The organism is Klebsiella sp. KPN54798 (assembly GCF_021184225.1).
Taxonomy (GTDB): domain Bacteria; phylum Pseudomonadota; class Gammaproteobacteria; order Enterobacterales; family Enterobacteriaceae; genus Klebsiella; species Klebsiella pneumoniae.
In genome coordinates this window covers 2,511,569-2,567,903 of record NZ_CP089234.1, presented here as the reverse complement: position 1 = coordinate 2,567,903, position 56,335 = coordinate 2,511,569, and the positions used below count along the sequence as shown (strand labels likewise).

The following is a 56,335-nucleotide window of genomic DNA, read 5'->3' as shown; positions in this document are numbered from 1 at the left end:
GATCGTCACCCATGCCAATCTCGTCGCCATAGCGCATCACCGGCACGCCGGGCAGCGCCAGCAGGATAGCATGGGCTAAGGCTATGCGTCGGGTATCGCCGTCCAGCATCGGCGCCAGTCTTCGGCGTACGCCGCGCTGGTAAACGGACATCGATTTATCAGGGGCAAAGGTGCGGATAACCTGGCGCTTGTTGCGCTCGCCAATCCCCTCAAGATCCAGTTCATCATGGTTGCGCAGCCAGTTGACGAAGCAGCACCCGTCCGGCGGGGTCACCATCGCCTGCAGGGCCTTCACCACCGGCGCGGCGCGCTGCTGCGCCAGGCTGAGGTAGAGGTATTTGTTAAGCCAGAAATTAAGCACCATCTGCAGCCGATCGCCCTGGCCGAAATAATGACGGTAATCTTCTACCGCGACGTCCACTTCACCCAGGAGTATCGCATCGGGATTGAGGCGCTGTACAACCTGCCGGAGATGGGTCAGCAGCGGGTAGCCGCGCGTCTCGTCGCCCTTTCCGGCCTGCTTGACCAGATGTGACGCGGCATCTAGACGAAAGCCCGACACCCCAGCCTGCAGCCAGAAGGTGATAATGTTTTCGATTTCAGCGATCACCGGCGGATGGGCGAGATTCAGGTCGGGCTCGTGGTGATAAAACATGTGGCGATAATATTGCCCAGCCTGTTCGTCCCAGCGCCAGACGCTCTCCTCAACGCCGGGAAACATGGGAGGATCGTCGTTTTCCGGCGGCCGATCGGCCCATAGATAATACGGCCGCCACGGCGACCGGGGATCGCGTCGCGCCGCCTGGAACCACGGGTGCTGCGCGGAGGTGTGCTGGATCACCAGCTCAACGATCACCCGCAGTCCTAGCTCGCGGGCGCGGGCAATCAGCTCAATCACGTCAGCGATAGTGCCGAACCGCGGATCGGGCTGCAGATGATCGCTGATATCATAGCCATCATCCTGCAGAGGAGTGAGATAGAACGGAGTCAGCCAGAGCACCGTCGCTCCGAGGCTGCGAATGTAGTGTAGCTTTTGGCGAATGCCCGCGAGATCGCCAAAACCATCGCCATTGGCATCATAAAAGAGCGAACTGTCAACCTGATAGATGACCGCTCTGTGAAACCACTCTTCCCGTTGCATCACTCTCACCTCGCGTTCTGCCCGTCCCTGTCAGCCGCCTCAGCGCGATCCGGACCCCGCCCTGGCCTTCGCGCGCGGTTTGTCGACAGGCGATACGGGATTGCGTTCCGCTGGTAGCATCCTGTTCGCTACCGCGTCCACCAGCGCCTGCTGCCTGGCGGTTAATACCAGCGGAACCTGTTCCTCGGAGGCGAGGAGCGCGATGGTTTGCCGTTTGACCATAGCGTTCTCCGGCGGCTTAATGCCCGGCCTCAACGCCAGGCATATCGGTATCCATAAGATATTGCCCGGTCAGCGCTGGCAGATAATGGAGCAGCCAATCAGCCATTCCTCTCTCTTCAGCCAGGATACCCTCCAGTGTGTGCATCGCGCTGTGGTCGCCTACTCTTTTCGCCGCCGTTAATAAAGCGGTATAGCAGGCGACCTCAAAATGGGCAAAAACGTAGGCAGTGATAATCACTTTAATAACCTCATCACCGGGCAGCATGATGCCAATGGTCTGTCCTAACGCCGCCACCCGGCTCATCGCATCCTTCAGCGCAGAGCGGGAAATATGATTGCGGGCGATGATATCCTGCAGGGCGGACAATTGCCGTCGGGTTTCATAGAGATGTTGTTCAAGGCGGGTGCGTAACTGCGGTTCATTATCGAGGCGTCTGATGGTGGCCACCAGCAGCGACTCAGCCTGTTTTTCCATGGCATGCGCATCGCGAAGCCAGTTGTGATAATTTTCAATATCCGTCATATACACCTCTGATCATTAACCTTTTATTTTGACGTGGAATCTTCACTCTCTTCCGCCGCCTGGTCAGCTCGCGCTGCGCTATATCCGGATAAATGGCCAACAATATTGGCATAAATACTGATGAGAATGACCCACAGTACGCTGTCTTTCCACCAGATCAACGAGGGTATCGCCAGACCCACCCACATAACGGCAGCGACAAGATGACAGCGCTTAATAAACACTGGCGTCAACTTCATTTTATTACCTTAGGACCGAACAATATTGAGCGACCATTTTATCGACGCTCTGACCGCAGCGTCAGGCGCTAAACCTTACGCTGAAAATGACTTTCTTTTGCCTAAGCATAAAAAAGAAAGTAGCGTTGCGTATTGTCCCGTTCCGTTATTTTCTGTCTTTACCGTCCGGCTAATTTATTGCCGCTGCGGCCGTCTTTTATTGCTAGTGATGCGGCGATTTCCTCCTCACCTTTTAGTTTCCCCACATCGCGGATAATGAATGTCGTTATAGATAAATAAACCCTGAATATGCAGAAACCTGCGGACCATCTGGCCCACAGGTTTTGTCTCAACGCCGATTTGTCGGCGTCACAGCTCATCAGTCGCTAGCTGTCACCGGATTTACGGCCGCCGCCATGACTGTTCTTACCACCCTTCTTACCGGCTTCGGATGCTTTCTCACGATCTTCTGCAAAATTACCTGAACCGCCTCTATGCTCTGCCATAATTTTCACCTTTGGTTTGATCAATATCGGTTGGTAAATGGAAAATGACCCTGTTACAAATCATCGCCCTCGATATCTAACACTAGAGGAATGCCTGCAGGAGTCAAATTAATTTCAGATACCCATCCGCGCACTGACAAAATAAAGCTTTACTAACGAAGCGGCAAGATAAAATATACCTCACACAACTCCTTTATTTGACGTAGGTTATGTTCACCGGCGGGTAAAACAGAAACGTCCAACGGCCGTTTGTAAAAAAATGCAAACGATTTAATGAATAAATATTTCTTTATCTCGCGCAACACAACCCCAGGAATATTACCCCTAAAGAGGTATCACCTTATAGGCCATGGTTTGCGAATGAACATCTTCATCGTTTATTCAGGCAGCACCTTCATCGTAACTTGAGAAAAAGATCATGCGCGTTACGAAAATAGCCCTTGGCCCTTGATTAAGGATGGAATAATCCTAATTTAACGTCAGCAATAATAACGCAACGCTATCCCCCGAAATACGCCAAGGATCAGTCGGTTAAGGCATACCGTTACGCCTACGGTTGGCCATTGACTGCGATGTTGCGAGTCATCCAGGGTCTGTCGCCAGGAGAAGCTGACCTATTCTTAGAGCTGGCCCGTTCTGTCTGAAGGAGATGACTATGCAAGATGAAAAACCGCCAATGAAGAAGTTACCCACCTCCATGTTGCCAGAAGAGACGGCTCCACGTCCGGAGTTCCCGGAGCAAGAACAAACCCCGCCGGGTCTGGATGCGGAAATGGAGCCATCCCCGGACCACGGTGAAACCAGCTACACCGGCTCCGGGCGACTGGCCGGTAAGAAAGCGTTAATTACCGGCGGCGACTCCGGTATTGGCCGTGCGGTGGCGATCGCCTTTGCCCGCGAAGGCGCCGACGTCGCGATAAACTATCTGCCCGAAGAGCAAAAGGATGCGGATGAAGTTATCGCCCTGATCAAAGCCGAAGGGCGCACCGCGGTGGCCCTCCCGGGTGATATTCGCTCCGAATCCTTCTGCCAGTCGCTGGTGGCCGACGCGGTGGAACAGCTGGGAGGTCTGAGCATCCTGGTTAATAACGCCGGGCGTCAGCAATACTGTGAAACCCTTGAGGAACTCACTACCGAAGATTTCGACGCTACCTTCAAAACCAACGTCTACGCGCCGTTCTGGATCACCCGCGCCGCACTGCCTCACCTCCAGGCCGGAAGCGCGATTATCAATACCACCTCGGTGCAGGCGTATAAACCCAGCCCGATCCTGCTCGATTATGCGCAGACCAAAGCCTGTCTCGCGATCTTCACTAAATCGCTGGCTAAACAGGTGGCGAAACGAGGCATTCGCGTGAACGCCGTAGCGCCTGGCCCTTACTGGACGGTGCTGCAATCCAGCGGCGGCCAGCCGGACGAGAAGGTGAAACAGTTTGGCAAAGACACGCCGATGGGGCGCCCGGGGCAACCGGTAGAGATCGCCCCGCTGTATGTCACCCTGGCTTCCGATGCCTGCTCATATACCTCCGGACAGGTGTGGTGTTCTGACGGCGGGGATGGTGTGGTCTAAGCCTCCCGGCATACCGACGCGCGCCAGCGCGCGCCGGTATTTTCCCGGCCAACCCTTGCGGCTATATACTGGCCCCTCGCCTCCCGGTTGCGGCAATTTTTTCTTTCCTCCACTCCGCTACTCTGGCCGCATGCTATGATGTCCGCCCGCCGCTGTGCGCTAACCCTGGCCCCGACGCCACCCCTGAGGACGACAGATGAGTAATGACATCCCCCTGAAATTTTATGACATCGTGGACGAATACGAGACCGAAGCGGCTGCGCCGGTAAAGGATGAAGAACGCGATGCGCTGGCGCGCTATTTCCAACTGCTGATTGCGCGGTTAACTAATAACGAAGAGATTGACGAAGAGGCGCAGCGAGAAATGGCCCGCGAGGCGGCCATTAACGAAAACCGCATTGACGATATCGCTAATTTCCTTAATCAGTGGGGCAACGAATAAAGCTCAACGTCAGCCTACCGGCGGGATTGCCTTCCGCCGGTGCTGCCGGGGCACGAAGCGCCAAGACTCAGCCGTGGCCAGTCTCCTCTCCCAGACGCCTCTGCAGCGCATCAAGAAATAGCGGTAATCCGTCAGGTTGGTAGTCGCGGGAAAGATAGATGCCGTAAACGCTCAACGCCTTCGGCGTCCACTCCGGAAGCACCACCTCCAGCGTGCCGCTGGCAATCGCGCTCCGGGCCTCCAGTTCGGGAAGCATCGCAATGCCGCATCCGGCAACCGCCGCCTCCAGCAGCAATGAAGATATCCCTGCGCTCAGATTACCGTTCACCGCCACCGACGCTTCCCGCCCCTGCGCATCGCTGAACTGCCAGTGCTGGCTGGCGAAATGGCTGTATAGCAGGCAGTTATGTCGTTGCAGATCGTCGGGCGTCGTCAACGGTCCATGCTGGCGCATCCAGCGCGGCGCGGCGCAGAGCAGCGAACGGCACACTCCGAGGCGACGAGCGATGGCCCCCGCTTCCGGGTTGTCGGTAATGCGAATGGCCACGTCGATACGCTCGCCGATCAGGCTGACCGGATGGTTATTGATATCCAGCTCCAGGCGCAGCAGTGGATAGCGGGCGAGAAAGTCCGGTAGCAGCGGGGAGATCAGCTGCATGGCGGTAAAGTGCGCGCAGGCGACGCGCAGCGTGCCGCTGGGATCGGCCCGCTGACGCTCGCCGGCGATTTCATCGGCGATCCGCGTCAAACAGCGGGTCTTGATCAACACCTTCTCCCCGGCCGGGGTCAGCGTCAGCCGCCGGGTTGAGCGATGGATCAGCCGGGCGCCGGCCCAGCTCTCCATCTGTTCCAGATAGCGGCTCACCATCGGGCGCGACATCCCCAGCGCCCGCGCCGCGGCGCTAAGACTTCCCAGCTCGCAGATGCGCAGATACACCTGCGCAGCAATAACCCTGTCCATCACTCCCCCTGATCTGCACGCTTTATGAAACTCAGCATCTCTTGTTTCAGGAATTCTATCAAATAGCGAAATCCGTACAATGGAACGCATTCACCTGTTACTGAGAATAAATCATGAAATTATCTGCCCTTGCTGTTGCTACCGCCCTGTTCAGCGGCGCGGTCTTCGCGGCGCCTCTGACGCTGCAAACTTACAACCCGCAGGAAAAAGGACTTTTTGCCGTCAACTCGACCCTCGTTTCCGGTCCGCATGAAGCGGTACTTTTCGACGCGCAGTTCAGCGTCAAAGATGGGGAAAAGCTGGTGGAGATGATCAAGAAAAACGGCAAACCACTATCGCGGATTGTGATCACCTCTGGCGATCCGGATTTCTATTTTGGTCTTGAGCCGCTGGTAAAAGCCTTCCCGCAGGCGGAGGTGGTCGCCACGCCGGAGGTCGTCAAACATATTGCAGCCACCAAAGCGGCCAAACTGGCGTACTGGGGCCCGCAAATGAAAGACGGCGCGCCGACGCAGGTGTATGTCCCACAGGCGCTGGAGGCCAACAGCTTTACCATCGATGGCGAGAAAGTGACCATCATGCAGCCGCATGACTACGCGGCGTTCGTCTGGATCCGGGCGAACAAAACGATCCTCGGCGGCACCGGCGTGGCGTGGGGTATGCATCTCTGGACCGCCGACACCCAGACGCCGGCCAGTCGTCAGCAATGGCGTAATACGCTGGACCAGATGATCGCCCTGCACCCGCAGCGGGTGATCCCGGGCCATTATCTCGGCACCCCGCCGGAGGGAGACAGCGCGGTGCGCTTTACAAAAACTTATCTCCAGCAGTTCGAGCAGGCGCTGAAGACGCATTCGGATTCGGCCGGAGTGATCAAGGCGATGGAGGCACAGTGGCCGGGCCTGGCGGAGACCAGCTCGCTGGAGTTAAGCGCCAAAGTTAATACCGGTGAGATGAAGTGGTGACCCCTGCGGCGCGCAAGGAGGACTGTTCTTAATCTGGCTCCCCAGGGTTGCTATTACCGAGAAAATGGACCACCCTACCTGTGGCCGCACAAAAAACGCGCGGCCGACTTTGGGTTACATTTCATCCGGTCATTACCGGGTTTGCCCTTGAAACCAGAACAGGATAAAGGAGTCAGAATGAAATCGAACCATCAGGCACGTCATCTTCTCGGTCTGAACTATAAGCTTTCCCGGCAGAAAAAAGTGGTGCTGGAAGGCGATGAAGAAACCACCATCAACCACATCCATGCTACCGGCCGCAAACGCCGCGGTGGTTAATTTTCAGCCTGAGTGATGATAAACAACACCGTCCTGTTGCCAGGATGGTGTTTTTTTATGGCAATTGACTGCTTGTTTACCCGCTTGAAGACCTTCTGCTCTATACTCTGCCCGCTGCTTTCCACCCGCCCTTCGCTTATCGCCGCGCCGGGACTGTGGTCATGATCAAGGAGTTAGTGCGATGCAATTTACCCATAAGAAAAACCGTTCCCTGTACATCCCCTACGCGGGTCCCGTTCTGCTTGAATTCCCCCTGCTCAACAAGGGAAGCGCCTTCAGTATGGAAGAGCGCAGCAATTTCAACCTGCTCGGCCTGCTGCCGGAAGTGGTTGAAACTATCGAAGAGCAAGCGGAACGCGCCTGGATCCAGTATCAGGGATTCAAAACTGAAATCGACAAACATATTTATCTGCGTAACATCCAGGACACCAACGAAACCCTGTTTTATCGCCTGATCGGCAACCACCTTGAAGAGATGATGCCGGTTATCTATACCCCGACGGTAGGCGCGGCCTGCGAACGGTTCTCCGAGATCTATCGTCGCGCCCGCGGCGTCTTTATCTCCTACCAGAATCGCCATAACCTTGACGACATCCTGCAAAACGTCCCGAACCACAACGTGAAAGTGATTGTGGTCACCGATGGCGAGCGCATTCTCGGCCTCGGCGACCAGGGGATCGGCGGAATGGGGATCCCGATCGGTAAACTGTCGCTGTATACCACCTGCGGCGGCATCAGCCCGGCTTACACCCTGCCTATCGTGCTGGACGTCGGAACAAACAATCAGCAGCTGCTCGACGATCCGCTGTATATGGGCTGGCGCCATCCACGCATTACCGACGACGAGTACTATCAGTTCGTTGACGACGTGATCCAGGCGATTAAGGCCCGTTGGCCGGACGTGCTGCTGCAGTTTGAAGATTTTGCGCAAAAGAACGCCATGCCGCTGCTCAACCGCTACCGCAATGAAATCTGCTCGTTTAACGACGATATTCAGGGCACCGCGGCGGTGACCGTCGGGACGCTGATCGCCGCCAGCCGCGGCGCCGGTAGCCAGCTGAGCGAGCAAAAAATCGTCTTTCTCGGCGCGGGTTCGGCCGGCTGCGGTATCGCTGAACAGATTATCGCCCAGATCGTCCGCGAAGGACTCAGTGAAGAAGAGGCCCGCCAGCGCGTGTTTATGGTTGACCGCTTCGGCCTGTTAACCGATGGCATGCCTAATCTGCTACCGTTCCAGAACAAGCTGGTGCAAAAGCGTGAGCAGCTGCAGAGCTGGGATACCACCAGCGAGGCGCTGTCCCTGCTGGACGTAGTGCGCAACGTGAAGCCGAACATCCTGATCGGCGTCTCGGGTCAGCCGGGACTGTTCACGGAAGAGATTATCCGCGAGATGCACAAGCACTGCCCGCGGCCGATCGTGATGCCGCTCTCCAACCCAACCTCACGGGTGGAAGCGACGCCGCAGAATATCCTGAGCTGGACCGACGGCGAGGCGCTGGTCGCCACCGGCAGTCCATTCTCCCCGGTTACCGTGAAAGGCAAGCAGTATCCCATCGCCCAGTGCAATAACTCCTATATCTTCCCGGGTATTGGACTGGGGGTGATCGCCTCTGGCGCGTCGCGGGTCACCGACGAGATGCTGATGGCTGCCAGCGAAACCCTGGCGCAGCACTCGCCGCTGGTCAACAACGGCGAAGGTCCGGTGCTGCCGGAGCTGAAGGATATCCAGACCGTCTCACGGGCAATTGCCTTCGCGGTGGGTAAGGTGGCCCAGGAGCAAGGCGTGGCGGTGAAAACCTCCGCCGAAGCGCTGCTGCAAGCGATCAGCGATAATTTCTGGTTACCGGAATATCGCAATTATCGCCGCACCTCGATTTAATCACTGTCACCGGGTCGAAATAGCGGCCCGGTTATTAATAACGTCAGAATAATACCTCCCGCCACAGAAACGTTTTTTCCGCCTATATACATTCATCGTAAAAATATAAAACGGATAGCATTTGCCGCGCGCCCTCCGCTGTGCAAAATAGTTGTTTCTCACCCCCTCACAACGGAATGTGAAATGCTAAAATTAACCCCTGGCGCGAATAAAGCGAATGCGATTCTGATCCGTATTGTCTTGTTTCTTATCGGCGGTATCGCCATCATCACCGGAATGTGCCTCTTCAGCGGTGATATGTGGATGCTCACCCCGCGGGCGGAACAGTATCAGCCCGCCACCGGCGATCTGGTGGATGTCGTCATCTATGAACCGAGTAAATTTTTCTTCGCTCTGCTCTACGTGTTTATTATTACCCTGGTCTGGCTGTTGGCGGTACGTAAAATCCCCTGGCGGCCGATACAGCATCCTATATTACCGCTGATGGTACTGATTGCCGCCGGGATATTTATTTTCCTCCACCCGGAGGTCACCCCGGGTCGGGATGCCAGTATTCAGTACGGTAAACACAACATTTCTTACACTGCCATTTTCTGGAGCAAAACGAATTCAGATCGACATGTCACTCAACCCTCTAAATATGAAATTTTTGTTGAAGCGAAAGATCCCCGCTGGCTTATCGACAGAAACAATCTTGGCCGCGCCTGGCGCTGTGAAGTCAAGCGGCATACCCAGTTTTACACCCTGTCATTCAATGAGGGCTGGTTTCCGGACGGCGATCCGCAGGTCATGGCCCGCCAGTGTACTCAGGTAAGCGATCTGAATGCGCTCAGTGAAACGGCAATCATGATTGCCCGCCCGATCGCCACCGTCCCTGTGGAGGCACCGTAAATGAGCCAGCAAAAAAATGGTTCTGCAACCATGTTCTGGCAAACACATAAGCCCTCTGCGCCAACCCGGCATCGTAGACAAAGGCGGCGCAGGTGACAGCTGGCGGGTCCCCCTGCCAGTTTTGTCACTGGCGCGCTTTCCCTTTCCCCACTACACTGCCATCACCCATCCACTTACTGAATAAAAAAGGAGGCCCCCCATGCTGTATTGTGAAATGTTTATTGTTTCACATGCCTTAGGCAATTGCGCCAGCTCAAGCGTTATCGGTATCGTGCTGCGATAACTATGGCTTGAGCGAAGACTCTTCACGCAATCCCTTCTCTCCGGCTTACCGGGTTATCGTCAGCGAGTTTTGACGAGGCATTTGCATGCCTGTAACTCTTGAGTAAGTTGACTATGAGTACATTACTAACTGCCCATGCGCTCCACGTGGAGACGGCTTTTGGGCCGCTGTTTAACTCCCTCTCCTTCACCCTGAAGAAAGGTGACCGGATCGGTCTCATCGGCCATAACGGTTGCGGCAAAAGCACCCTGCTGCAGGTGCTGGACGGCACCCTCGCGCCCACCTCGGGCAGCGTCTCGCTCGCCGGTCAGTGTCTGATGGCCCGCGTTGAACAGCATCTGCCGGAGGCGCTGCATACGCAGTCGCTGCTGCAGGCGGTGCTGGCCCCATTACCCGCCGACGCGCGGGAAGCACAGCGCTGGCTGGCCGAGCGCCTGCTGGCGCAGATGGGCTTTACCCCGGCGGTGATGGAGCAGCAGACCGCCACCCTGAGCGGCGGCCAGCACACGCGTCTGCTGCTGGCCCGGGCGCTGATCCGCCAGCCTGATCTGCTCTTGTTGGATGAGCCGGGCAACCATCTCGATCTGCCCACCCTGCTGTGGCTGGAAAGCTTCCTGCAAACCTGGCAGGGGAGTTTCGTACTGGTGTCACACGACAACACCTTACTGGATGCTGTAACTAATGCGAGTTGGATCCTCCGTGACCAGACGCTACATTGCTTCGCCTTACCCTGCAGCGCTGCCCGTCAGGCACTGCAGGAGCAGGATGAAAGCGCCGCGTTACGTCATAAGGCGGAGCAAAAAGAGATCGACCGGGTCAGCGCCAGCGCCCGGCGGCTGGCCACCTGGGGTCGGGTCTATGACAATGAAGATCTCGCCCGCAAAGCCAAACAGATGGAGAAGCAGGTCGCCCGCCTGAAAGACGAGCAGACCGAGCTCAGCGTCGGCCCGCCGTGGCGCCTGGTGTTACAGGGGGACGCCCTGCCGGCCGACCGCCTTTTGGAGATGGACACCCTTCCCGTCTCGCCCGCGCCGGGTCAGCCATCCCTCTTCACCACCGGCGTGGCGCGCCTGCGCAGCGGCGATCGCGTGGCCATCATGGGACGTAATGGCGGCGGCAAATCGTCCCTGCTGCGCCTGCTGTGGCAGCAGATGAACAACGCATCGCCTCTCCCGGGGCTGCGCCTGCATCCCCGGTTGCACCCCGGCTACTATGACCAGACGCTGGCGCAGTTGCCGGACGAGGCCAGCCTGCTCGAGGCCCTGACGCCGTTTGCCCCGTCGGCGGACACCCGTAAACGGGCGCTGATCGCCGCCGGGTTTGGCTGGGCGAGACATAGCCAGAAGGTCAGCACCCTCAGCGGCGGCGAGCGATCGCGGCTGCTGTTCGTTGGCCTGTCGCTGGCGCGCTACAGTCTGCTGCTGCTGGATGAACCCACCAACCATCTTGATATGGAGGGTAAAGCGGCGCTGGCGCAGACGCTGCGCGATTACCCCGGCGGCGTGCTGCTGGTCAGTCATGACCGCCAGCTGATTAGCGAAAGCTGTAACCGCTTCTGGCTGATTGACAGCGCCGGGCTAACGGAGTGGCACAGCCTGGAGGAGGTCTATGCCCGTCTGCAGGCCGTGGCGCCCGCCCCGGACAGTCGGCTCGCTTTGCAGAGTACACCCGCCGGGGCTGACGATGATGAGGAGGCGCTGCTGGCGCGGCTGATTGACCTGGAGCAGTGGCTGGCTGACGACATGGCCCGCAAGCCAAAACATCAAAAGCCGTCACTGCAGGCACAGTGGCAAGAGGAGATTGCCCGCCTGCTTAACCAACTGACGTAATCTCCATGTCCCCCCACCGGCTAAGGCGCCACGCCCTTAGCCGGTGTTTCCGGACCGGGTAAACTGCTGCTCGGTCATTACCTTTCCCCACTGCTCCCCCTGCCATTCGCGGATTAACGTGAAGCCAAAGGATTCATACAGTTTGCGGGCCGCATCCAGCCCTTTAAAGGTCCGCAGCTGCACCGCGCTAAACTGGCGACTATCGCAGAAAGCCATCGCCTCGCTGAGGAGCCGCCTGCCAATGCCGGTTCCCCGGCAGCTGTCATCGAGAATGAACCAGCGCAAATGCGCCTCCTGCTGGCCGAGGTCCTCGCCATCGATAGCCAGCGAGCCGACGATTTTCCCTTCGCGGATCGCCAGCCAGATCTGGTTGGCCGGGGAGGAGAGCCGGGTGGCAAATTCCGCTACGCCGCTGGCGACCTTGCCTTCAAAAAAAGCGCCAAAGTCATGATGACGGGCGTAATACTCCCCGTGCATCTGGGCTATCCGGCCGATCATCCCTGGCTGGTAGCCGGTCATCAGCGAAATTTGCGGAGCCGTATCCGCGAGCGCGCTATCCCGACACTGCGCCAGCGCCCGGGCATAGGCCGCCAGTCCAGTGGCGACAGTTTGCTGCTGCGTCTCATCCAGATGGTCTAACGCCTCCACCACCTGACGGGTCCCCCAGGCGTTAATTTTCGCCACCGTATCGTGCCCCTTTGCCGTCAGGGCGAGTGATTTAGCGCGCGCATCCTCCGCGCAAGGACGCTCCTCCAGCTCACCAGCCGCCAGCAGACGAGAGACCATCCGGCTGACGCTTGATTTTTCCAGTCCCAGCAACGTGACCAGCTGCGCGGCCGTCATCTCCCCCTCATCGATACCTCAAGCAGGGTGTGCACCGCCGAAGGTGAATAATGGGTGGCGGCCAGCGTGGTGCTCATAAAGCCCAGCTCGCGCACCATTAACCGCGAGGCGGTACGAATCTGTTGGATTAAGGGGTATCAGGCATAGCGGCGGGTCCAGAAAATGAAATGGTTGTATAATACAACCATCTCCTTCATCCTGCGTCAAGATGCAATATGGTGGGATAAGCGTTGTCGTGTGACGTGTGACGTGTGACGTGTGACGTGTGATTTTGCCGCCACAGGGATCGTGAAAGCGAATGCCGCGGGCGGCGGACAGCGCCCGCGATGAATATTATTGCGGGTTCTTCGCCTTCCAGGCCTCCCAGGCCGATTTGATCTCCTGCTTCGCGGCCGCGGCGTCATTAAAGCCGGCCAGCTCGACCTTTTTACGCCCCTCCGGCAGTTCTTTATAGACCCGGAAGAAGGCCTCCAGCCGCTGCTGTTCTATTTTCGGCAGATCGGAGATGGTCTTGATGTCGTCGTAGGTCGGGTCAATTTTACTGGCCGGTACGGCGATGATTTTGTCGTCTTTCTCACCGCCGTCTACCATCTTCAGCACACCAATTGCCCGCAGCTTAATCAGCGTGCCCGGGGCCATCGGCGCGCGGGTATAAAACACCACGTCCAGCGGGTCGCCATCCCCGGCCAGCGACTGGGTCAGCGAGCCGTAGTTCGCCGGGTAGGCCACCGGCATCGACTGAAAGCGGTCGGCGACGATAAACCCCGTTTTAGCATCGGTTTCGTACTTAACGATCCCGCCCGTCGGGATCTCAGTGACGGCGTAAAATTCTTCCGGGTTGTTTTCCGGCTGGGGAAATTCCAGCACATTGTGGGCCTGGGCGGCGGCGGACAAAAGCAGACCGGCGGTGAGGATGGTTTTTACCAGATGCATTGTTGTATCACTCTGTTGTTATAAGAAATTGATGCGCAAAACAATAGATTCGAGTGATGACAAAAACATGACCATTCAGCGTCAATATTATTACCTACCAAATATAGCGATATTGTCTGAATTTTGTGCTATCTCTGTAGCAAAAAGCCACATTCTGTACTAAGCGCCTTGTATTTTACCGCTCAGCGTCTAATCCTTATTGGGTACTATTGCATTAATTAAGTTAATCAATTCCCCCACAAGGAGACAGGCATGAAGGCAGCTGTTGTTACCCACGACCATCAGGTTAACGTCACGGAAAAAACGCTGCGCCCGCTGGAATACGGCGAAGCGCTGTTGAAAATGGAATGCTGCGGCGTGTGTCATACTGACCTGCACGTGAAAAACGGCGATTTTGGCGATAAAACCGGCGTCATTCTCGGCCATGAAGGGATCGGGGTGGTACAAAAAGTCGGCCCGGGCGTCACCTCCCTGAAGCCGGGCGACCGCGCCAGCGTGGCGTGGTTCTTCGAAGGCTGCGGCCACTGCGATTACTGTAACAGCGGCAACGAGACGCTCTGCCGCTCGGTGAAAAACGCCGGCTATACCGTCGATGGCGGCATGGCGGAAGAGTGCATCGTCACCGCCAACTACGCGGTAAAAGTTCCGGACGGCCTCGACTCCGCCGCCGCCAGCAGCATCACCTGCGCGGGCGTCACCACCTACAAAGCGGTCAAGGTCTCCCACATCAAACCGGGCCAGTGGATCGCCATCTACGGCCTCGGCGGGCTGGGTAACCTCGCGCTGCAGTATGCGAAGAATGTGTTTAACGCCAAAGTGATCGCTATCGACGTCAACGACGGACAGCTGGAGCTGGCGGCCTCGATGGGCGCCGACCTGACCATCAACTCCCGCAATGAAGATGCGGCGAAAGTGATTCAGGAAAAAACCGGCGGCGCCCACGCTGCGGTAGTAACCGCGGTGGCTAAAGCGGCCTTTAACTCGGCGGTGGATGCCGTTCGCGCCGGTGGCCGCGTGGTCGCGGTGGGCCTGCCGCCGGAGGCGATGAGCCTCGATATTCCGCGTCTGGTGCTGGACGGCATCGAAGTGGTCGGTTCGCTGGTCGGCACCCGTCAGGATCTGGTGGAAGCCTTCCAGTTTGCCGCCGAAGGCAAAGTGGTGCCGAAAGTCACCCTGCGTCCGCTGGAAGATATCAACGCTATCTTCAAAGAGATGGAGCAAGGTCAGATCCGTGGCCGTATGGTTATCGATCTGCGTAGCTAATCACCCGCGCCTCTCCCGTCCGGGAGAGGCGATCCCCCTGGCACGTCCTCTCGCTTCCCAACCCGGGAAGTAAATGCAATTTCCGCAAATGCTTAGCGCAATTCCTTGGTTCCTTTGTTTTTAGCCGCGCCCGATGATGGCAACACAATAGATAACAAAGGAATTCACCATGCATCGTCATTTTCGCCTGCCCGCGCTGGCCGCGCTGTTTCTCACCGGCGCCTTTTCCGTCTGGGCCGCCGACACGCCGGTTAAAGGCGGCACATTAATTTATCTGGAGCAGCAACCGCACACCAATCTCTATCCGCCCGCCGGCGGCTTTTACCCGAATGGCGGGATTCTCAATCAGATAACCGACAAGCTCACCTGGCAGAACCCGAAAACGCTGGAGATTGAGCCGTGGATCGCCGAGAGCTGGACCAGCAATGCCGATAAAACCGAGTACACCTTCCACCTGCGCAAAGGGGTCACTTTCTCAGATGGCACACCGCTGGACGCCGCCGCCGTCGCCAAAAACTTCGATACCTATGGTCTGGGAGATAAAGCCCATCGTCTGCCCGTCTCGGAGGTCATCAATAACTACCAGCGCAGCGAAGTGATCGACCCGCTGACGGTAAAATTCTACTTCAACAAGCCGTCGCCGGGCTTCCTGCAGGGAACCGCCACCATCGGCTCCGGTCTGGTATCTCTCAGCACCCTGCAGCGTAATTTTGAAGAGCTGGGCGATGCCCGACATATTATCGGCTCCGGCCCCTTCGTCGTGCAGGATGAAAAACCAGGCCGCGAGCTGACGCTGGTGGCGCGCAAGGATTACCAGTGGGGGCAGAAAAACATTGCCCAGCAGGGGCCCGCTAACCTCGACGGCATCACCTATATTGTGACGCCGGAAGACAGCGTGCGTATCGGCGCGCTGCTGGCAGGTCAGGCGGGCTTTATTCGCCAGGTGCAGGCCTACGATGAAAAGCAGGCTACCGATCAGGGATTTAAGATCTACGCTGCCCCTACCCGCGGGGTCAACGACAGTCTGAGCTTCCGCCCGGATAACCCACTGGTCGCCGACCTGCGGGTGCGTCAGGCCCTGCTCCATGCCACCAACGCCAGGCAGGTGGTGGAGACGCTATTCTCCGCTAACTACCCGCAAGCCACCTCCGTGCTGGCCAGCTCTGCCGCCGGCTATGTCAATCTCAGCGATAAACTCACCTTCGACCAGGCCAAAGCCCGGCAGTTGCTGGATGACGCCGGCTGGAAGCCCGCCGCCGACGGTATTCGCAGCAAAGACGGTCAGCGGCTGGCGCTGACCGTCTATGAGTCGCTGCCGCAGCCGCAGAATAAGGAAGTGCTGCAGCTGATCGCCCAGCAGTGGCGCCAGGTGGGTGTGGTGTTGACGGTCAAAGCCGGGGATGCCGGTAGCCGTACGCTGGATAACCTCGACCCGCAGAAAACCCCGCTCACCGTCTCAGAAGTGGGGCGCGCCGACCCGGATGTGGTGAAAAGTATGTTCTTCCCCAACAACCGCGATGCGCTGCTGCAGAAAGGCGGCTCCAGCGATAAAGTGCAGCGCTTCCGCGATGATAAGCTCAATGACCTGCTGACCGGCATCTCCGCGGCGGTTGAGCCGCAGCAGCGCTTGCAGTTAACCGGTGACGCCCAGCGCTATCTGATCGATAACGCCTATGTGATCCCTATTTTCGAAGAGCCGCAGGTGTTCGCCGGCGCGCCGTGGGTCAAAGGCGTCAGCTTCGAGGCCGTCGGTCGTCCGTCGTTCTACGGCGCGTGGCTGGACAAGCACTAAGAGGCCGGTTATGAGCGCTTATCTTCTGCGACGATTCGGCCAGGGGCTGCTGGTCCTGTGGGCGGCCTTTACCCTCACCTTTTTCCTGCTGCAGGTCCTGCCGGGGGATGCGGTGCTGATCAAGTTTCAGAACCCGGACCTCGGCCTGAGCCCGGCGCAAATTGCGGAGATGCGGCTGGCCTACGGCGCCGATAGCCCGCTGTGGCGCCAGTACCTGCACACGCTGCTGGCGATGCTGCACGGCGACTTCGGCTATTCCCTGCAGGCGGGTCTGGCGGTCAGCAGTCTGATTGCCAGCAACCTGCCGGATACCTTAAGCCTCGCGCTGCCGGCCTTCCTGCTGGCGGTGGCGCTGGCGTTCGCCCTCGCTTTCGCCTCGCGGCTGCCGGGGCTGCGCTGGCTGAGCAATTTTCTGCAGTCGCTACCGGTGCTGTTTATCTCTCTACCTACCTTTTGGTTGGGTATCGCCCTGATCCAGCTCTTCTCGTTTCAGTTGCGCTGGATCCCGGTAATCAACCCCGGCCCACTGGAAGGACTGATTTTACCGGTTATCGCCGTCGCACTGCCCATTTCCGCCCCACTGGCGCAGATCCTGATGCGCAGCATGGATCAGGTGGCGGTTCAGCCCTTCGTCGCGGTCGCCCGCGCCAAGGGCATGAGCGAAACGGGCGTCCTCTGGCGCCATGTGATGGGGAATGCCCTGCTGCCGGCGCTGAATATTGCCGGGCTGCTGCTCGGCGAACTGATTGCCGGGGCGCTGATCACCGAGACCGTCTTCGGCCGCAGCGGCCTCGGCCAGCTGACCCAGCAGGCGGTCAATAACCAGGATATCGCCGTACTACAGGCGGTGGTGATGATCTCCGCCCTCGGTTTCGTCCTGATCAACCTGCTGGTCGACCTGGTCATGCCGCGACTGGACCCCCGACTCCATTTACAGACCGGAGGTGCGAAATGAGCCTGGTCGACTATACCATCGCGGTTCGCCGCCGCCCGGAGTGGCGTAGAGTGCGCCTGCAGCCTGGCCTGTGGCTGGCGTGGGCGGTGATGATCGCCGCCCTGTTAATGGCCATTGCCCCACAGTGGTTTACCTCCTCTAACCCGCTGGAGGGGATCCCCGGCGCTCAGCGCCTGGCGCCGCAGGCGCACTACTGGCTGGGTACCGACCAGCTGGGGCGCGACCTGTGGACGCGGGTGGTTTACGGCGCGGTGCATTCCCTGTCGGCGGCGCTGATCGCCGTCGCCATCGGCCTGGTGGTGGGTACCACCCTTGGCACCCTCGCCGGGGCGCTGGCCGGACGCGTGGAATCCACCATCATGCGCCTGGTCGATGTCCTGCTGGCCATCCCCTCCCTGCTGCTGCAGCTCACGGTGATTATTCTGCTGGGTTTCGGCACGGTAAATGCGGCGGTGGCGGTTGGCGTCGCGGCTATCGCCAGCTTCGCGCGCCTGGCGCGAGCAGAAGTGGTGCGCGTGCGCCACAGCGATTACGTCGAGGCGGCCCGGGGCAGCGGCGGCACTTTTTTCGCCGTCTTCTGGCGCCATATTCTGCCCAACTCGCTCACTGCGGTGCTTGCTTTCGCGACGCTGCAGTTCGGTCAGGCGATGTTGGCCCTGGCCACCCTCAGCTTCCTCGGCTACGGCACTCCGCCGCCGGTCCCGGAGTGGGGACTACTGATCGCCGAAGGTCGCAATTACCTGTCAACCGCCTGGTGGCTGACCACCTTCCCCGGCCTCGCCGTGGTCGCCGTGGTCCTTGCCGCCAATCGTCTTAGCCGCCAGTGGAGTGGAGCACGCCCATGACCGTTTTGTCCGTTGAAGATCTGCGCATCAGCTACCGCTCGCGGGGCGAATGGCGCGAGGTGGTGCACAACATCAGCTTTTCCATCCAGCGCGGCGAAATGCTGGCCTTCGTCGGAGAATCCGGCTCGGGGAAAACCACCACCGCGCAGGCCATTATCGGCCTGCTGGCGGATAATGCCCGCCGGGATGCCGGGCGGATTGTCCTCAATGGCGCAGTGATTAGCGACTGGTCGGATAAACGCCTGAACCGCCTGCGCGGAGTGAGCATCAGCCTGGTCCCGCAGGATCCCGGTAATTCGCTCAACCCGGTAAAAACCATTGGTCAGCAGGTGGAAGAGATCCTGCGGCTGCATCAGTCTCTCTCCGCCGCTGAGCGCCGACAGCAGGTTCTTAGCCTGCTCGCTAAAGTCGGTCTCAGCCACCCGGAACAGCGTTTTGACCAGTATCCGCATCAGCTGTCTGGCGGGATGAAACAGCGGGTGCTGATAGCCATCGCCATTGCCCTGCAGCCGGATCTGATTATTGCCGACGAGCCCACCAGCGCCCTCGACGTCACGGTGCAGAAGCGCATTCTCGACCTGCTCGATATCCTGCGTCGCGAGTCGGGTACCGCCGTGCTGTTTGTCACCCACGATCTGGCGCTGGCCGCCGAACGCGCCGACCGGATCATGGTGTTTCGCCAGGGAGAGATTCAGGAACAAGGCGCCACCGAGACGATTGTCCAGCGTCCGCAGCATCCTTACACCCGCCAGCTGCTCCACGACCTGCAGGATGCGCCGTTGAGGCTAACGGCGGCGCGTCACCGGCCGCTGGCCACGCCGGCCATTCGCGTGGAGGGGATCAGCAAACGCTTCTCGCTGGGCAAACAGGCGCTGCAGGCGCTCGACAGCGTCAGCTTTGAGGTCAGACGCGGCAGCACCCATGCGCTGGTGGGCGAATCCGGATCCGGGAAAACCACCCTGGCGCGGATCCTGCTGGGCTTTGAGCGCGCCGACGCCGGACAGGTCACCATCGACGGTATTGACGCCGGGCATCTCAGCCGCGAGGCACAGCGTCAGCTGCGGCGCAAGATCCAGTTTGTCTACCAGAACCCCTTCGCTTCGCTCGACCCGCGCCAGACGCTGTTTGCGATTATCGAAGAGCCGTTAAAAAACTTTGAGCGCCTCAGCGCGGCGACGCGTCGCCAGCGTGTGGAGAGCGTTGCCGCCCGGGTGGCCCTGGCCCCCGAGCTGCTATCGCGTACGCCGCGGGAGCTTTCCGGCGGCCAGCGCCAGCGGGTGGCGATTGCCCGGGCGCTGATCCTCGAGCCGGCGATACTGGTCCTTGACGAAGCGACTTCGGCGCTCGACGTCACCGTGCAGGCGCAGATCCTCGCCCTGCTGCAGCAGCTACAGCAGCAGCTGGGTCTGAGCTACCTGTTCATTACCCACGATCTGGCGACGGTCAGGCGGATCGCCGACAGCGTCACGGTTCTGCGCGCCGGCCAGGTGGTGGAGCATGGCGACGTAAACCGCCTGTTCGCCGCCCCGCAGCAGGCCTACACCCGCGAACTGATCGCCGCCATTCCCCAGGTTTCCCCCCGCTTAGCACAGGCCCACACGGAGAACGCATAATGCCTAAACGCCTCGGTTTTTTTACCCGTCTGCTCGATCAGGGCTCCGCGCAAACGCGCTACCGGCTGGCGGCCGAACAGATCCGCCACGCGGAGCGTTTGGGCTTCGACAGCGCATGGATTGCCCAGCACCATTTTCATGAACAGGAAGGCGGCCTGCCTTCACCGCTGGTGTTTCTCGCCCACGTCGCGGCGCAGACCGACCGGATCCGCCTCGGTACAGCGATTATCACCTTGCCGATGGAAAATCCGCTGCGCGTCGCCGAAGACGCAGCGGTACTGGATTTACTCACCGACGGACGTCTGGAGGTGGGGTTTGGCTCCGGCGGCACGCCAACCTCGTTTCTGCCCTTCGGCCTGACCAGCGAGCAGCGCGGGGCGGCGTTTGCCGACCATCTGCACCTGATCCATAGCGCCTGGCGCGGCGACACGCTGAGCCACCCGGACAACCGTCTCTATCCGCCGGCGCCGCAGTTGGCGGAGCGTATCTGGATCGCCACCTTCTCTGCGGAGGGCGCCATCCGCGCCGGTCAGGCGGGACACGGGCTGATGCTGTCCCGCACCCAGCCACGGCCACCCGGCGAGCCACGTCTGCCGCTGGACGCCATTCAGAACCCGATCATTGACGCCTACCTGGCGGCGCTGCCGGACGGCGTTGCGCCGCGGATCCTCGCCTCGCGCACCGCCTTCGTCGCCGACAGTCACGCCCACGCCCTGCAGGTCGCCGAGCCCGGTCTGCGCAAGCAGGCAACTCAGCACCGGGCGGCGGGTCATACGATAGAAGGTGACAGTGTCACCGACTATCTGCAACAGCTGGATGCCCACGTTGGCGATCCTGAGCATGTTATTGCCTCCCTGGCGCAGGACAGCGTGCTGGCCCGCGCCACCGATATTTCGTTTCAGGTGCACTCGGTCGAGCCTTCGCACCGGGATACGCTGCGTTCCATTGAGCTGATTGCTCAGCATATTGCCCCCCACATCAGATAAGGAGTCCCCATGACGCTGAGTCAGGATATTCTGGCCGAACTGGCGGAGATCGCCCCCGGTTCCCCGCTCGATCAGGCGCGCGCCGTCCGCGATGCCGCCACCCGTCACGCCCAGGGAAGTTATGAAGTGCTGTTCCGCCAGCAGGACGCTGACTTTCCTCTTGATGAACGCTTCGCGGTGGCCGCGAAGGTGGCGAAACTGCACCAGGCGGACGCGCTGGCGGCGCACTATGCCGGTTTCGGCCTCGCCGATCCGACCACCGATCGTCTGGTCCCGGCGCTGGCCTTTGCCCGCCTGCTCACCTTCACCCCCGTTGAAGCCACTCCCGGCGCGCTGCACACCTTAACCAGCGCGGGCTGGAGCCTGCGGGGCATCGTCACCCTGGCGCAGCTGGTAGCCTTTGTCAGCTTCCAGAGCCGACTGCTGTTGGGCCTGCGGGCGCTCAACCATAAGCCCATCGTCAGCGCAGATACGCCGCTGGTCGCCGGATACTGGCATACCACCCCGTACGCGCAGAGCGGCAAAGCGGCCCCGGTTCGCTTCACCCGCGACGAGTTGCACTGGGAACCCTGGCTGGCCGATAAACCGCTGGCGGAATTCAACGCTGAAGAACAGGCGATTCTGGCCAAATATGGCCATAGCGACTCCCCCTACTTTCGCCTGCTGGCGCGCAACCAGCCGGTGCTGGAGCAGCGGACCCTGACCGATAGGGGCATTTTCTATACCGCGGGAGGATTGCCGCGCGCCGAACGCGAGCTGGCCGCCACGGTCGCCAGTAAAATCAACGGCTGTATTTACTGCGCCTCGGTGCATGCCCGCAAAGCGGCGCAGCTGGCGAAGGACGAGACCGCCGTCGACACGCTGCTGGCGGTGACGCCGGGAGAGGATCTGCGCGACGGGCAATCGCCGCGCTGGCAGGCGGAAATCGACGCCGCCGCCGCGCTATCGGTGACGCCACCCGCATTAAACGCCGATCATCTGGCGGCGCTTGATGAGCAGGGCTTAGATACTCTGGCCCAGCTGGATCTGCTGCAGTCCGCGGCCTTTTTCGCCTGGGCCAACCGCCTGATGCTGACCCTGGGCGAACCCTGGCGTGAGTAGGCGTCGTTAGTAAGCTTGTCGCCGCTGATGACAGCCATAGATGAGCAAGGCGCTCATCGCCAGAAACGACAGCGCGGCGGCGGGGAGCGCCACGCTGTTCCAGCCAAAGCCCTGGGCGATCATCATTCCGCCGCAGAAGGCGCCGATGGCGCTGCCGAGGTTAAAGGCGATCTGTCCCCCGGCCGCCCCCAGCATCTCGCCGCCTTTGGCGTTCTGCAGCAGCAGGATCTGCAGCGGCGCTGACAGGGCGAATAGTCCCGCGCAGCAGAGAAACGCCAGCGCCAGCGAAGCGACTTTCTGTTCACCGAAGGCAAAGATCAGCAGCAGCGTCACGGCAATGACCCCGTCGGTCATGGCCGCAATGCGCAGCGGGCTGTAGCGCCCGGAAATTTTGCCGCTGAACAGATTGCCGACCACCATTCCCAGCCCCGCCAGCATCATAATCAGCATCATCTTGCTTTCAGCAAAGCCGGATACATTGAGCATAAAGGGCTTGATATAGCTGAACCAGGCAAACACGCCGGCGTTACCGAACATGGTGGCGGCGAAAATCAGCCACGGCGCCGGGGAGGCAAGAAAACGGAACTGCTCGCGCAGCCGCGTGCTGGCCCGGTCATAAAGCGTGGGCACCCAGCAGAAGATCGCCAGAAATACCGCCACGTTAAATACCGCGATAAGCGCAAAGGTATAGCGCCAGCTGAAGTGATGCCCAAGCCAGGTGCCGCCCGGGACGCCCACCAGGTTAGCGATCGTCATGCCGCCAATCATCCCCGCCACCGCGGCGGTCACCTTCCCCGGGGGCGCGATTTTCGACAGGATAATCGCGCCGACGCCAAAGAACGCCCCGTGGGGAAACCCGGAAACCAGCCGGCCAAGCGCCAGCATGGCGTAGCTACTGGAGAAGGTAAACAGGGTATTGCCGAGAATACACAGGCCAGCCAGGAACAGCATCACCGATTTCAGGGAAAACCGGCTGGAGAGCAGCGCCATGATCGGCGCGCCGATCACCACGCCGAAGGCATACCAGGCAATCATATTGCCGGCGGCGGGAATGGATATTCCGACATCGTGCGCCATATCCGGCAGCACGCCCATAATGCCAAACTCCGCCATGCCAAGTCCAAAGGTGCCCAGCGCCAGTGAAAAAATCGTTTTTTTCATACATCTTATAGGGGTATTGAGAGCCGGCCGGCATTATTTACCATCCCGCCCCGACACACCAGCTAAAAACGCCCGACGGCAGTTTCCTCCATACAACAGCCTGATTCGTTCATGTTCCCCAGCCGCGTGGCATACCGGCGGCGTGGTTTCGTAGAAACAATCCCCTATCAAAATCAGTGAGCTCAAAGAGATAAACACCTCATTGATCTCAAGTTAACTTGAGGTTGTAAAGTCAAAACATCGTTCACCTTGGGAGAATTATCCATGCAAAGTGTTGATGTCGGTTTTACTCATGTCGCCTTTACCGTCCGCTGTCTGGCCAGCAGCATCGATTTTTATACCCGCTATACCGCGATGACCGTCATTCACCAGCGCGAGCCCGACCTCCCCTCGGCGCGAAAAGTGGCATGGCTTAGCGACCGCACCCGGCCTTTCGCCCTGGTGCTGGTGCAAAGTGACGATCCGGCCGATACGCCGCTGGGACCGTTCGGCCATCTCGGCGTCGCCTGCGCCACCCAGGCCGAGATCGATGAGAAAGTGGCCCTCGCACGGCGGGAAGGTGTTTTACGCCGGGAGCCGGAGCAGCTGGGCGATCCGGTGGGCTATTTCGCTTTCTTTGCCGACCCGGACGGTAACACCCTGGAGCTGTCGTGGGGGCAGCGGGTGGGACTGGAAGTCATCCTGGCGGGAAAACCCGGCGAATAATTTTCCACCGCCTCGCCGGGGGAGGATTACACTTCAAAGGGATACCTCGGCAACACGGAGCATGGCGATGGGCAACAAGAAAAGCGGTAATCCGGTCGACACGGCGGCAAAAATCGCGCCGCTCGACAACAAAGCGTACGAGAAAGCGCTGCGCAAACTCCACGTTGAGCTGGTGAAACTGCAGCGCTGGGTAGTGCACAAAGGACTGAAAGTGTGCATTGTCTTTGAAGGCCGGGACGGCGCCGGGAAAGGTGGCACCATTAAGGCCATCACCGAGCGCGTCAGCCCGCGTATCTTTCGGGTCGTCGCCTTACCCTCGCCCACCGAGCGCGAAAAAAGCCAGCTTTACTTTCAGCGCTATATCAAGCATCTCCCGGCGGCCGGCGAAATCGTGATTTTCGATCGCTGCTGGTATAACCGCGCCGGCGTCGAACGGGTGATGGGCTTTTGTACGCCGGAGGAGGTGCAGAAGTTCCTCGACGGCGCGCCGATGGTGGAGCGCGGCATGGTCGAATCGGGCATTATTCTGCTCAAGTACTGGCTGGAGGTCTCTCCGCAGGAGCAGGAGCGCCGTCTGCGGGATCGCATCGACGACGGGCGTAAAATCTGGAAGCTCTCGCCGATGGACATTAAGTCTTTCAACCGCTGGGATGAATATACCGCTGCCCGCGACGCCATGTTCGCCGCCACCGATACCGCCTGGGCGCCGTGGTTCGTCGCCCGCTCGGAGGATAAAAAGCGCGTGCGTCTGAATATTATCACCCATCTGCTGTCGCAGATCCCGTATGAAGCTTTACCGGTGGAGCCTGTGACGCTGCCGAAGCGCAAAATTGGCAAAATGAAACAGACTAATTTTCCTTTCCGCTTCATTCCAGAGAAGTTTTGATTATTTCCCGTCGCGCTGGTTAATGCCAGCGCCAGGTTTATTACCATAACCATGAATATTTCAGGCTGTTACTTCCCTCTGGAAGCTGCTTCGCAAAATAAATATTAAACTTACTGCTGGTATTTATTTTTTAGTGGGTAAAGTAAATAATCACAGAACCAACCGCAAGGAGCCTATGATGAAAAGTAATACGCTACGTAAAAGACCCACTGACGTACCCGTCCAGAAGGCGTCAGAACAGCCAGGTAAGGATTTACGAGAAGCAGATAAACAGCGACAGCACAAGGAATTCATTGCCGCAATGAATGAATTTATTGCAAAAGGAGGCACTCTTACTGATGATGAATTTTTCAGGGTGCTATGATGCTTGAACAATTCAATGTTTATCGAAATTGTTCTGCTCAGGCAAATAAAACCCTGCCATATTATATGATCGTGCTGAATGATTATTATGCAGACCGGGCCACGAGAGTCATTATTCCTTTAATGCGACCACAACAGTTACCACGCTGGCATCAGCATGCCGTACCAAGGATAAATATAGAATTTGACAGCTTTTTACTTTGTACGCCAATGAGCAGTAACTTAAATAATAAACGGATCCCGCCACAGGATTTCGTCTGCAATCTGAGTCATGCGCGCCAGGGCGTTATCGATTCAATCGATACACTTATCACGAACTGCTGACTGCCGGGAACCCGCTCCGACATCTCCGGAGCGGGTTTCGCGCCGTGAAGGCTTACTTCATCCCTTCACGATTCTCTTTCATCGCCTCCAGGCGTTCGACATCGCGATACCAGCGCGGGTGGTGTTTCTTCGCCCAGCGGCGGCTCACCTTGCCTTCGATCATGCCTTTAATCGACCCCTTCACCCAGAACGCCATATACATATGGATAAGGATGGCGTGGATCAGAATGATGGCCGACGTCGCATGAATCAGCAGGCTATAGCGAATCACCTGCATCGGGAAATATTCCGCAAAATATGGGCGCCAGATAATCACCCCGGTCACCAGCAGCACAAATATCATGCTCATGATGGTCCAGAACATCATCTTCTGCCCGGCGTTATACTTACCGACGCGCGCCACCTTATGCTCGTTGCCTTTCAGCACCTCGACGATGCCTTTCAGCCACGGAATATCCTGTTTATCAGGGATGTTATGGTGGACAAAGCGCACGAACATAAACATCAGCGCGACAAAAATCAGCACCCCAAAGAACGGGTGCAGAATACGCCCCATCTGCGGCGTGCCGAAGGTTTCCGTTAGCCACTGTAGCGTCGGAAAGAAGAACGATATTCCCGACAGCGCCACGAGGAAGAAACAGATAACCACCGTCCAGTGACAGGCGCGATCGATAAACGTTGTGCGCACAATCATCTTCGATTTACTCATCATGCTTCTCCTCGTCGTCGTCAACTTCCTTGTTCGGCCCGATACCGATGTAGTGGTAAATCAGCCCGGCGAAGGTGGCGATAAAGCCCGCCGCCGCCAGCGGTTTCAGCGCCCCCTTCCACAGACTGATACTGGTATCGATCTGCGGTTCCTTCGGCAGCTTGTGATACAGCTCCGGCTGGTCGGCATGATGCAGGACGTACATCACGTGGGTTCCGCCGACGCCCGGCGGGTTGTAAATCCCGGCGTTGGCATAACCGCGTTTTTTAAGCTTAGCCACCCGCTCCTCGGCCACCTCCAGCATCTCTTTCTTCGTACCGAAGTGGATAGCACCGGTAGGACAGGTTTTCACGCAGGCCGGTTCCTGGCCGACGCTGACCCGATCCACGCACAGGGTGCATTTATAGACCCGGTTATCCTCTTTATTGAGGCGCGGGACGTTAAACGGACACCCCGCAATGCAGTAGCCGCAGCCGATGCAGTTTTCCTGCTGGAAATCGACGATGCCGTTGGCGTACTGAATAATCGCCCCGGCGGACGGGCAGGCCTTCAGGCAGCCCGGCTCTGCGCAGTGCATACAGCCATCCTTGCGGATAAGCCACTCCAGTTTGCCGTTCTGTTCGGTCTCGCTAAAACGCATTACCGTCCAGGATTTGGCGCTGAGATCCGCCGGGTTGTCGTACACCCCGACGCAGTGCCCCACGTCATCGCGGATGTCATTCCACTCGGAACAGGCCACCTGGCAGGCTTTACAGCCCACGCAGGAGGAGACATCGATAAGCTTGGCGACTTCCGCTTTATAGTCCCGCGCGCGCGGCGCGGGGGTGATCGGGTTGGTCGCGGAGCGTTTAATAATGTCTTGGGTTTCCATCGCCATTGAATCGCTCCTTACGCTTTCTCGATGTTGACCAGGAACGCCTTGTATTCCGGCGTTTGCGAGTTGGAATCGCCAACGTTAGGCGTCAGGGTGTTGGCGATGTAGCCTTTGCGGGCCACGCCTTCAAAACCCCAGTGCAGCGGGATCCCGACGGTCTCCACCTGCTGGCCGTTGACGTTCAGAGTGCGCAGTCGGCGAGTCACCACGGCAACCGCGCGAATGAAGCCGCGCTTGCTGCTGACTTTCACCCAATCGCCGTTAGCGATACCTTTGCTTTTCGCCAGCCCTTCGCTGATTTCGACAAACTGTTCCGGCTGCGCGATGGAATTGAGCAACGCATGCTTGGTCCAGGTGTGGAAATGCTCGGTCAGACGATAGGTGGTCCCGACATACGGGAATTTATCCTTCTTACCTAAGCGAATGGCGTCCTCTTCATACAACCGCACCACCGGGCTGGAGACCACCTTCGGGTGCAGCGGGTTAGTGCCAAGCGGGGTTTCCATCGGCTCGTAGTGCTCCGGGAACGGCCCTTCCGCCAGTTTATCGAGCGCAAACAGGCGACCCAGCCCCTCCTGCTGCATGATAAACGGCCCGGTTTTGCTCCCTGGCGGCGCGGTATTGAAGTCCGGAATATCATTCCCGACCCACTTGCTGCCGTTCCACTGGATCAGCATCCGCTTCGCATCCCAGGGCTTGCCGTTGATATCGGCCGAAGCGCGGTTGTACAGCACCCGACGATTGAGCGGCCACGCCCAGGCCCATCCCAGCGTATTGCCCAGGCCCGAAGGATCGGCGTTATCACGATTCGCCATCTGGTTACCCTGCTCGGTCCAGCTGCCGGTATAGATCCAGCAAGACGACGCGGTGCTGCCGTCATCGCGCAGCAGCGCGAAGCTATTGAGCAGTTGGCCTTTTTTCGCCAGCAGAGTGCCATTTTGATCGTAGAGATCCGCCAGCGCGTAGCCGTTGTTCTCTTTTGCCACTTCTTCCGATTCCGGATGGTCCGGCTGCTTGTAGCGCCAGCTCATCTTCAGCAGGGGTTCCGCGCCCTTCCCGCCTTCGGTGCGGTACAGTTCGCGCAGGCGATGGTAAATCCCGGCAAGGATTTCGCCATCATTGCGCGCTTCACCTGGGGCATCCTGACCTTTCCAGTGCCACTGCAGCCAGCGACCGGAGTTGGCGATCGAACCGTCCTCTTCGGCAAAGCAGGTCGACGGCAGACGGAAGACTTCGGTCTGAATCGCCGACGGGTCGACATCATTAGACTCGCCGTGGTTCTGCCAGAAGGTCGAGGTTTCGGTCACCAGCGGGTCGATAACCACCATATATTTCAGCTTGCTGAGGCTGCGAACCACTTTGTTTTTGTCCGGGAAGGAGGCAACCGGGTTAAAGCCCTGGCAGATATAGCCGGTGACGTTGCCGTTATCCATCATATTGAAGTATTTGATAACGTCGTAAGCCTGGTCCCACTTCGGTAACCACTCAAAGCCCCAGTCGTTCTCTTTTTGCGCCGCCTCGCCGTAGAAGGATTTCATCAGGCTAACGAAGAATTTCGGGTAGTTGCTCCAGTAGTTCACCTGCTCGGGCAGGGTCGCCTTCGGCGTGTTGGCGCTGAGGTAGCTTTGCAGATCGGTCTGTTTGTCCGATGGCAGCGTCAAATAGCCCGGCAGACTGGTCGACAGCAGGCCCAAATCGGTCAGCCCCTGAATATTAGAGTGGCCGCGCAGGGCGTTGACGCCGCCGCCGGCCATCCCCATATTGCCGAGCAGCAGCTGGATCATCGCCATGGTGCGGATGTTCTGCGCGCCGACGGTGTGCTGCGTCCAGCCCAGGGCATACAGGAAGGTGGTGGTGCGGTCCGCGGCGCTGGTTGAGGCCAGCACGTCGCACACTTTAAGGAAGTCCGCTTTCGGCGTACCGCAGATGTTTTCGACCACCTCGGGCGTGTAACGGGAAACGTGCTGCTTCAGCAGATTCCACACGCAGCGCGGGTGGGTGAGCGTTTCATCGCGTTTGGCGTAGCCGTTTTCATCGAACTGGTAGTTCCAGGACGATTTATCGTACTGGCGTTTTTCCGCATCGTAGCCGCTGAACAGCCCCTCTTCGAAGGCAAAATCATCCCGCACCAGCAGGCTGGCATTGGTGTAATGCTTAACGTACTCGGCATTGATCTTGTTATTTTCGATCAGGTACAGCAGCACGCCCGACAGGAAGGTAATGTCGGTACCGGAACGAATCGGCGCATAGATATCGGCCACCGACGCGGTGCGCGTAAAGCGCGGGTCGACGACGATCAGCGTGGCGTCGTTATTGTTTTTCGCCTCCATCGCCCAGCGGAAACCCACCGGATGCGCTTCGGCGGCGTTACCGCCCATCACCACCACGACGTTGGCGTTTTTGATATCCACCCAGTGGTTGGTCATCGCACCGCGACCAAATGTTGGAGCAAGACTTGCTACCGTTGGTCCGTGTCAGACGCGCGCCTGGTTGTCTACCGCCAGCATACCCAGCGATCGCACAAATTTTTGCGTTAGCATGCCGGTCTCATTGCTTGCCGCCGAGGCGCACAGCATGCCGGTGGAAAGCCAGCGGTTAACCGTCACGCCCTGTTCATTCTTTTCAATAAAGTTGGCGTCGCGGTCGGCTTTCATCAGTCGGGCGATGCGGTTAAAGGCTTCATCCCAGGAGATGCGCTGCCATTTATCCGAGCCCGGGGCGCGGTATTGCGGATAACGCAGACGGTTTTCGCTGTGGACATAGTCCAGCAGGCCTGCCCCTTTCGGGCACAGCGCGCCGCGGCTCACCGGATGGTCCGGGTCCCCTTCGATATGGTAGATCGCTTCTTTGGCGTTTTTCGCACCGTCGCCGAGGCTATACATTAATAGCCCGCAGCCCACGGAGCAGTAAGTGCAGGTGTTGCGGATCTCTTTCGCACGCAGCAATTTGAAATTGCGTGCCTGAGCCAGCGCCATTTTAGGGGCAAAGCCCAGGGCGGCGGCGGTAGTTCCGGCCATACCGCCTGCGCAGATCTTAAAGAACTTTCTGCGGCTGACGTCCATTGCATTCCTCCATGCAGGATGTTGATTCATCGCGCGGAGGAAACTAACAGCAAAATCCCGGGAAAATTTGCGTCAAATCAAGGAGGAAAACCTTCGCCCCCTTAATCGCCAGCCCTGGCCATTTTCGCTAATCCCTAAGGGTTAGCAACGGCGGAAAATTTCGCCCCTCACCGATAAAAAGATGATATATATGCCGGCTGCATTTGCGTAACCATCAGGAAAAGCATGGAGAAAAAGAGAGCCACGACCATCGGCTTCGCCGCCATTATCTTATGGAGCACGATGGTCGGATTGATTCGCGGCGTCAGCGAAGGACTGGGAGCGGTCGGCGGCGCGGCGATGATTTACAGCCTTAGCGGCCTGCTGCTGATCTTTACCATCGGCTTTCCCAACCTGCGCCAGATCCCGCGTCGCTATCTGCTGGCCGGCAGCGTGCTGTTTGTCAGCTATGAAATCTGCCTCGCGCTGTCGCTGGGCTATGCCGCCAGCCGCCAGCAGGCCATTGAGGTGGGGATGGTCAATTACCTGTGGCCCAGCCTGACGATTTTATTCGCCATTCTCTTTAATGGCCAGAAAAGCAGCTGGCTGGTGATCCCCGGCCTGATTCTCGCCCTGCTGGGCGTTGGCTGGGTGTTGGGCGGTGAGCATGGGCTACAGCCCGATGAGATTATCAGTAACGTCATTTCCAGCCCGCTTAGCTATCTGCTGGCCTTTGTCGGGGCGTTCATCTGGGCTGCCTACTGCACGGTGACGGCCAAATATGCCCGCGGTAAAAACGCCATTACGCTGTTCGTCCTGTTAACCGCCCTGACGCTATGGCTGAAATTTCTCGCCAGCGACCAGCCGCCGATGCTGTTTAGCTGGCCGGTGGTCATTAAGCTGATGACGGTCTCCGTGGCGCTGGGGCTGGCCTACGCGGCGTGGAACGTTGGCATCCTGCACGGCAACGTCAGCCTGCTGGCGGCGGCCTCCTACTTCACGCCGGTGCTCTCCTCTGCGCTGGCGGCGATCCTGCTGAGTGCGACCCTGTCGTGGTCCTTCTGGCAGGGGGCCGGGATGGTATGTCTCGGCTCCCTGCTCTGCTGGTACGCCACCCGCCGTTAGCCGAGATCGCCTCCGGCTACCGGCAGCGTCACGCCGGTGATATAGCTGGCCTCATCGCTGGCGAGAAACAGGATCGCATTCGCCTGTTCCGCCAGCGTGCCGTACCGGTGCAGCAGACTGCTCGCCACCGTCTGATCGACGACCTGCTGATACCACGCCTTTTCCTGCTCGCTCGGCTGCTCTTCGTTACGCGGCGTCAGGCGCGGCGGCGCCTCGGTCCCGCCCGGGGCCACGGCGTTAATCCTAATACCGCTGCCGCTGTACTCCATGGCAATCGACCGGGTCAGCGCGTTAACGCCGCCTTTCGCCGCCGAGTACGGCACCCGATTCACTCCCGCCGTCGCCACCGATGAAATGTTGACGATGCTGCCTTTGCCCTGCTTCAGCATCCATGGCAGCGCCGCGCGGCAGCCCCACAGCGTGGGGAACAGCGAGCGGCGGATCTCTTTCTCAATCTGCTCCGGCTGGTATTCGGCAAAGGGGCGCGCCCAGATGGTGCCCCCAACGTTGTTGATCAGCACGTCGATACGGCCAAAATGAGCGACCCCGGCGGCAAACGCCTGCTCGGTACTTTCCCACGCTTCCAGATCCGCCTCCAGCGCCAGCACCAGACAGCCGGATTGCGCCAGCGTCGCCGCCAGCTCATGGACGTATGACGAGCGATCGATGAGCAGCAGAGCCGCGCCTTCTGCAGCCGCCTGCTCCGCCGTCTGGCGGCCAATGCCCTGCGCCGCGCCGGTGATGACGACGACTTTATCGGTAAAACGCATTTTGTCTCCTTATGCCGCCGCGCTCTGGCTGGCGATAAATTTCTCATACCAGAACCCCGCCGGGGTGATCCCGCGGTCGCGCAACGCCATAGCAACCGCGCTAACCATCGGCGGCGGGCCGCAGAGATAGATGTCCACGTCGCCGTTGTTCAGCATCGCGTCGTCGAGATGGTCGGTGACAAAGCCGCGCTGCGGGCAAGTGCTGTTTTCATCAGCCACCACCGGTAGCCAACGATACCCCGTCAACTGTTGAGTAAAGGTATCCAGCGCGTCGGTTTTCACCAGATCGCAGTCACGAGTAACACCGTACAGCAGCATCACCGGACGCTGGCTGCCCTGTGTCTGCAGGGTATGGAGCATGGAGAGCAGCGGCGCCAGGCCGGTACCGCCCGCCAGCATCAGCAGCGGACGTTCGCCGTGGCGCAGATAGAAGCTGCCCATCGGGCCGCTGAGGGTAAGACGATCGCCGGGCCGCGCCCGCTGGGTTAACCACTGGCTCATCATCCCGCCAGGCACGTTACGGATCAGAAAACGCCCTTCGAGAGAACCCGGCAGCGAGCTGAATGAGTAGGCGCGGACATGAGGCGTGCCCGGCACCTGAATGTTGACGTACTGCCCCGGCAGGAAGGCCAGCGGCTCATCGAGGGCGACCACCAGTTCGATGGCGGTATCGGACAGTAAATTCACTTGCCGCACCTGCGCCCCGAGCGTCGCCAGGGCCGTTTTGCACTGGGCAGCGGCCACCGGCACATCGATCACGCAGTCGCTGGTGGGCACCATCTGGCAGGTCAGCACCTGGCGGGCCTGCGCTTCGTCGTCGCTTAACGCCTCGTCGAGATAATCTTCACCCAGGTCGTACTCACCGCTGGCGCAGTGGCATTTGCAGGTACCGCAAACGCCGTCCGAGCAGTCCATCGGCAGATTCACCTTCTGGCGATAGGCGGCATCCAGGACTTTCTCTCCGGCATTGCACTGAATAAAACGGGTTACGCCGTCCTCAAAATTAAGAGCAATATTGAAGGTCATAAGCGCCTCTTAAATGTGGTAAACGTCAATCACCTGACGGATATAATCGTTATTCAGGCGCACGGTTTTGCGGACGATCTGCGGTCTGCCGTCCTGTTCGATTAGCGTGCAGCAGGTAGAGCCAAAATAGGCATCCGTGTGCTGATAGCGATGGCTCCAGGTGACCCAGTTGTAGCGCACCTCCAGACCCTCGTCGCTTTCGCCCAGCAGCTCAACGTTGCTGATGATATGGGTGGTCCGCGGCTCTGGCGTGCTGGCCCCGGAGCGCTCGGTTTTAATGCGGTAGACGCGATCCTCCAGCCCTTCGCGGTTGGGGTAGTAGATAAGCGAAATCTCTTTTTGCGGGTCGCGGGTCAGCTGGTCATCGTCGCCCCACGCCGGCATCCAGTAGACCACCTGCGGGCTGTAGCAGCTGAGCCATTCGTCCCACTGACGATCGTCCAGCAGACGGGCTTCGTAGTAGAGAAACTGGCGAACCTGTTCGAGGTTAAGCATCAGGCCACCTCCACGCGCTGGGTAATGGACTGGTCGTAACGCTGTTGTTCCTGTTCAATGGCCGCCAGCATCAGCGTCTGCCAGTGGTGGTGATGGGCGATGTACAGCGCTTCGTCCTCCGATTTCACCCCGCTTAACCGCGGCGAAAAGCCGGCATGTTGCGCATGCTCATCCGCGCCATCGACCCAGCGCAGCGCGCCACGGCTGAGGTCGCTCCATGGCAGATTTTCGCCGAGATAGCCGCGCTGACAGGCGCTGAACTCTTCGAGGTCGTCCGGCGTCCCCATCCCACTGACGTTAAAGAAATCCTCGTACTGGCGGATTCGCAGCGCTCTGGCCTGGTCGGATTCCCCTTTCGGCGCATAGCACCAGATGGTGACTTCGGTTTTATCCACCGCAATGGGGCGGATTACGCGGATTTGCGTCGAGAACTGATCCATCAGGTAGACATTGGGGTACAGGCACAGGTTGCGGGTTTCGTTGACCATCTGGTCGGCACGGCGTTCGCCAAATTCCGCCTGCAGCCGTTCGCGGTGGGCATAGACCGGGCGCACTTCCGGGTTGAGCGCCCGGGTCCACAACAGCATATGGCCGTTATCAAATCCATAGCCGCCGCCGAGGCTTTTTGACCAACCGTTGGCATCCACCGCGTGCGTCCCTTCCGCTTCATAGTTGCGGCGTGACATGGTTGAAGCGTAGTTCCAGTGCACCACGCTGACGTGATAGCCATCGGCGCCGTTTTCCGCGCCCAGTTTCCAGTTGCCCTCATATACATAGCTCGACGAACCCTTAAGTACCTCGAGCCCCTCCGGCGCCTGGTCGACGATCAGGTCGATAATCTTGCAGGTTTCCCCGAGATAGGCCTCCAGCGGCTGCACGTCGGCCTTGAGGCTACCGAATAAGAAACCGCGGTAAGACTGAAAACGCGGCAATTTTTGCAGGTCGTGGGAGCCGTCTTGTTTAAAGCTCGGCGGATAGCCGCCAGTGCTCTCATCTTTGGCCTTTAATAATTTGCCATTATTGCTGAAGGTCCAGCCGTGAAACGGACAGGTAAACGAATTTTTATTTCCGGTTTTGCGTCGACATAACATGGCGCCGCGGTGAGCGCAGCTGTTAATTAGCGCGTGCAGCTAATTCTTTTTATCGCGAGTAATAATAACCGGCTGCCGTCCCAGCGTCAGGGTATAATAATCTCCCGGCTCGGCAATCTGGCTTTCATGGGCAAGAAAAACCCAATTTCCTTCGAAGATATGTTTCATTTCAAAATCAAATAACTGCTGGTCGGTAAATATAGAGCGGTGGCAACGGTAAATATGATTTTCACGGTCGACAACTAAGGCATTATTGATTTTGTCTTTGAGCGTCGAGAGCGTTTTTTGCATGAGTCGGTCCCTCCTGCAGGATTCAGGATGAAAGAAACAGGGTGAATTCTTCGTTTTCGAGTGCAATATCTGGCCCGGGCAGTAGCGTGCCCGGGGCCGATAATGCCGCTTACTCTTTGGCGCGCACGCGGATCCTGCGCTGCTCTTCGTCGGCGCTCAGCGCTTTACACAGGGTGAAATCAAAACAAACCTCGGTGTGCTCTCCCTCAAGATTGCGCTGCGCGATGATCTCGCGGTCGGTCACTTTTACCGGATCGGCAATCAGGCCGTCGCGGGTGGCAAAGGCAAAATCGTCCCACAGGTATTTATCGCCATTGAGGTTAATCTGGCTGGTCAGATGTTTATGACCCGGCGCGGAGACGAAAAAGTGAATGTGCGCCGGACGGTTGCCGTGGCGACCCAGTCTGTCCAGCAGTTTCTGGGTTGGGCCATCCGGCGGGCAGCCGTAGCCGGAGGGCATGATGCTGCGCACGCTGTAGCGGCCATCGGCGCCGGTGCGGATCCGCCGGCGCAGGTTGTACTCACTCTGGCCTGGGTCGAAGAAGGAATAATTTCCGAGGGTGTTGGCGTGCCAGATATCAACAATAGCGTTGGCCACTGGCCGACCTTCGGTGTCTTTGACTTCACCGTGCAGCCACATCACTTCTCCGGCGTCGGCGCCATCATCCATGCGGGCGTGACCCTCGGCCAGCGGCGCATTAGCCACGTACAGCGGCCCTTCGATGGTGCGCGGGGTGCCGGTTTCCCGATGCGCTGCCGCGTCGATGGCGTCCTGGCGCAGATCGAGGAAATGCTCCAGTCCCAGACCTGCCGCCAGCAGCGCCGCCTCCTGACGCCCGCCCAGCTCGTGCAAATAGTTTACCGCGTGCCAGAACTCTTCTTCCGTAACGTTATAGTCGTCGATGAGCGTGCAGATATTTTCCAGCAGACGATGAATAATCGCCTTAAAACGTTCATCGCCGCCGGCAACATCTAATCCGGCACTGTCGCGTAATAATTTCTGAATAGCTGGTTGTTGTACGAATACATTACTCATACTGGTTCTCTCTTATATTTTGCAGGGTATACGCCGGTAATACCGGCGTGAGGTCAGATATTATTATTAGCGATCGTCATCGCGAATTGATGACGGATGACGACAGAGGGCTTCCACTTTTATCGCCATGAAGGGATATAGCGGCAATCCCATTAATATTTGATGCAATTCTTCGGCATCTTGAACATCGAAAATACTGACGTTGGCATAAAGGCCGGCAACGCGCCAGATATGTCGCCATTTGCCTTCCCGCTGTAATTGTTGCGAATAGGCTTTTTCGCGTTGTTTTATTTCCTCCGCCTCGTTGGCGGGAAAGCCAGGCGGAATATTGACGATCATCTCCACTTTAAATAACATTTTTTTCTCCTGTTCCCCGCTACGGCTGGCGGGTATAAAAATGCAGTTTGTCTTCATCCAGCTCGACGCCAAGTCCCGGCGTTTGCGGCAGCGCCACCTGACCGTCGGCAAAGGTGAGCGGCACGCTGACAATATCGTCTTTCAGCAACAGCGGGCCGAACATCTCGGTACCCCACTGCAGCGGCAGCGTCGACCAGGCGTGCAGAGAAGCCACGGTCCCTACGGTGCCTTCCAGCATGGTGCCGCCGTACAGGCCAATCCCTGCCGCCTGCGCGACGCGGGCCAGCGCCAGCACGCTGTTCGGCCCCCCGGCTTTGGCGATTTTCAGCGCGTAAGCGCCGGTAAAGCCCTGCTGCGCCAGCTGATAACCATCGTAAGCGGTCGCGACCGCTTCATCCGCGAGGATCGCGGTTTCAATTTGCTGGCTTAACCGCACCAGGGCGGCATTATCGTGGGCGCTGACCGGCTGTTCGATAAGATCGACGCCCATTGCCGCCAGTTCGCGGCAGCCTTTCGCGCCGGTGGCGGCGTCCCAGGCCTGGTTGACGTCGACACGGATGCTGGCGCGGTCGCCTAACGCTTCAACGATGGCGCGGGTATGACGCAGGTCGGTGGCGAGTTCACGCGCGCCGATCTTCAGTTTGAACGCCCGGTGGCGGCCTTCGGCCAACAGTTTTTCTCCTTCAGCGATATCTTTCGCGGTATCGCCGCTGGCTAAGGTCCACAGCACCGGCAACGCCGTTTGCAGCGCGCCGCCGAGCAGGGCTGATATCGGCAGACCTAAGGCTTTGCCCTGAGCGTCGAGCAGCGCGGTTTCGATGGCGGACTTCGCAAAGGTGTTGCCTTTAATGGCGCCGTTCATGCGGGCGGTCAGCGCATTCAGGTTATCGGCCGGCTGCCCTTTCAACAGCGGCGTCAGATAATGGGTGATCGCCGACGAGATGGCCTCGGGGCTCTCAACGCCATAGCTCAAGCCGCCGATGGTGGTGGCTTCGCCGATGCCGCAGATGCCGTCGGAACGGGTAAGGCGCACGATCACCAGCGACTGGCAGCCCATGGTGGTCATCGACAATTTATGCGGCCGGATGGTCGGGACATCCACAATCCAGCTCTCGATTTGCTCTACGGTGGCAGTCATTTTCTGTTCCTGATGAGATATATAACTTTTTGTACCCACATCCATAACGGGGGTCTGTGCCATTGACAATAGGGTTCAGCCTGGCGGATGGTCAACGGCGATAATCGAAATGTTGTGCGATTATCGACGCGTTTGTTAAAAGACGGTTATTAATGTGATCGTGGTGGTAAAACCGGCACAATTCAGCGCGCCCCATTTTGCGCAAGGTATAGTGATCTGCCGTGAGCTTTACGCTGCAACGGAGAAGGATGCGATGAGCGACAATATCCCCAATACGCTGAGCGCCAGGCAGGCCGAGCACGACCCTAACTTTATGCTATCTCTGGCCCGCGGGCTGGAGGTCCTTAACGCCTTCACCCCCAGCGCCAGCGGCTGACCATTTCCCAGCTCAGCCAGAAAACGCAAATCTCGCGCGCGGCGGTACGCCGCTGTTTGTATACCCTCGCCGCGCTGGGCATGGTGCACAGTCCGGATGGCCGTAGCTATGAACTGCTCCCCGGGTACTGGCCGTCGGCCACGCCTATCTGGCAGGCACGCCGCTGGCCAAGGTGGCGCAGACGGCGCTGGATAATCTTGGCAAAGCGCTCGGCGAATCCTGTTCGGCGGCGACGCTCGACGGGGATAACGTGCTCTATATTGCCCGCGCGGCGGTCAATAATTTACTGAGCATCGATCTGGGGCGCGGCAGCCGCCTGCCGGCGTGGGCCACGTCGATGGGGCGGGTGTTGCTGAGCGCGCTGCCGGAGGAACAGCTGGAAGTGACGTTGTCACGAGTTACGCTTATTCGCTACACTCCGCATACCCTGTGCGATTTGTCCGGTTTACGTGCAGAGATCGCCCGGGTGCGCATGCAGGGCTATGCCCTCGCCGACCGGCAGATCGAGGTAGGCTTGTGCTCGCTGGCGGTACCCGTGCTGTCGCGTCACGGTCAGGTGGTGGCCGCCCTGAATGTCGGGGTACCTGCCGCGACGGTCAGCGCCGCGGCGTTAAAAGAGAAGGCTCTCGCCCCGCTACGGCGCGCGGCGATGGATCTGTCGCTGCAGCTATAGCGCCGACTGCGGTTTCGCCACGGTGGCGAGGCTGCGCCAGATCCCAGCGGCCAGCAGCAGAAGCAATACACCCGCCGTCGCCAGCACCAGGCTATGAGCCTGAATAAAAGCCGTCTTCGCCGCCGCCATCAGCGCCTGCGCCACCCCGGCGGGCAGCGCCTGGGACAGACTCACCGCCTCGCCAATCGATGACGCCGCCTGCTGCGCCATGGCGCCACTCAGGCCAGACGGCAGCGCAATAGAGGCGCTGTAGCTGCGGGTCAGGATGAGGCCGAACAGCGCTATGCCGAGACCGGCGCCCAGCTCATAGGCCATGGTTTCAATCGCCCCGGCGGCCGCCGCTTTCTCCTTCGGCGCTGCCGCCATAATCGCGGAACTGGAGGCCAGCAGCGCGCTGGCCACGCTAAAGCCCAGCAGCGTCATCAGCCCCCATGCCAGCCACTGCTGGGTACTGAAATCGGTCAACGCCAGGCCGAGAAAGCTGAAGGCGCTGAGCAGCATCCCGCCGGTCGCCACCTCGCGCAGCCCAAGCCGCGACACCAGCAGGCCGGCAATCGGGCCGCTGAAGCCGCTGGCCACCATTACCGGCAGCATAAATATCCCCGCCTCGAACGGCGTTTTCTGGTGCACAAACTGCAGCTCCTGGGCCATCAGTAGCTCAAAACCGACCAGGGTAATCAGGGCCGTCATCGCCATCATCACCCCGCTTAAGATAATGCGATGGGTGAACAGGCGCATATCCACCATCGGGCGGGCCGCCGACAGCTGCTTGCGGATAAACCAGGTTAACATCGCCGCCCCGCCGAGCGCCACCAGCGCGGTGAGCCACAGCGCCAGCTGGCCCTTCAGCGCCGATTTCGCGCTAAACACCAGCATCAGGATCGCGGCAATCAAAACGAGCGCCTGCAGTAGATTGAGCGGCTGTTCGCGGCGCGCGGGCTGGCGCGGCACCACTTTCGCGTTAATCGCGATAACCACCAGCACGATCGGCACATTGATCAGGAACACCGACCCCCAGTAGAAATGCTCCAGCAGGATACCGCCCACCAGCGGGCCGAAGGCTGCGCCGCCGGAGCCGACCGCTGCCCACAGCCCCAGCGCCATATTGCGCTGGCTGGCCTCGGCAAAGGTGCTGCGGATCCCGGCCAGCGTCGCCGGGACGATCATCGCCGCCCCCACCGCCAGCAAAGCGCGTGAGGCAATCAGCGTCATGGCCGTCGGCGACAGCGCGGCGCACAGCGAGGCGATGCCAAAAATGGCGCTGCCGAGCAGCAGCAGGCGCTTAAAGCCGATCTTATCGCCAAGGGCGCCCATCGGCAGCACCATGCCGGCCATCACTAATGAGTAGATATCAATGATCCACAACAGCTCATTGCCGCTGCTACCCAGCGCCACGCTGAGGGTCGGCGCGGCCACATGCAACACCGTAGCGTCAATCGCCACCGGAATATAAACCAGCAAAATCGCCATCAGCGTCATCCATTGCCGTGACATAGCTTGTACCTCAATCAATATTGAATATTGGACACACGTCCAGGATGGCGATCCTGCCGGATTGTTGAACACATGTCCAACTTTTTGTTACACTCGGCCAAAGCCAGATGACAGTGGGGTTCTATGTACTATTTACAACGTGATGCGCGACGGGAAGGGATTATGCAGGCCGCCATGCGCCTGGCGCTACGCGGCGGCTTTGCCGCCATGACCGTGCGGCAGATCGCCCGCGAAGCCCAGGTGGCCGCCGGGCAGCTGCACCACCACTTCACCTCCATCGGCGAGCTGAAAGCGCAGGTTTTCATCCGCCTGATCCGCGAGATGCTCGACATGCCGCTGGTGGCTGAGGACGCCAGCTGGCGCGAGCGCTTGTTCTCGATGATCGGCAGCGAGGATGGCCGACTGGAACCCTATATCCGCCTGTGGCGCGAAGGCCAGGTGCTGGCCGACAGCGATCCGGACATCAAAGCGGCCTACCTGCTGACCATGAATATGTGGCATGCCGAGACCGTCGCCATCATCGAGCAGGGCCTCGCCAGCGGCGAATTTCGGTCGGCTGAGCCTGCGGCGGATATCGCCTGGCGCTTTATCGCCCTGGTGTGCGGCCTCGACGGGATTTATGCGCTGGACGCGCAGGCCCTGGATGAGGCGGCGTTTAGCCGCTATGTAAATAAGATGATTACGCTGGAGTTGTTTTAGGTATATTTACATTTAGTAACAATTAATTCCGCTACGCTTACCACGTGCTCTCTGTCAGCACGTTTTTTTTATCTACGCTTCATAGATAACGCAAATTAAGCGTTATTCACTATCCCCTTGTATTCAGCTGTTGACCTTATTTATTTACTCCTTTCCGGGCAAGTAGAGGGCAATATGTCGGTGCAGAATGATAAAGATAATCATTACCTTTTGAACAACTGGCGGCCTGAAAACAAGGCGTTCTGGGAAAATAAAGGCAAAGCCATTGCGCGAAGAAATCTATGGATATCAGTGACCTGTCTGCTACTTGCTTTCTGCGTATGGATGTTATTCAGCGCCGTAGCGGTGAATCTCAATAAGGTCGGTTTTCATTTCACCACCGACCAGCTTTTTTTATTAACCGCCCTGCCTTCACTTTCCGGCGCGATATTACGGGTCCCCTACTCCTTTATGGTACCCCTTTTTGGGGGGCGCTACTGGACCGTATTAAGTACCGTTATCCTGATCGTGCCTTGTATTTGGTTAGGGGTGGCAATCCAGAATATTACTACTCCGTTCTGGGTATTTATTATTATTGCGCTGCTGTGCGGTTTTGCCGGAGCGAATTTTGCTTCCAGCATGGGAAATATCAGTTTCTTTTTCCCCAAAGCGAAACAGGGCAGCGCGCTGGGAGTCAACGGCGGCCTTGGCAATCTGGGCGTAAGCGTGATGCAGATGGTCGCCCCGGCGGTCATCTTCCTGCCGCTCTTCACCTTTCTCGGCGTCCATGGCGTCACCCAGCCCGATGGTTCGACAATCACCCTGAGTAATGCGGCGCTCGTCTGGGTACCGCTGCTGCTGCTCGCCACCGTCGCGGCATGGTTCGGCATGAACGATATCGCCGGTTCAAAGGCCTCGATTCGCGATCAGCTTCCCGTGCTCAAGCGACCGCATATGTGGCTGTTAAGCCTGCTCTATCTGGCGACGTTTGGCTCGTTCATCGGCTTTTCCGCCGGCTTTGCCATGCTGGCGAAAACCCAGTTTCCTGCGGTCGATATCCTCAAGCTCGCCTTCTTTGGACCGTTCATCGGCGCGCTGGCGCGCTCGTTCGGCGGGATCATCTCCGACCGTCTCGGCGGCGTGCGGGTGACGCTGGTTAACTTCGTCCTGATGGCGCTGTTTACCGGCCTGCTGTTTCTGACACTGCCAGGCAGCGGCTCCGGCAGCTTTCTCGCTTTCTACGTGGTGTTTATGGGGCTCTTTTTAACCGCCGGTCTGGGAAGCGGCTCCACCTTCCAGATGATCGCCGTCATCTTCCGCCAGCTCACCATCGACAGCGTAAAACAGCGCGGCGGCAGCGATGAAGAAGCGCAGCACGAGGCGGTGACCGATACCGCTGCCGCGCTGGGCTTTATCTCGGCGATCGGCGCCATCGGCGGCTTCTTTATTCCGAAAGCCTTCGGCACCTCGCTGGCGATGACCGGCTCACCGGTTGGCGCGATGAAAGTCTTTTTTGTCTTCTATGTGGTTTGCGTGCTGGTGACCTGGCTGGTCTACGGCCGCCGTAAATCCGCTTAACCATAACGATTTATCTGCCGGATAGCGGCTTACGCCTTATCCGGCCTTACGAGTTCGTTCGCTCATCCGGCCGGGTGGCACGATGCCGGACATCATCGGAGCAGGAGAAATGTCATGAGTAAACTTCTGGATCGCTTTCGCTACTTTAAGCAGAAGGGCGAGACCTTTGCCAACGGCCACGGCCAGGTCTACAACAACAACCGTGACTGGGAAGATAGCTACCGTCAACGCTGGCAGTTCGACAAAATTGTCCGCTCCACGCACGGTGTGAACTGCACCGGCTCCTGCAGCTGGAAAATTTACGTCAAAAACGGCCTCGTTACCTGGGAAACCCAGCAGACCGATTATCCGCGCACCCGGCCGGATCTGCCAAATCACGAACCGCGCGGCTGCCCGCGCGGCGCCAGCTACTCCTGGTATCTCTACAGCGCCAACCGCCTGAAGTACCCGCTGGCGCGTAAACGACTAATTGAGCTGTGGCGCGAAGCCCTGGCGCAGCATCCCGACCCGGTGCTGGCATGGGATAGCATCATGCAGGATCCGGCAAAAACCCGCAGCTATAAAGCGGCGCGCGGCAAAGGCGGTTTTGTCCGCTCCAGCTGGAAAGAGCTGAACCAGCTCATCGCCGCCGCCAACGTCTGGACCATCAAACATTATGGCCCGGACCGCGTCGCCGGCTTCTCGCCGATCCCGGCGATGTCGATGGTCTCCTACGCCGCGGGCACTCGCTATTTATCGTTGATTGGCGGCACCTGCCTGAGCTTTTATGACTGGTACTGCGATCTGCCCCCCGCCTCGCCGATGACCTGGGGCGAACAGACCGACGTGCCGGAATCCGCCGACTGGTACAACTCCAGCTACATTATTGCCTGGGGCTCCAACGTGCCGCAGACCCGAACCCCGGACGCCCACTTCTTTACCGAAGTGCGCTACAAGGGCACCAAAACTATCGCCATCACGCCGGACTATTCGGAAGTCGCTAAGCTCTGCGACCAGTGGCTGGCGCCGAAGCAAGGCACCGACAGCGCGCTGGCGATGGCCATGGGCCATGTGATCCTCAAAGCCTTCCACCTCGATAACCCGAGCGATTACTTTCTCAACTACTGCCGGACCTACACCGACATGCCGATGCTGGTGATACTCGAGCCGCGCGACGACGGCAGCTATACGCCGGGCCGTATGCTGCGTGCTTCCGACCTGCTTGACGGTCTCGGAGAAAGTAATAACCCGGAATGGAAAACCGTGGCTTATAACAGCGACGGCGAACTGGTGGCGCCGAACGGCTCCATCGGCTTTCGCTGGGGCGAAAAAGGCAAATGGAATCTCGAACAACGGGCAGACGGCAAAGATGTCGAGCTTAAGCTGTCGCTGCTGGATATTCGCGACAGCGTGGTGTCGGTGGGCTTCCCCTACTTTGGCGGCAACGAAAACCCGCATTTTCGCAGCGTAGCGCAGTCACCGGTGACCCTTCACCCGCTACCGGCTAAACAGCTGACGCTGGCCAGTGGCGAAAGCGGCCTGGTGGTCAGCGTCTATGACCTGATTCTGGCCAACTACGGTCTGGATCGCGGGCTTGACGATGTCAATGCGGCGAAGGATTTCGCCGAGGTCAAAGCCTATACCCCGGCATGGGCGGAGCAGATCACCGGCGTACCGCGTCAACATATCGAACAAATCGCCCGCGAGTTTGCCGATACGGCGCATAAGACCCACGGCCGCTCAATGATTATCCTCGGCGCCGGGGTGAACCACTGGTACCACATGGATATGAACTACCGCGGGATGATTAATCTGCTGGTATTCTGCGGCTGCGTCGGCCAGAGCGGCGGCGGCTGGTCGCACTATGTCGGTCAGGAGAAACTGCGCCCGCAGACCGGCTGGCTGCCGCTGGCGTTCGCCCTGGACTGGAGTCGTCCGCCGCGGCAGATGAACAGTACCTCTTATTTCTACAACCACGCCAGCCAGTGGCGCTACGAAAAACTGACCGCGCAGGAGCTGCTGTCGCCGCTGGCCGACGCCAGCAAATTTAGCGGCAGCCTTATCGACTTCAACGTCCGTGCGGAACGGATGGGCTGGTTACCCTCTGCGCCCCAGCTCAACGTCAACCCGCTGACCATTAAGCAGCAGGCCGAGGCCGCCGGGCTCTCCCCCGCGGAGTTCACCGTCCAGTCGTTAAAATCAGGCGATATTCGCTTTGCCGCCGAGCAGCCGGATAGCGGCAAAAACCATCCGCGCAACCTGTTTATCTGGCGCTCAAACCTGCTGGGATCGTCCGGTAAGGGGCATGAGTACATGTTGAAATACCTGCTCGGGACCGACAGCGGTATTCAGGGTGATGAACTGGGCGCCAGCGATGAGGTAAAACCTGAGGAAGTCGAGTGGCAGACCGCGGCGATTGAGGGCAAACTCGACCTGCTGGTGACGCTGGATTTCCGCATGTCCAGTACCTGTCTCTTCTCCGATATTGTCCTGCCGACCGCCACCTGGTATGAAAAAGACGATATGAACACCTCGGACATGCACCCGTTTATCCACCCGCTCTCCGCCGCCGTCGACCCGGCCTGGGAGGCGAAAAGCGACTGGGAGATCTACAAGGATATCGCTAAATCCTTCTCGCAGGTCTGCGTCGGCCATCTTGGCAAAGAGACCGATGTGGTGCTGGTCCCGCTGCAGCATGATTCCCCCGGCGAACTGTCGCAGCCGTTCGAGGTGCTTGACTGGCGCAAGGGCGAATGCGATCTGATCCCCGGGAAAACCGCACCGTCGATTGCCCTGGTGGAACGCGACTATCCTGCCACCTGGGAACGCTTCACCTCTCTCGGCCCGCTGCTCGATAAGCTTGGCAACGGCGGAAAAGGCATTTCGTGGAATACGCAAAGCGAAGTCGATTTCCTCGGCAAGCTTAACTACGTCAAGCCCGACGGTCCGGCCAAAGGCCGGCCGCGGATCGACAGCGCCATTGACGCCTCTGAAGTTATTCTCAGCCTCGCGCCGGAAACCAACGGCCAGGTGGCGGTGAAAGCCTGGCAGGCGCTGGGAGAGTTTACCGGCCGCGATCATACCCATCTGGCGCTCAATAAAGAGGATGAGAAGATCCGCTTTCGCGATATTCAGGCGCAGCCGCGCAAAATTATCTCCAGCCCGACGTGGTCGGGACTGGAAAGCGAGCACGTCTCCTACAATGCCGGTTATACCAACGTGCATGAGCTGATCCCATGGCGCACCCTCTCCGGCCGCCAGCAGTTGTATCAGGACCATCCGTGGATGCGCGCCTTCGGCGAAAGCCTGGTAGCCTATCGCCCGCCCATTGATACCCGCAGCGTCAGCCAGATGAAGGCCGTGCCGCCAAACGGCTTTCCGGAAAAAGCGCTGAATTTCCTGACGCCGCACCAGAAGTGGGGGATCCACTCAACCTATAGCGAAAACCTGCTGATGCTGACGCTGTCGCGCGGCGGGCCGATCGTCTGGCTTAGCGAAACCGACGCGAAAGAGCTGGGCATTGAAGATAACGACTGGATTGAAGCGTTCAACGCCAACGGGGCTCTCACCACGCGGGCGGTGGTGAGCCAGCGGGTGCCGCCGGGGATGACCATGATGTACCACGCTCAGGAACGGATTATGAATATCCCGGGTTCGGAAGTGACCGGTCGTCGCGGCGGCATTCATAACTCGGTAACCCGCGTCTGTCCGAAGCCAACGCACATGATTGGCGGCTACGCCCAGCTGGCCTATGGCTTTAACTACTACGGCACCGTCGGATCGAACCGCGACGAGTTCATCATGATCCGCAAAATGAAGAAGATTGCCTGGCTGGATGACGAAGGTCGCGATCAGGTACAGGAGGCGAAAAAATGAAAATCCGTTCTCAGGTTGGAATGGTGCTGAATCTGGACAAATGCATCGGCTGTCACACCTGCTCGGTCACCTGTAAAAACGTCTGGAGCAGCCGCGAAGGCATGGAGTACGCGTGGTTCAATAACGTGGAGACCAAACCGGGCATTGGCTACCCCAAAAACTGGGAGGACCAGGATCAGTGGCAAGGCGGCTGGATCCGCGGCATTAGCGGTAAGCTGACGCCCCGCCTCGGCAATCGGGTCAGCGTATTATCGAAGATTTTCGCCAACCCGGTGCTGCCGGCGATCGACGATTACTACGAACCCTTTACCTATGACTACCAGCACCTGCACAACGCGCCGGAGGGCAAATATCTGCCGACCGCCCGCCCGCGCTCGCTGATCAGCGGCGAGCGTATGGATAAGATTAACTGGGGCCCGAACTGGGAGGAGCTGCTCGGCGGCGAATTCGAGAAACGCGCCCGCGACCGTAACTTCGAAGCCATGCAAAAAGAGATGTACGGCCAGTTCGAAAATACCTTCATGATGTATCTCCCGCGCCTGTGCGAGCACTGCCTCAACCCGAGCTGCGTGGCCACCTGCCCGAGCGGCGCCATCTACAAGCGTGAGGAAGATGGCATCGTACTGATCGATCAGGATAAATGCCGCGGCTGGCGGATGTGCATCAGCGGCTGCCCGTACAAAAAAATCTACTTTAACTGGAAGAGCGGTAAGTCGGAAAAATGCATCTTCTGCTATCCGCGCATTGAGTCCGGGCAGCCAACGGTCTGCTCAGAAACCTGCGTCGGGCGCATCCGCTATCTTGGCGTACTGCTGTATGACGCCGACCGCATTGAAGAGGCGGCCAGTACCGAACATGAAACTGACCTCTATGAGCGCCAGTGCGAGGTGTTCCTTAATCCAAACGATCCGGCGGTCATCGAGGAAGCGCTAAAGCAAGGGATCCCGCACAACGTCATTGAGGCGGCGCAGAAGTCTCCGGTCTATAAGCTGGCGATGGACTGGAAGCTGGCTCTGCCGCTGCATCCGGAGTATCGCACCCTGCCGATGGTCTGGTACGTGCCGCCCCTGTCGCCGATCCAGTCGGTTGCCGACGCCGGCGGCTTACCGAGCAACGGCAACATCCTGCCGGCGGTTGAGAGTCTGCGCATCCCGGTGCAATACCTGGCGAATCTGCTGAGCGCCGGCGATACCGGACCGGTCTTGCGCGCGCTGAAACGGATGATGGCGATGCGCCACTACAAGCGCTCGCAAACCGTCGAGGGCGTCACCGATACCCGGGCCATTGAAGAGGTGGGCCTCAGCGTTGAGCAGGTCGAAGAGATGTATCGCTATCTGGCGATCGCCAACTACGAAGACCGCTTCGTGATCCCCACCAGCCATCGCGAACTGGCGGAGGATGCCTTTCCGGAACGTAACGGCTGCGGCTTTACCTTCGGCGATGGCTGCCACGGGTCAGATACGAAATTCAACCTGTTTAACAGCCGGCGGATCGACGCCATCGACGTCAGCGGCGTGCGTAAGCATGGGGAGGGCGAGTGATGCGGATCCTGAAAGTGATCGGTCTGCTGCTGGAGTACCCCGACGAGTTACTGTGGGAGAACCGCGACGACGCCCTGGCGCTGGTCAGGGCCGATGTCCCTTCCCTGACGCCGTTTGTCAGTGAGCTGCTGACGGCTCCGCTGTTGGATCGCCAGGCCGAATGGTGCGAGGTGTTCGAGCGCGGGCGCGCCACCTCGCTGCTGCTATTTGAACATGTGCATGCCGAATCCCGCGACCGCGGCCAGGCGATGGTCGACCTGATGAATCAGTATCAGCAGGCGGGTCTGCAGATCGATTGTCGCGAGCTGCCCGACCATCTGCCGCTGTATCTGGAGTATCTCAGTATTCTACCTCCCGCGGAGGCTCGGGAGGGGCTGCAGAATATCGCGCCGATTCTGGCGCTGATCGGCGGCCGTCTCAAGCAGCGAGCCTGCCCGTACTACCAGCTGTTTGACGCCTTGCTGGCGCTGGCTAAAAGCCCGCTCACCAGTGACAGTGTCACAAAACAGGTGGCGGGAGAAAAGCGCGACGATACCCGTCAGGCGCTGGACGCCGTGTGGGAAGAAGAGCAGGTGAAGTTTATCGAAGATAATGCGACCGCTTGCGATAGCTCGTCGATGCAAGCTTATCAACGACGCTTTAGTCAGGATGTGGCGCCGCAGTACGTTGACATCCGCGCCGGAGGCCCGAAATGATCCAGTATCTGAACGTCTTCTTTTACGATATCTACCCTTACCTGTGCGGCACCGTCTTTCTGGTGGGCAGCTGGCTGCGCTACGATTACGGGCAGTATACCTGGCGCGCCTCATCCAGCCAGATGCTGGATAAGCGCGGGATGGTGCTATGGTCGAACTTATTTCATATCGGCATTCTCGGCATCTTCTTTGGCCATCTCTTTGGCATGCTGACCCCACACTGGGTCTACTCGTGGTTCCTGCCGATGTCCCAGAAGCAGCTGATGGCCATGATCCTTGGCGGCGTATGCGGCGTGCTGACCCTGGTAGGCGGTATCGGCCTGCTGATGCGCCGCCTGACCAACCCGCGAATTCGCGCCACCTCCACGACCGCGGATATTTTGATCCTGTGCATTCTGCTGATTCAGTGCGCGCTGGGGCTGACGACCATCCCCTTCTCCGCCCAGCATCCGGACGGCAGCGAAATGCTCAAGCTGGTGGACTGGGCGCAGGCGGTGGTCACCTTCCACGGCGGCGCCTCGGCGCATCTGGACGGTGTCGCATGGATTTACCGCGTCCACCTGGTGCTCGGAATGACCATCTTTCTGATCTTCCCCTTCACCCGCCTGGTTCACGTCTGGAGCGCGCCGGTGGAATATTTCACCCGGCGTTACCAGGTGGTACGCTCCCGGCGCTGAGCGCTGGCGGCGTTTACCATTCATCCTTACCGGTAGCCCGGACGAGGCCTTCGCGCCAAGTTCGGGTATTTATCGTACCTGGCTCCAGGCTTTATGCCGGGTGGCGGCTGTCGCCTTACCCGGCCTACAGGGTCCTCTCACAGGCTCAAACCTCGCAGGCCCGCGCAAGCGCAGCGCCGCCGGGCAAGATATCAGACACGGTACCTGTAATTTCGCCGGGTGGCGGCTGTCGCCTTACCCGGTCTACAGGGTCCTCTCACAGGCTCATACCCGTAGGCCCGCGCAAGCGCAGCGCCCGCCGGGCAAGATATCAGGCACGGTTCCTGTAATTTCGCCGAGTGGCGGCTACGCCTTGCCCGGCCTACAGGGTCCTCTGACAGGCTCATACCCGTAGGCCCGCGCAAGCGCAGCGCCCGCCGGGCAAGATATCAGGCACTATTCCTGTAATTTCGCCGGGTGGCGGCTACGCCTTGCCCGGCCTACAGGGTCCTCTCACAGGCTCATACCTCGCAGGCCCGCGCAAGCGCAGCGCCGCCGGGTAAGATATCAGGCACGGTACCTGTAATTTCGCCGGGTGGCGGCTGTCGCCTTGCCCGGCCTACAGGGTCCTCTCACAGGCTCATACCTCGCAGGCCCGCGCAAGCGCAGCGCCGCCGGGCATGGGGAGATTTACTTCCCGGCTTCCGGATGGGTATCGAACGCCGCCATCACCGCCGCCAGCGCCGCTTCGCTGAAGCCATGTTTAGGATCGTCCACCCCCAGGCCGAAGCGGGTCTGCAGCCCTTCATATAGCGCGGAGACATCGGCAAAATCGATCTTCTCCACCACATGGTTATTCTCCCAGTGGGTAAAGTGGAAGTTGGTGAGGGTCATTTTGCCACCGTCCGGCAGATGACGGCACATCAGCAGATGGTGACGGAAGTGGGACTGTGGCCAGTGCGCCGACCAGAAGTTGCCCATCACATAATCAGACGCATACTGGCGGCCTAAATCGAAATGGTACATCGACTGCCAGTGTTCGTGATGGTTGAACTGCAGCGTCCACTCATCCCCTTCATGCACCAGACGATAGCTGCCGTGCGGCGTTTGCTGTGGGATATCGGCCAGCAGTTTGATCGGCGCGGTCAGCGTCTGGCCGCCGAAGCCGACGTCGGCGATCCAGCGCTCCCCCGCCACTTCCACCAGCAATAGACGGTGAGTACGCGGCGGCATCTGCGGCGGGTTGGCCAGCACCACGCGGCCCAGCAGGCTGCGGACGTTAAAGCCTATCTCGCGCAGCGCGCGCTCCAGCAGGCCATTCTGTTCAAAACAATACCCCCCGCGGCGGGCGGCGATCAGCTTCTCTTCCAGCGCCCCATCGTCAAGGTGGATTTCACGCGGCAGCAGGACGTCGAGGTTTTCAAAGGGGATGGCGCTGTTATGCTGCAGATGCAGTTCCCGCAGGGTATCAATGGAAACATCAGGCTCACCCGTCCAGCTCAGACGGGAAAAATAGGCGCGTAAAAAGGGACTCATCAGGGCCTCCAGCTGTAGGTGTCCGACATTTATAGCCTATTTTTCCGCGCCGACCGTCTTTTTTGTGCGCTTAGCGTTAACCGCGCGTGCGGCGCTGCATCAGCGCCAGCGCCGTCAGCATCAGGACCAGACCGGTCAACAACGTCAGGCTGGCCATCGCCATGCCCTGACCGACGGAACCCTGTTCGAACTGGCGCCAGATAAACACCGCCACGGTTTGCGTACCGGCCGGAGAGAGCAGCAGCGAGGTCACCAGCTCCCGGGAGGCCACCGCGAACACCATCAGCATCGCCGCCAGCAGCGCCGGAAAGACCAGCGGCAGGACAATCAACCGCAGCGCCTGCAGTGGCGACGCCCCGTGCACCCTGGCGGCGGGCTCAAGGTTCGGGCCCAGCTGGCGCAGCGCGCTGCCGACATAGCGCACCGGCCAGGGCAACAGCAGGCAGCAATAGGAGAGCAGCAGCATCCACAGCGTGTTATAGGGCGAGCGCGGCCAGAAGGGCTGATTCCACAGCAGAATCAAACCGACCCCCACCACCACGCCCGGCAGCGCCGCCGGCATCAGCGACAGCGCGTCCACCATCCCGCGCCCTTTAATCTTCTGCACCATCACCAACCAGGCGGCCAGCAGGCCCAGCGCGCCGACGATTAGCGCCGAACCCAGGGCCAGCGACAGGCTGGTGCCGAGGGCCGACAGGGCATCTCCCTGCTGGTCAAACAGCGCCGCGAAATGACGCAGTGTGACATTCTCAACACTCACGCCACCGGAGAGCGTGCCCATCACGCTGGTGAGCATCATCGAGACGGCGGGGACGCCGACCGCCAGGCCGCCGACGGCCGCCATCGCCAGCACGGCGGGCAGCATCATCCAGCCCAGCGATGCCCCGTGGTTCTCCCCCGGCTTACCGGTGACGCTGGTGACCTCTTTCTCCCCCACCAGCCGCCTTTGCAGCCACCAGGCGAACAACGCCACCGCCATCAGCAGCAGCGACAATAGCGCGGCGCCAGGGAGATCCACCGGCCAGTCGGCCAGCTTTTTCTCAATACCGACCGTCAGCATCACCACTCCCGCCCGGCTGCCCAGCGCCGCCGGTACGCCAAACTCCTCGATGGCGAGGGTAAACGCCAGCAGCATCCCCGCCGCCAGCGCCGGAGAGAGCATCGGTAGCGTCACGTGCCAGAAGGCGCGCCAGGCGCTGGCGCCATGGACGCGGGCGACCACCGCCAGCCGGGTCCCGCTCGCCAGCAGGCTGCGGGAGACGGCAAAGTAGACCACCGGAAATATGTTAAAGGCCATCACCAGCACGATCCCGCTGCGGCTGAACAGCAGATCGTTCAGCTGCCAGCCGGTCAGCTGCTGCAGATAGCCCTGGCTTTGCAGGGCCAGCATCCAGGAGAGCGCCGAGATATAGGGCGGCGTCAGAAAGGGGATCAAAAACAGGAGATCCCACAGCCGGGGCAGCGGCAGCGAAAACATACCGCGCAGGATGCCGAGCGGCAGGCCAATCATTACGCTGACCAGCGCCACGCCGGCGGCGATCCACAGCGTACCGCCGAGCATCGCCGGCAGCTGAGGATCGGCCAGCAGCGCCGGGATGCCGCCAAAGGCGTCCCCGAGCGAACCGGCGCTAAAACGGGGAAAAATCGCCTGCAGCAGAATAAACACTAACGGTAACGCGACCAGCATCACCAGGGCGGCAAGGGTCGCGCCGGAAAGGAATGTTTGTTTCACAACCGGTTCCTGAAGCTGAGGGTCCTCCGGCGGCCAGCGCCGGAGAAACGGGATCAATTACTGCGCGTACAGCTGACTGAAGCGGGCGAGCACGGCGCCCCGCTCGCTGCTGCCCTCGCTGGTGGTGGGCAGCACCTTCAGCGCGTCCAGTAGCGGACGTTTAGCCGCCACGTCGCGGCGGGCGGGCATCAGCCAGGCGTCGGCGACCTTCGCCTGACCTTCCGGCGACAGCACGTAATCGATAAAGGCTTTGGCCTCGCCGGGATGCTGGCTGGTTTTGAGGATCATCATCGGGCGCGGGGCAATCACCGTTCCGCTGGCCGGGAAGATCACCTTCAGCGACTCGCCCTGCTGAATATTGCCGTAGGAGACATAATCCACCGCGCCAAACACCGCCGCTTTCGCTCCCTGCATCACCGGCGTCACCGCCTGGGCGTTGGGTCCGCTGACTACCATGCCGTTCTTTTTCAGATCGTCAAACAGTTGCCAGGCCTGGCCGCCCATGCTGTTTTGCAGCCCGATCAGCAAATCCAGCGACGCGCCGGAGAGCGCCGGGTCGGGGGTTGTCACCTTGTCTTTAAACGCCGGCTGGGTGAGATCCCGCCACTCTTTCGGTTCCGGGGTGCCGCTTTTACTGTTCCAGACAATACCCAGGGCGGAGACGCCCTGGGCGATATAGTCCGCCGATTTCAGGTTCGCCGGTACCTGGTCGGCATTGGCGCTCGCAAAAGGCAGCAACCAGCCCCGCTGGTGCAGATCTTCGGCGGTATCCCACGAGGCGGAGATCAGCACATCCGCCTGCGGGTTGGCCTGCTCGGCCTCCAGTCGGGCCATCACTTTGCCGGTGGTGGCCTGGAAAACCGTCACCTTCACCCCGGTCTGTTGTTCAAAACCGCTGGCCAGGCTTTTCGCCAGCGAGCCGGGTCCGGCGGTGTAAACGGTCAGCGCATGGGCGCTGGAGAGCATCATGGCGGAGAGAGCCATCGCGAGTACCACTCCTTTCTTAACGGTCATAACGGTGTTCATGCAACTTCCCCTGAGGTTGGCGTAACGGCGCGGACAGCGGCCACGCGGCCCGCGGATAAATAAACAATCTGGTCGGCTAACAGCTCGGCTTCACGTCGGTCATGGGTGACATACAGGGCGGTGATGCCGAGCTGTCGCAGCAGGCGGCTCATTTCGCCACACAGCGATTCGCGTAGTTCGCTGTCCAGGTTGGAGAGCGGTTCATCAAACAGCAGCACCCGCGGCGCGGCGACGATCGCCCGCGCCAGCGCCACCCGCTGCTGCTGACCGCCGGAGAGGCCTGAAGGCTTACGTTCGGCAAAGCCATTGAGGCCTACCCGCGCCAGCGCCTCGCTGACCCGGCGCTCGCGTTCGCTGCGGGAGACGCCGCGCATGCGCAGCGGAAAGGCGACGTTCTGCGCCACGCTCATATGCGGCCAGAGGGCATAATCCTGAAAAACCATGCCGATATCGCGCTGCTCCGGGGGCAATCCCCATCCTGCGCGGGCGACCAGCCTGTCGCCAAAGCGGATTTCGCCGCTGGCCGGCACGCTCAGCCCGGCCAGCAGACGCAGCAGCGTGCTTTTGCCGCAGCCGGAAGGGCCCAGTAGCGCCACGATGCGGCCGGGTTCGATATGCAACGTGAAGCGGTCAAGAATGGGGGTCTCTGCGAAGGCGAAAGAGACCTCCTGCAGGGTGATAGGGGTCAGCGTGCGCATCATCGCCCTCCCTTTCGGGACAGCGAGACCAGCCCGGCGGTCGACATCCGACGGGGCACGCTCACCTGGGATAGCATCAGGGGAGCCAACATATTGTGATCCTCTTTGGGACTTAGTGCTGGCGACTATAGTCAGACGAGATGACGTATTGATTACATTTTCATTGCGGCTTAACGTGTTACCTGCCAACCGACCCATTATTCAAGGAACGCCTATGAGCCGCTTTCGCCACGTTGAACTGCAGTACGCCAGCCGCCTGCTCAACCACGGCCCAACCATTTTGATCACCAGCTACGATGCCCCGTCCGACCGGCGCAACGTTATGGCCGCCGCCTGGTCAATGCCGGTGGAATTCGCCCCGCCGCGGGTGGCTATCGTGGTGGATAAAAGCACCTGGACGCGGGAGATCATCGAGCGCAATGGCACCTTCGGCATTGTGGTTCCCGGCGTCGCAGCCGCCAGCTGGACCTACGCCGTCGGCAGCGTCAGCGGCCGCGATGAGGACAAATTCAATGCCTGGGGGATCCCGGTAGTAACCGGTCCGGAGCTGGGGCTGCCGCTGATCGAGGAGAAATGCCTGGCATGGATGGAGTGCCGGTTGCTGCCGGCGACGGCGGCCCAGACCCAGTACGATACCCTGTTCGGGGAGGTGGTCTCTGCCGCCGCCGATGAGCGCGCGTTCGTCACCGGACGCTGGCAATTCGACGACGATAAGCTCAATACCCTGCATCATCTGGGCACCGGCAATTTTGTCGCCAGCGGCCGTCATGTGCGGGCAAACTCCCTCGACGAATAAACCGTTCTCGACGATTTCGGCAGCAAAGGCTTTACCGCCGGTGGGACATGGAACTTCGGCGTGCAGACGGAGATTTGGTTCTGACCGAGTGTCACTGGCGGGCATCATGCCCGCCAGTGGCAACTACATGCTATAACCCGGCTGCTTAATCAACTGCGCCATCTGCGGGGCGATCTCACTGTCCCACACCGCCTGCCACGCGTCCGGCTCAACCTGAGTGAGTGCGACGCTGACGGCGCTCTCTTTGCTGTTCAGATGGCGGATCAGCACCTCAGTGATGTCGGCGGCCAGCGCGGTTTTTTGTTCATCAGTCAGTTCACGGGGAAAACATTTAATATCAACATGCGGCATAGCAAAGACTCCTTGTGATGAGAGCCATAACGCTACCACAGAATGGCCGTTCTGGTTGGCATCGCGTGCGTTAAATCAGCTTGTTACGGCGTAGCGCCGCGGCCAGCTCCGGTCGCTGACAGACCGCCCGGGCGATGGCGGCGAATTTTGGCGCGTGGTCGTCAAACCACGCCTGGCGGGGTCCCCAGCGGTACATCGCCGCGATATAGCAATCCAGCAACGTTACCGACGCGCCCAGCGCCCACGGCCCGGCGGCCAGCTGCTGTTCGAACCAGAGATAGAGATTTTTCCGGTACTGGCGACAATTCTCCACCAGCTGCTCCGCGGCGGCGGGCGCCCAGCGTTCCGGGTAATCGGCATAGGTAAAGGTAGGATAGACATTGGCCACCAGCCAGACCAGCAGGCGCTGAAACTGCGGACGCTGTGGCGTCCCCGGCGCGGGGGCCAGATCGGGACGCTGGTCGAGGATCATCAGCGCGATGGCGGCGGTTTCGGTCATGATGCTCCCGTCGGCCAGCCTCAGGGTGGGCACCTGGCACAGCGGATTAATCTGCCGCAGACGCTCGCGCGCCGGACCGGGCTGGTCAAAGCCCTCCACGTCAACCACCTCGTAGGGAATATCGGCCAGGGAGAGCATCAGCTCGCTAATCGTCGAGCCCCATCCCGGCACGCCATAAACGGTTATCATGGTCTGCCTCCAGGGTAAAGCCTAAGTGTAGGCAGAAATTTGCCGCTCACCCACCCGGCACACCATGCCACAGGGGGTTAGTAGGTTATCCCCGGCGGGTTGACCACCGACTGCGCCACCGCTTCGCCCTGCTCCCCCCAACGCGCCAGCACCTGCTGATATTCACCGCGGGCAATCGCCCCGTCGAGGGCTGCCTGCAGGGCAAAGACCAGGCCATTGCCTTTTTTGGTGGTTGTCGCCACCCACGCTTTTTTCGGCCCCAGGCCCACCACCCGGGTCTGGCCGTTAAGCGCCGCTTTATAGGCTGCCACCGACTGCGGGCCGAAAAAGATATCCGCCCGCCCGGACTGGATATAGAGGTTGCCGGAGGCATCATCGGTCAGGTAGACCGGCTGGGCCTGCGGCCGTCCGGCGGCGCGGTTGTCCTCGTTCCAGCCCAGCAGGATCCGCTCCTGATTGGTGCCGGACCCGACGATCACTTTGCGCCCGGC

General features: G+C 59.6%; 52 protein-coding genes and 4 pseudogenes (2 of these 56 cut by a window edge). 28 read left to right on the top strand and 28 right to left on the bottom strand.

Annotated elements, in window-relative coordinates; all coding sequences use genetic code 11:
- From LPQ25_RS12385 to LPQ25_RS12365, 5 genes are all read right to left on the bottom strand, one after another.
- Window positions 1-1,141, bottom strand: partial view of an alpha-amylase family protein gene (locus LPQ25_RS12385; RefSeq protein ID WP_004184169.1) — the 5' portion only. 485 nt of this gene lie to the left of the window's left edge; the window shows 1,141 of its 1,626 coding nt (coding positions 1-1,141); its start codon is at window positions 1,139-1,141; its stop codon lies off the left edge, out of view.
- Window positions 1,142-1,180: 39 nt separating this feature from the next.
- Window positions 1,181-1,363, bottom strand: a complete 183-nt coding sequence (locus LPQ25_RS12380; RefSeq protein WP_004184170.1) for a hypothetical protein — start codon at window positions 1,361-1,363, stop codon at window positions 1,181-1,183.
- A gap of 16 nt (window positions 1,364-1,379) precedes the next feature.
- The gene (locus LPQ25_RS12375) at window positions 1,380-1,886 is read right to left on the bottom strand and encodes a ferritin-like domain-containing protein (protein WP_004151243.1); all 507 of its coding nucleotides are present in this window, start codon (window positions 1,884-1,886) and stop codon (window positions 1,380-1,382) included.
- 23 nt (window positions 1,887-1,909) lie between these two features.
- Window positions 1,910-2,125: a hypothetical protein gene (locus tag LPQ25_RS12370; protein WP_004143717.1), complete on the bottom strand. Its 216-nt coding sequence runs from the start codon at window positions 2,123-2,125 to the stop codon at window positions 1,910-1,912.
- A gap of 365 nt (window positions 2,126-2,490) precedes the next feature.
- Window positions 2,491-2,610, bottom strand: a complete 120-nt coding sequence (locus LPQ25_RS12365) for a con-10 family general stress protein (RefSeq protein WP_080831387.1) — start codon at window positions 2,608-2,610, stop codon at window positions 2,491-2,493.
- Window positions 2,611-3,265: 655 nt separating this feature from the next.
- On the opposite strand from LPQ25_RS12365, the gene LPQ25_RS12360 reads away from it, so the two are divergent.
- Together LPQ25_RS12360 and LPQ25_RS12355 are read left to right on the top strand one after the other, a co-directional pair.
- Window positions 3,266-4,180, top strand: a complete 915-nt coding sequence (locus tag LPQ25_RS12360; RefSeq protein ID WP_004151242.1) for an SDR family oxidoreductase — start codon at window positions 3,266-3,268, stop codon at window positions 4,178-4,180.
- A 196-nt stretch (window positions 4,181-4,376) separates the two neighbouring features.
- Entirely contained in the window at window positions 4,377-4,622 is a 246-nt protein-coding gene (locus tag LPQ25_RS12355) for a YmjA family protein (protein ID WP_004180069.1), read from the top strand.
- A 67-nt stretch (window positions 4,623-4,689) separates the two neighbouring features.
- On the opposite strand, the gene LPQ25_RS12350 is transcribed toward LPQ25_RS12355, so the two are convergent.
- Window positions 4,690-5,583, bottom strand: coding sequence for a LysR family transcriptional regulator (locus tag LPQ25_RS12350; RefSeq protein WP_014907533.1), 894 nt, complete (start codon window positions 5,581-5,583; stop codon window positions 4,690-4,692).
- A gap of 113 nt (window positions 5,584-5,696) precedes the next feature.
- On the opposite strand from LPQ25_RS12350, the gene LPQ25_RS12345 reads away from it, so the two are divergent.
- On the top strand, window positions 5,697-6,548 hold the full coding sequence (locus LPQ25_RS12345) for a Vmh family MBL fold metallo-hydrolase (protein WP_004189881.1): 852 nt from the start codon (window positions 5,697-5,699) through the stop codon (window positions 6,546-6,548).
- A 177-nt stretch (window positions 6,549-6,725) separates the two neighbouring features.
- Window positions 6,726-6,866 carry a stationary-phase-induced ribosome-associated protein gene (sra, locus tag LPQ25_RS12340; protein WP_004143727.1) on the top strand — a complete coding sequence of 47 codons (141 nt, stop codon included), beginning with the start codon at window positions 6,726-6,728 and terminating at the stop codon, window positions 6,864-6,866.
- On the opposite strand, the gene LPQ25_RS12335 is transcribed toward sra, so the two are convergent.
- The gene (locus LPQ25_RS12335; protein ID WP_002906122.1) at window positions 6,863-6,991 is read right to left on the bottom strand and encodes a hypothetical protein; all 129 of its coding nucleotides are present in this window, start codon (window positions 6,989-6,991) and stop codon (window positions 6,863-6,865) included. The two genes, sra and LPQ25_RS12335, sit on opposite strands and share 4 nt — an antisense overlap.
- A 56-nt stretch (window positions 6,992-7,047) precedes the next feature.
- On the opposite strand from LPQ25_RS12335, the gene LPQ25_RS12330 reads away from it, so the two are divergent.
- The 3 genes from LPQ25_RS12330 (at window position 7,048) to LPQ25_RS12320 (ending at window position 11,748) form a co-directional block, all read left to right on the top strand.
- Complete coding sequence (locus LPQ25_RS12330) at window positions 7,048-8,745, top strand: NAD-dependent malic enzyme (protein ID WP_002906125.1); 1,698 nt, start codon at window positions 7,048-7,050, stop codon at window positions 8,743-8,745.
- Window positions 8,746-8,928: 183 nt separating this feature from the next.
- Complete coding sequence (locus tag LPQ25_RS12325) at window positions 8,929-9,636, top strand: hypothetical protein (protein WP_004214036.1); 708 nt, start codon at window positions 8,929-8,931, stop codon at window positions 9,634-9,636.
- Window positions 9,637-10,032: 396 nt separating this feature from the next.
- Entirely contained in the window at window positions 10,033-11,748 is a 1,716-nt protein-coding gene (locus LPQ25_RS12320; protein ID WP_032411550.1) for an ABC-F family ATP-binding cassette domain-containing protein, read from the top strand.
- Window positions 11,749-11,784: 36 nt separating this feature from the next.
- Here the strand turns inward: LPQ25_RS12320 and LPQ25_RS27410 are convergent.
- Window positions 11,785-12,736, bottom strand: a pseudogene (locus LPQ25_RS27410) (bifunctional helix-turn-helix transcriptional regulator/GNAT family N-acetyltransferase).
- A gap of 188 nt (window positions 12,737-12,924) precedes the next feature.
- Window positions 12,925-13,524 (bottom strand): inorganic diphosphatase, encoded by a 600-nt coding sequence (locus LPQ25_RS12300; protein WP_009307786.1) that lies wholly within the window; start codon window positions 13,522-13,524, stop codon window positions 12,925-12,927.
- Window positions 13,525-13,776: 252 nt separating this feature from the next.
- Between LPQ25_RS12300 and adhP the strand changes: the two genes are divergently transcribed.
- The 7 genes from adhP to LPQ25_RS12265 all read left to right on the top strand — a co-directional run bounded on the left by adhP (window position 13,777) and on the right by LPQ25_RS12265 (window position 22,079).
- Window positions 13,777-14,787 carry an alcohol dehydrogenase AdhP gene (adhP, locus tag LPQ25_RS12295; RefSeq protein ID WP_002906221.1) on the top strand — a complete coding sequence of 337 codons (1,011 nt, stop codon included), beginning with the start codon at window positions 13,777-13,779 and terminating at the stop codon, window positions 14,785-14,787.
- Between the two features lie 169 nt (window positions 14,788-14,956).
- Entirely contained in the window at window positions 14,957-16,579 is a 1,623-nt protein-coding gene (locus LPQ25_RS12290) for a TIGR04028 family ABC transporter substrate-binding protein (protein ID WP_015874839.1), read from the top strand.
- Between the two features lie 10 nt (window positions 16,580-16,589).
- On the top strand, window positions 16,590-17,534 hold the full coding sequence (locus tag LPQ25_RS12285; protein WP_002906228.1) for an ABC transporter permease: 945 nt from the start codon (window positions 16,590-16,592) through the stop codon (window positions 17,532-17,534).
- Window positions 17,531-18,379 carry an ABC transporter permease gene (locus LPQ25_RS12280; protein WP_015874841.1) on the top strand — a complete coding sequence of 283 codons (849 nt, stop codon included), beginning with the start codon at window positions 17,531-17,533 and terminating at the stop codon, window positions 18,377-18,379. The genes LPQ25_RS12285 and LPQ25_RS12280 overlap by 4 nt, the downstream gene beginning before the upstream one ends.
- Window positions 18,376-19,992 (top strand): dipeptide ABC transporter ATP-binding protein, encoded by a 1,617-nt coding sequence (locus tag LPQ25_RS12275; RefSeq protein ID WP_077274444.1) that lies wholly within the window; start codon window positions 18,376-18,378, stop codon window positions 19,990-19,992. Before LPQ25_RS12280 ends, LPQ25_RS12275 begins: the two co-directional genes overlap by 4 nt.
- Window positions 19,992-20,978, top strand: coding sequence for a putative FMN-dependent luciferase-like monooxygenase (locus LPQ25_RS12270; RefSeq protein ID WP_004176005.1), 987 nt, complete (start codon window positions 19,992-19,994; stop codon window positions 20,976-20,978). The genes LPQ25_RS12275 and LPQ25_RS12270 overlap by 1 nt, the downstream gene beginning before the upstream one ends.
- Before the next feature lie 9 nt (window positions 20,979-20,987).
- Window positions 20,988-22,079, top strand: a complete 1,092-nt coding sequence (locus LPQ25_RS12265) for an alkylhydroperoxidase domain protein (protein WP_015874843.1) — start codon at window positions 20,988-20,990, stop codon at window positions 22,077-22,079.
- Between the two features lie 6 nt (window positions 22,080-22,085).
- Here the strand turns inward: LPQ25_RS12265 and araJ are convergent, their stop codons facing one another.
- The gene (araJ, locus tag LPQ25_RS12260; RefSeq protein ID WP_002906449.1) at window positions 22,086-23,240 is read right to left on the bottom strand and encodes an MFS transporter AraJ; all 1,155 of its coding nucleotides are present in this window, start codon (window positions 23,238-23,240) and stop codon (window positions 22,086-22,088) included.
- 264 nt (window positions 23,241-23,504) lie between these two features.
- Between araJ and LPQ25_RS12255 the strand changes: the two genes are divergently transcribed.
- The 4 genes from LPQ25_RS12255 (at window position 23,505) to LPQ25_RS12240 (ending at window position 25,518) form a co-directional block, all read left to right on the top strand.
- Window positions 23,505-23,945, top strand: a complete 441-nt coding sequence (locus tag LPQ25_RS12255) for a VOC family protein (RefSeq protein WP_002906451.1) — start codon at window positions 23,505-23,507, stop codon at window positions 23,943-23,945.
- Window positions 23,946-24,012: 67 nt separating this feature from the next.
- Window positions 24,013-24,831 (top strand): polyphosphate kinase 2, encoded by an 819-nt coding sequence (ppk2, locus tag LPQ25_RS12250; protein ID WP_041937784.1) that lies wholly within the window; start codon window positions 24,013-24,015, stop codon window positions 24,829-24,831.
- A 178-nt stretch (window positions 24,832-25,009) separates the two neighbouring features.
- Window positions 25,010-25,195 (top strand): hypothetical protein, encoded by a 186-nt coding sequence (locus tag LPQ25_RS12245; RefSeq protein ID WP_004175994.1) that lies wholly within the window; start codon window positions 25,010-25,012, stop codon window positions 25,193-25,195.
- Window positions 25,192-25,518 (top strand): CcdB family protein, encoded by a 327-nt coding sequence (locus LPQ25_RS12240; protein WP_071888827.1) that lies wholly within the window; start codon window positions 25,192-25,194, stop codon window positions 25,516-25,518. The genes LPQ25_RS12245 and LPQ25_RS12240 overlap by 4 nt, the downstream gene beginning before the upstream one ends.
- Before the next feature lie 52 nt (window positions 25,519-25,570).
- On the opposite strand, the gene fdnI is transcribed toward LPQ25_RS12240, so the two are convergent.
- Genes fdnI through fdnG form a run of 3 tightly spaced genes read right to left on the bottom strand, consistent with a single transcriptional unit; the run spans window position 25,571 to window position 30,163 of the window.
- On the bottom strand, window positions 25,571-26,227 hold the full coding sequence (gene fdnI, locus LPQ25_RS12235) for a formate dehydrogenase-N subunit gamma (protein WP_004175992.1): 657 nt from the start codon (window positions 26,225-26,227) through the stop codon (window positions 25,571-25,573).
- Window positions 26,220-27,104, bottom strand: coding sequence for a formate dehydrogenase subunit beta (gene fdxH, locus LPQ25_RS12230; protein WP_004143747.1), 885 nt, complete (start codon window positions 27,102-27,104; stop codon window positions 26,220-26,222). Before fdxH ends, fdnI begins: the two co-directional genes overlap by 8 nt.
- Before the next feature lie 11 nt (window positions 27,105-27,115).
- Window positions 27,116-30,163 (bottom strand): formate dehydrogenase-N subunit alpha, encoded by a 3,048-nt coding sequence (gene fdnG, locus LPQ25_RS12225; protein WP_014907530.1) that lies wholly within the window; start codon window positions 30,161-30,163, stop codon window positions 27,116-27,118.
- 225 nt (window positions 30,164-30,388) lie between these two features.
- On the opposite strand from fdnG, the gene yddG reads away from it, so the two are divergent.
- Window positions 30,389-31,267 (top strand): aromatic amino acid DMT transporter YddG, encoded by an 879-nt coding sequence (yddG, locus tag LPQ25_RS12220; RefSeq protein WP_004180090.1) that lies wholly within the window; start codon window positions 30,389-30,391, stop codon window positions 31,265-31,267.
- On the opposite strand, the gene benD is transcribed toward yddG, so the two are convergent.
- The 7 genes and pseudogenes from benD to LPQ25_RS12185 form a co-directional block, all read right to left on the bottom strand.
- The gene (gene benD, locus LPQ25_RS12215; protein ID WP_004143751.1) at window positions 31,264-32,037 is read right to left on the bottom strand and encodes a benzoate diol dehydrogenase BenD; all 774 of its coding nucleotides are present in this window, start codon (window positions 32,035-32,037) and stop codon (window positions 31,264-31,266) included. The two genes, yddG and benD, sit on opposite strands and share 4 nt — an antisense overlap.
- A 9-nt stretch (window positions 32,038-32,046) precedes the next feature.
- Window positions 32,047-33,063: a benzoate 1,2-dioxygenase electron transfer component BenC gene (gene benC / locus LPQ25_RS12210; protein ID WP_014907529.1), complete on the bottom strand. Its 1,017-nt coding sequence runs from the start codon at window positions 33,061-33,063 to the stop codon at window positions 32,047-32,049.
- A gap of 9 nt (window positions 33,064-33,072) precedes the next feature.
- Entirely contained in the window at window positions 33,073-33,558 is a 486-nt protein-coding gene (benB, locus tag LPQ25_RS12205) for a benzoate 1,2-dioxygenase small subunit (protein WP_014907528.1), read from the bottom strand.
- Window positions 33,558-34,940 (bottom strand): annotated as a pseudogene (locus LPQ25_RS12200) (Rieske 2Fe-2S domain-containing protein). The gene benB and the pseudogene LPQ25_RS12200 overlap by 1 nt, the downstream one beginning before the upstream one ends.
- Before the next feature lie 109 nt (window positions 34,941-35,049).
- Complete coding sequence (gene catA / locus LPQ25_RS12195) at window positions 35,050-35,976, bottom strand: catechol 1,2-dioxygenase (protein WP_014907526.1); 927 nt, start codon at window positions 35,974-35,976, stop codon at window positions 35,050-35,052.
- 66 nt (window positions 35,977-36,042) lie between these two features.
- Window positions 36,043-36,333: a muconolactone Delta-isomerase gene (gene catC, locus LPQ25_RS12190; protein WP_014907525.1), complete on the bottom strand. Its 291-nt coding sequence runs from the start codon at window positions 36,331-36,333 to the stop codon at window positions 36,043-36,045.
- Between the two features lie 19 nt (window positions 36,334-36,352).
- Window positions 36,353-37,516: a muconate cycloisomerase family protein gene (locus LPQ25_RS12185; protein WP_072158546.1), complete on the bottom strand. Its 1,164-nt coding sequence runs from the start codon at window positions 37,514-37,516 to the stop codon at window positions 36,353-36,355.
- Window positions 37,517-37,631: 115 nt separating this feature from the next.
- Here LPQ25_RS12185 and LPQ25_RS12180 point away from each other — a divergent pair.
- Window positions 37,632-38,520: pseudogene (locus LPQ25_RS12180) on the top strand (IclR family transcriptional regulator domain-containing protein).
- Here LPQ25_RS12180 and kmrA read toward each other — a convergent pair.
- Window positions 38,515-40,014: an efflux MFS transporter KmrA gene (gene kmrA, locus LPQ25_RS12175; RefSeq protein WP_004175980.1), complete on the bottom strand. Its 1,500-nt coding sequence runs from the start codon at window positions 40,012-40,014 to the stop codon at window positions 38,515-38,517. The pseudogene LPQ25_RS12180 and the gene kmrA overlap by 6 nt on opposite strands.
- Window positions 40,015-40,137: 123 nt before the next feature.
- On the opposite strand from kmrA, the gene LPQ25_RS12170 reads away from it, so the two are divergent.
- The 6 genes from LPQ25_RS12170 to narI all read left to right on the top strand — a co-directional run bounded on the left by LPQ25_RS12170 (window position 40,138) and on the right by narI (window position 49,038).
- A complete protein-coding gene (locus tag LPQ25_RS12170; protein ID WP_015874848.1) occupies window positions 40,138-40,713 on the top strand; it encodes a TetR family transcriptional regulator in 576 nt (191 codons plus the stop codon).
- Between the two features lie 174 nt (window positions 40,714-40,887).
- On the top strand, window positions 40,888-42,270 hold the full coding sequence (locus LPQ25_RS12165; protein ID WP_014907522.1) for a NarK family nitrate/nitrite MFS transporter: 1,383 nt from the start codon (window positions 40,888-40,890) through the stop codon (window positions 42,268-42,270).
- A 114-nt stretch (window positions 42,271-42,384) separates the two neighbouring features.
- The gene (locus tag LPQ25_RS12160) at window positions 42,385-46,125 is read left to right on the top strand and encodes a nitrate reductase subunit alpha (RefSeq protein WP_014907521.1); all 3,741 of its coding nucleotides are present in this window, start codon (window positions 42,385-42,387) and stop codon (window positions 46,123-46,125) included.
- Entirely contained in the window at window positions 46,122-47,666 is a 1,545-nt protein-coding gene (gene narH / locus LPQ25_RS12155) for a nitrate reductase subunit beta (RefSeq protein WP_004148517.1), read from the top strand. Before LPQ25_RS12160 ends, narH begins: the two co-directional genes overlap by 4 nt.
- A complete protein-coding gene (gene narW, locus LPQ25_RS12150; RefSeq protein WP_004180106.1) occupies window positions 47,666-48,361 on the top strand; it encodes a nitrate reductase molybdenum cofactor assembly chaperone in 696 nt (231 codons plus the stop codon). The genes narH and narW overlap by 1 nt, the downstream gene beginning before the upstream one ends.
- Complete coding sequence (gene narI, locus LPQ25_RS12145; protein WP_004180107.1) at window positions 48,358-49,038, top strand: respiratory nitrate reductase subunit gamma; 681 nt, start codon at window positions 48,358-48,360, stop codon at window positions 49,036-49,038. The genes narW and narI overlap by 4 nt, the downstream gene beginning before the upstream one ends.
- Window positions 49,039-49,707: 669 nt before the next feature.
- Here the strand turns inward: narI and nhoA are convergent.
- From nhoA to LPQ25_RS12125, 4 genes are all read right to left on the bottom strand, one after another.
- Window positions 49,708-50,553: an N-hydroxyarylamine O-acetyltransferase gene (nhoA, locus tag LPQ25_RS12140; protein ID WP_004175970.1), complete on the bottom strand. Its 846-nt coding sequence runs from the start codon at window positions 50,551-50,553 to the stop codon at window positions 49,708-49,710.
- A gap of 76 nt (window positions 50,554-50,629) precedes the next feature.
- Window positions 50,630-52,285, bottom strand: a complete 1,656-nt coding sequence (locus LPQ25_RS12135; RefSeq protein WP_014907520.1) for an ABC transporter permease — start codon at window positions 52,283-52,285, stop codon at window positions 50,630-50,632.
- A gap of 57 nt (window positions 52,286-52,342) precedes the next feature.
- Window positions 52,343-53,311, bottom strand: coding sequence for an ABC transporter substrate-binding protein (locus LPQ25_RS12130; RefSeq protein WP_004898533.1), 969 nt, complete (start codon window positions 53,309-53,311; stop codon window positions 52,343-52,345).
- Window positions 53,308-54,012 carry an ABC transporter ATP-binding protein gene (locus LPQ25_RS12125; protein ID WP_004189827.1) on the bottom strand — a complete coding sequence of 235 codons (705 nt, stop codon included), beginning with the start codon at window positions 54,010-54,012 and terminating at the stop codon, window positions 53,308-53,310. The genes LPQ25_RS12130 and LPQ25_RS12125 overlap by 4 nt, the downstream gene beginning before the upstream one ends.
- Before the next feature lie 211 nt (window positions 54,013-54,223).
- Here LPQ25_RS12125 and LPQ25_RS27405 point away from each other — a divergent pair, with 211 nt between their 5' ends.
- Both LPQ25_RS27405 and LPQ25_RS12115 read left to right on the top strand, forming a co-directional pair.
- Complete coding sequence (locus tag LPQ25_RS27405) at window positions 54,224-54,805, top strand: flavin reductase family protein (RefSeq protein WP_004151228.1); 582 nt, start codon at window positions 54,224-54,226, stop codon at window positions 54,803-54,805.
- 9 nt (window positions 54,806-54,814) lie between these two features.
- Window positions 54,815-54,889 (top strand): annotated as a pseudogene (locus LPQ25_RS12115) (hypothetical protein); the annotation flags it as partial.
- Between the two features lie 39 nt (window positions 54,890-54,928).
- Here LPQ25_RS12115 and pptA read toward each other — a convergent pair.
- From pptA to LPQ25_RS12100, 3 genes are all read right to left on the bottom strand, one after another.
- On the bottom strand, window positions 54,929-55,156 hold the full coding sequence (gene pptA, locus LPQ25_RS12110) for a tautomerase PptA (protein WP_004175957.1): 228 nt from the start codon (window positions 55,154-55,156) through the stop codon (window positions 54,929-54,931).
- Between the two features lie 70 nt (window positions 55,157-55,226).
- A complete protein-coding gene (locus LPQ25_RS12105) occupies window positions 55,227-55,844 on the bottom strand; it encodes a glutathione S-transferase family protein (protein WP_004175955.1) in 618 nt (205 codons plus the stop codon).
- Window positions 55,845-55,921: 77 nt separating this feature from the next.
- Window positions 55,922-56,335, bottom strand: partial view of a transporter substrate-binding domain-containing protein gene (locus LPQ25_RS12100; RefSeq protein WP_074424893.1) — the final stretch only. It continues 438 nt past the right edge of the window; only the last 414 of its 852 coding nucleotides appear in the window; the start codon falls outside the window, past its right edge — the gene reads right to left on this strand; the stop codon is at window positions 55,922-55,924.

Coding starts and splice junctions, on each gene's coding strand:
- LPQ25_RS12380 (WP_004184170.1), bottom strand. CDS start 1,363: ATGGTCAAACGGCAAACCATCGCGCTCCTCGCCTCCGAGGAACAGGTT.
- LPQ25_RS12375 (WP_004151243.1), bottom strand. CDS start 1,886: ATGACGGATATTGAAAATTATCACAACTGGCTTCGCGATGCGCATGCC.
- LPQ25_RS12370 (WP_004143717.1), bottom strand. CDS start 2,125: ATGAAGTTGACGCCAGTGTTTATTAAGCGCTGTCATCTTGTCGCTGCC.
- LPQ25_RS12365 (WP_080831387.1), bottom strand. CDS start 2,610: ATGGCAGAGCATAGAGGCGGTTCAGGTAATTTTGCAGAAGATCGTGAG.
- LPQ25_RS12360 (WP_004151242.1), top strand. CDS start 3,266: ATGCAAGATGAAAAACCGCCAATGAAGAAGTTACCCACCTCCATGTTG.
- LPQ25_RS12355 (WP_004180069.1), top strand. CDS start 4,377: ATGAGTAATGACATCCCCCTGAAATTTTATGACATCGTGGACGAATAC.
- LPQ25_RS12350 (WP_014907533.1), bottom strand. CDS start 5,583: ATGGACAGGGTTATTGCTGCGCAGGTGTATCTGCGCATCTGCGAGCTG.
- LPQ25_RS12345 (WP_004189881.1), top strand. CDS start 5,697: ATGAAATTATCTGCCCTTGCTGTTGCTACCGCCCTGTTCAGCGGCGCG.
- sra (WP_004143727.1), top strand. CDS start 6,726: ATGAAATCGAACCATCAGGCACGTCATCTTCTCGGTCTGAACTATAAG.
- LPQ25_RS12330 (WP_002906125.1), top strand. CDS start 7,048: ATGCAATTTACCCATAAGAAAAACCGTTCCCTGTACATCCCCTACGCG.
- LPQ25_RS12325 (WP_004214036.1), top strand. CDS start 8,929: ATGCTAAAATTAACCCCTGGCGCGAATAAAGCGAATGCGATTCTGATC.
- LPQ25_RS12320 (WP_032411550.1), top strand. CDS start 10,033: ATGAGTACATTACTAACTGCCCATGCGCTCCACGTGGAGACGGCTTTT.
- LPQ25_RS12300 (WP_009307786.1), bottom strand. CDS start 13,524: ATGCATCTGGTAAAAACCATCCTCACCGCCGGTCTGCTTTTGTCCGCC.
- adhP (WP_002906221.1), top strand. CDS start 13,777: ATGAAGGCAGCTGTTGTTACCCACGACCATCAGGTTAACGTCACGGAA.
- LPQ25_RS12290 (WP_015874839.1), top strand. CDS start 14,957: ATGCATCGTCATTTTCGCCTGCCCGCGCTGGCCGCGCTGTTTCTCACC.
- LPQ25_RS12285 (WP_002906228.1), top strand. CDS start 16,590: ATGAGCGCTTATCTTCTGCGACGATTCGGCCAGGGGCTGCTGGTCCTG.
- LPQ25_RS12280 (WP_015874841.1), top strand. CDS start 17,531: ATGAGCCTGGTCGACTATACCATCGCGGTTCGCCGCCGCCCGGAGTGG.
- LPQ25_RS12275 (WP_077274444.1), top strand. CDS start 18,376: ATGACCGTTTTGTCCGTTGAAGATCTGCGCATCAGCTACCGCTCGCGG.
- LPQ25_RS12270 (WP_004176005.1), top strand. CDS start 19,992: ATGCCTAAACGCCTCGGTTTTTTTACCCGTCTGCTCGATCAGGGCTCC.
- LPQ25_RS12265 (WP_015874843.1), top strand. CDS start 20,988: ATGACGCTGAGTCAGGATATTCTGGCCGAACTGGCGGAGATCGCCCCC.
- araJ (WP_002906449.1), bottom strand. CDS start 23,240: ATGAAAAAAACGATTTTTTCACTGGCGCTGGGCACCTTTGGACTTGGC.
- LPQ25_RS12255 (WP_002906451.1), top strand. CDS start 23,505: ATGCAAAGTGTTGATGTCGGTTTTACTCATGTCGCCTTTACCGTCCGC.
- ppk2 (WP_041937784.1), top strand. CDS start 24,013: ATGGGCAACAAGAAAAGCGGTAATCCGGTCGACACGGCGGCAAAAATC.
- LPQ25_RS12245 (WP_004175994.1), top strand. CDS start 25,010: ATGAAAAGTAATACGCTACGTAAAAGACCCACTGACGTACCCGTCCAG.
- LPQ25_RS12240 (WP_071888827.1), top strand. CDS start 25,192: ATGATGCTTGAACAATTCAATGTTTATCGAAATTGTTCTGCTCAGGCA.
- fdnI (WP_004175992.1), bottom strand. CDS start 26,227: ATGAGTAAATCGAAGATGATTGTGCGCACAACGTTTATCGATCGCGCC.
- fdxH (WP_004143747.1), bottom strand. CDS start 27,104: ATGGCGATGGAAACCCAAGACATTATTAAACGCTCCGCGACCAACCCG.
- yddG (WP_004180090.1), top strand. CDS start 30,389: ATGGAGAAAAAGAGAGCCACGACCATCGGCTTCGCCGCCATTATCTTA.
- benD (WP_004143751.1), bottom strand. CDS start 32,037: ATGCGTTTTACCGATAAAGTCGTCGTCATCACCGGCGCGGCGCAGGGC.
- benC (WP_014907529.1), bottom strand. CDS start 33,063: ATGACCTTCAATATTGCTCTTAATTTTGAGGACGGCGTAACCCGTTTT.
- benB (WP_014907528.1), bottom strand. CDS start 33,558: ATGCTTAACCTCGAACAGGTTCGCCAGTTTCTCTACTACGAAGCCCGT.
- catA (WP_014907526.1), bottom strand. CDS start 35,976: ATGAGTAATGTATTCGTACAACAACCAGCTATTCAGAAATTATTACGC.
- catC (WP_014907525.1), bottom strand. CDS start 36,333: ATGTTATTTAAAGTGGAGATGATCGTCAATATTCCGCCTGGCTTTCCC.
- LPQ25_RS12185 (WP_072158546.1), bottom strand. CDS start 37,516: ATGGATGTGGGTACAAAAAGTTATATATCTCATCAGGAACAGAAAATG.
- kmrA (WP_004175980.1), bottom strand. CDS start 40,014: ATGTCACGGCAATGGATGACGCTGATGGCGATTTTGCTGGTTTATATT.
- LPQ25_RS12170 (WP_015874848.1), top strand. CDS start 40,138: ATGTACTATTTACAACGTGATGCGCGACGGGAAGGGATTATGCAGGCC.
- LPQ25_RS12165 (WP_014907522.1), top strand. CDS start 40,888: ATGTCGGTGCAGAATGATAAAGATAATCATTACCTTTTGAACAACTGG.
- LPQ25_RS12160 (WP_014907521.1), top strand. CDS start 42,385: ATGAGTAAACTTCTGGATCGCTTTCGCTACTTTAAGCAGAAGGGCGAG.
- narH (WP_004148517.1), top strand. CDS start 46,122: ATGAAAATCCGTTCTCAGGTTGGAATGGTGCTGAATCTGGACAAATGC.
- narW (WP_004180106.1), top strand. CDS start 47,666: ATGCGGATCCTGAAAGTGATCGGTCTGCTGCTGGAGTACCCCGACGAG.
- narI (WP_004180107.1), top strand. CDS start 48,358: ATGATCCAGTATCTGAACGTCTTCTTTTACGATATCTACCCTTACCTG.
- nhoA (WP_004175970.1), bottom strand. CDS start 50,553: ATGAGTCCCTTTTTACGCGCCTATTTTTCCCGTCTGAGCTGGACGGGT.
- LPQ25_RS12130 (WP_004898533.1), bottom strand. CDS start 53,311: ATGAACACCGTTATGACCGTTAAGAAAGGAGTGGTACTCGCGATGGCT.
- LPQ25_RS12125 (WP_004189827.1), bottom strand. CDS start 54,012: ATGATGCGCACGCTGACCCCTATCACCCTGCAGGAGGTCTCTTTCGCC.
- LPQ25_RS27405 (WP_004151228.1), top strand. CDS start 54,224: ATGAGCCGCTTTCGCCACGTTGAACTGCAGTACGCCAGCCGCCTGCTC.
- pptA (WP_004175957.1), bottom strand. CDS start 55,156: ATGCCGCATGTTGATATTAAATGTTTTCCCCGTGAACTGACTGATGAA.
- LPQ25_RS12105 (WP_004175955.1), bottom strand. CDS start 55,844: ATGATAACCGTTTATGGCGTGCCGGGATGGGGCTCGACGATTAGCGAG.